This window comes from Streptomyces sp. CoH27, from assembly GCF_020181035.1.
GTDB lineage: Bacteria > Actinomycetota > Actinomycetes > Streptomycetales > Streptomycetaceae > Streptomyces > Streptomyces camelliae.
The window spans coordinates 156,682-213,575 of sequence record NZ_JAIQYY010000014.1 but is presented as its reverse complement, the minus strand read 5'-3'; the positions used below and the strand labels follow the sequence as shown (position 1 = coordinate 213,575).

The 56,894-nt window shown below is 71.2% G+C and carries 52 protein-coding genes, 1 tRNA gene and 1 pseudogene (1 of these 54 running past the window's edge); 31 read left to right on the top strand and 23 right to left on the bottom strand.

The window, feature by feature from the left end; translation table 11 throughout:
- The 4 genes from LE548_RS25055 to LE548_RS25040 all read right to left on the bottom strand — a co-directional run.
- Positions 1 to 668, bottom strand: partial view of a DUF6227 family protein gene (locus LE548_RS25055; RefSeq protein WP_225099198.1) — the 5' portion only. 88 nt of this gene lie to the left of the window's left edge; the window shows 668 of its 756 coding nt (coding positions 1-668); the start codon lies at positions 666 to 668; its stop codon lies off the left edge, out of view.
- A 156-nt stretch (positions 669 to 824) separates the two neighbouring features.
- Positions 825 to 2,042 (bottom strand): Ig-like domain-containing protein, encoded by a 1,218-nt coding sequence (locus tag LE548_RS25050; RefSeq protein ID WP_225099197.1) that lies wholly within the window; start codon positions 2,040 to 2,042, stop codon positions 825 to 827.
- 181 nt (positions 2,043 to 2,223) lie between these two features.
- Positions 2,224 to 3,252: a P1 family peptidase gene (locus tag LE548_RS25045; RefSeq protein WP_225099196.1), complete on the bottom strand. Its 1,029-nt coding sequence runs from the start codon at positions 3,250 to 3,252 to the stop codon at positions 2,224 to 2,226.
- Positions 3,253 to 3,290: 38 nt separating this feature from the next.
- Positions 3,291 to 4,529 (bottom strand): low temperature requirement protein A, encoded by a 1,239-nt coding sequence (locus LE548_RS25040; protein ID WP_225099195.1) that lies wholly within the window; start codon positions 4,527 to 4,529, stop codon positions 3,291 to 3,293.
- A 170-nt stretch (positions 4,530 to 4,699) separates the two neighbouring features.
- Between LE548_RS25040 and LE548_RS25035 the strand changes: the two genes are divergently transcribed.
- Positions 4,700 to 4,876 (top strand): hypothetical protein, encoded by a 177-nt coding sequence (locus LE548_RS25035; protein WP_225099194.1) that lies wholly within the window; start codon positions 4,700 to 4,702, stop codon positions 4,874 to 4,876.
- A 19-nt stretch (positions 4,877 to 4,895) separates the two neighbouring features.
- Here the strand turns inward: LE548_RS25035 and mscL are convergent, their stop codons facing one another.
- The 6 genes from mscL to LE548_RS25005 all read right to left on the bottom strand — a co-directional run bounded on the left by mscL (position 4,896) and on the right by LE548_RS25005 (position 10,804).
- Entirely contained in the window at positions 4,896 to 5,372 is a 477-nt protein-coding gene (gene mscL, locus LE548_RS25030) for a large conductance mechanosensitive channel protein MscL (RefSeq protein WP_225099193.1), read from the bottom strand.
- A 138-nt stretch (positions 5,373 to 5,510) separates the two neighbouring features.
- Positions 5,511 to 6,041, bottom strand: coding sequence for a hypothetical protein (locus LE548_RS25025; RefSeq protein WP_225099192.1), 531 nt, complete (start codon positions 6,039 to 6,041; stop codon positions 5,511 to 5,513).
- Between the two features lie 306 nt (positions 6,042 to 6,347).
- A complete protein-coding gene (locus LE548_RS25020; protein ID WP_225099191.1) occupies positions 6,348 to 7,181 on the bottom strand; it encodes an S-methyl-5'-thioadenosine phosphorylase in 834 nt (277 codons plus the stop codon).
- 101 nt (positions 7,182 to 7,282) lie between these two features.
- Complete coding sequence (locus LE548_RS25015) at positions 7,283 to 7,600, bottom strand: FmdB family zinc ribbon protein (RefSeq protein WP_225099190.1); 318 nt, start codon at positions 7,598 to 7,600, stop codon at positions 7,283 to 7,285.
- A 67-nt stretch (positions 7,601 to 7,667) separates the two neighbouring features.
- Positions 7,668 to 8,963 carry an MFS transporter gene (locus LE548_RS25010; protein ID WP_225099189.1) on the bottom strand — a complete coding sequence of 432 codons (1,296 nt, stop codon included), beginning with the start codon at positions 8,961 to 8,963 and terminating at the stop codon, positions 7,668 to 7,670.
- 293 nt (positions 8,964 to 9,256) lie between these two features.
- Positions 9,257 to 10,804: a potassium/proton antiporter gene (locus tag LE548_RS25005; RefSeq protein WP_225099188.1), complete on the bottom strand. Its 1,548-nt coding sequence runs from the start codon at positions 10,802 to 10,804 to the stop codon at positions 9,257 to 9,259.
- A gap of 225 nt (positions 10,805 to 11,029) precedes the next feature.
- Between LE548_RS25005 and LE548_RS25000 the strand changes: the two genes are divergently transcribed.
- Complete coding sequence (locus LE548_RS25000; protein WP_225099187.1) at positions 11,030 to 13,855, top strand: penicillin acylase family protein; 2,826 nt, start codon at positions 11,030 to 11,032, stop codon at positions 13,853 to 13,855.
- A 69-nt stretch (positions 13,856 to 13,924) separates the two neighbouring features.
- Here LE548_RS25000 and LE548_RS24995 read toward each other — a convergent pair whose 3' ends face one another.
- Complete coding sequence (locus LE548_RS24995) at positions 13,925 to 14,506, bottom strand: 5-formyltetrahydrofolate cyclo-ligase (RefSeq protein ID WP_225099245.1); 582 nt, start codon at positions 14,504 to 14,506, stop codon at positions 13,925 to 13,927.
- Positions 14,507 to 14,646: 140 nt separating this feature from the next.
- Between LE548_RS24995 and galU the strand changes: the two genes are divergently transcribed.
- From galU to LE548_RS24960, 7 genes are all read left to right on the top strand, one after another.
- Positions 14,647 to 15,558 (top strand): UTP--glucose-1-phosphate uridylyltransferase GalU, encoded by a 912-nt coding sequence (gene galU / locus LE548_RS24990; RefSeq protein ID WP_225099186.1) that lies wholly within the window; start codon positions 14,647 to 14,649, stop codon positions 15,556 to 15,558.
- A complete protein-coding gene (glp, locus tag LE548_RS24985) occupies positions 15,555 to 16,877 on the top strand; it encodes a gephyrin-like molybdotransferase Glp (RefSeq protein ID WP_225099185.1) in 1,323 nt (440 codons plus the stop codon). Before galU ends, glp begins: the two co-directional genes overlap by 4 nt.
- A gap of 139 nt (positions 16,878 to 17,016) precedes the next feature.
- The gene (gene moaC, locus LE548_RS24980) at positions 17,017 to 17,529 is read left to right on the top strand and encodes a cyclic pyranopterin monophosphate synthase MoaC (RefSeq protein WP_225099184.1); all 513 of its coding nucleotides are present in this window, start codon (positions 17,017 to 17,019) and stop codon (positions 17,527 to 17,529) included.
- Positions 17,526 to 18,062 (top strand): molybdenum cofactor biosynthesis protein B, encoded by a 537-nt coding sequence (locus LE548_RS24975; RefSeq protein WP_225099183.1) that lies wholly within the window; start codon positions 17,526 to 17,528, stop codon positions 18,060 to 18,062. Before moaC ends, LE548_RS24975 begins: the two co-directional genes overlap by 4 nt.
- A 20-nt stretch (positions 18,063 to 18,082) precedes the next feature.
- Positions 18,083 to 18,715 carry a GNAT family N-acetyltransferase gene (locus LE548_RS24970; protein ID WP_225099182.1) on the top strand — a complete coding sequence of 211 codons (633 nt, stop codon included), beginning with the start codon at positions 18,083 to 18,085 and terminating at the stop codon, positions 18,713 to 18,715.
- A gap of 172 nt (positions 18,716 to 18,887) precedes the next feature.
- Positions 18,888 to 20,105 (top strand): gephyrin-like molybdotransferase receptor GlpR, encoded by a 1,218-nt coding sequence (glpR, locus tag LE548_RS24965; protein ID WP_225099181.1) that lies wholly within the window; start codon positions 18,888 to 18,890, stop codon positions 20,103 to 20,105.
- A gap of 93 nt (positions 20,106 to 20,198) precedes the next feature.
- Positions 20,199 to 20,272, top strand: a tRNA-Ala gene (locus LE548_RS24960).
- A 47-nt stretch (positions 20,273 to 20,319) separates the two neighbouring features.
- On the opposite strand, the gene LE548_RS24955 is transcribed toward LE548_RS24960, so the two are convergent.
- On the bottom strand, positions 20,320 to 20,796 hold the full coding sequence (locus tag LE548_RS24955; RefSeq protein WP_225099180.1) for a GNAT family N-acetyltransferase: 477 nt from the start codon (positions 20,794 to 20,796) through the stop codon (positions 20,320 to 20,322).
- 145 nt (positions 20,797 to 20,941) lie between these two features.
- Between LE548_RS24955 and LE548_RS24950 the strand changes: the two genes are divergently transcribed.
- Positions 20,942 to 21,745, top strand: coding sequence for an exodeoxyribonuclease III (locus LE548_RS24950; RefSeq protein WP_225099244.1), 804 nt, complete (start codon positions 20,942 to 20,944; stop codon positions 21,743 to 21,745).
- Here LE548_RS24950 and LE548_RS24945 read toward each other — a convergent pair.
- On the bottom strand, positions 21,742 to 22,362 hold the full coding sequence (locus LE548_RS24945) for a MerR family transcriptional regulator (protein ID WP_225099243.1): 621 nt from the start codon (positions 22,360 to 22,362) through the stop codon (positions 21,742 to 21,744). The genes LE548_RS24950 and LE548_RS24945 overlap by 4 nt on opposite strands.
- Positions 22,363 to 22,550: 188 nt before the next feature.
- Here LE548_RS24945 and LE548_RS24940 point away from each other — a divergent pair, with 188 nt between their 5' ends.
- The 4 genes from LE548_RS24940 (at position 22,551) to LE548_RS24925 (ending at position 26,244) form a co-directional block, all read left to right on the top strand.
- Positions 22,551 to 24,092 carry an NAD(P)/FAD-dependent oxidoreductase gene (locus LE548_RS24940; protein WP_225099179.1) on the top strand — a complete coding sequence of 514 codons (1,542 nt, stop codon included), beginning with the start codon at positions 22,551 to 22,553 and terminating at the stop codon, positions 24,090 to 24,092.
- Positions 24,089 to 25,042 (top strand): alpha/beta fold hydrolase, encoded by a 954-nt coding sequence (locus LE548_RS24935; RefSeq protein ID WP_225099178.1) that lies wholly within the window; start codon positions 24,089 to 24,091, stop codon positions 25,040 to 25,042. The genes LE548_RS24940 and LE548_RS24935 overlap by 4 nt, the downstream gene beginning before the upstream one ends.
- Positions 25,039 to 25,923, top strand: coding sequence for an SDR family oxidoreductase (locus LE548_RS24930; RefSeq protein WP_225099177.1), 885 nt, complete (start codon positions 25,039 to 25,041; stop codon positions 25,921 to 25,923). The genes LE548_RS24935 and LE548_RS24930 overlap by 4 nt, the downstream gene beginning before the upstream one ends.
- A 93-nt stretch (positions 25,924 to 26,016) precedes the next feature.
- Positions 26,017 to 26,244, top strand: a complete 228-nt coding sequence (locus LE548_RS24925) for a hypothetical protein (protein ID WP_225099176.1) — start codon at positions 26,017 to 26,019, stop codon at positions 26,242 to 26,244.
- Between the two features lie 129 nt (positions 26,245 to 26,373).
- Here the strand turns inward: LE548_RS24925 and LE548_RS24920 are convergent, their stop codons facing one another.
- Complete coding sequence (locus LE548_RS24920) at positions 26,374 to 29,730, bottom strand: S41 family peptidase (protein WP_225099175.1); 3,357 nt, start codon at positions 29,728 to 29,730, stop codon at positions 26,374 to 26,376.
- Between the two features lie 164 nt (positions 29,731 to 29,894).
- On the opposite strand from LE548_RS24920, the gene LE548_RS24915 reads away from it, so the two are divergent.
- The 6 genes from LE548_RS24915 (at position 29,895) to LE548_RS24890 (ending at position 35,658) form a co-directional block, all read left to right on the top strand.
- Entirely contained in the window at positions 29,895 to 30,503 is a 609-nt protein-coding gene (locus LE548_RS24915; protein WP_225099174.1) for a TetR/AcrR family transcriptional regulator, read from the top strand.
- A gap of 103 nt (positions 30,504 to 30,606) precedes the next feature.
- Positions 30,607 to 32,832, top strand: coding sequence for an MMPL family transporter (locus tag LE548_RS24910; RefSeq protein ID WP_225099173.1), 2,226 nt, complete (start codon positions 30,607 to 30,609; stop codon positions 32,830 to 32,832).
- A gap of 137 nt (positions 32,833 to 32,969) precedes the next feature.
- Entirely contained in the window at positions 32,970 to 33,482 is a 513-nt protein-coding gene (locus LE548_RS24905) for a YbaK/EbsC family protein (RefSeq protein ID WP_225099172.1), read from the top strand.
- Positions 33,479 to 34,324 (top strand): EamA family transporter, encoded by an 846-nt coding sequence (locus tag LE548_RS24900; RefSeq protein ID WP_225099171.1) that lies wholly within the window; start codon positions 33,479 to 33,481, stop codon positions 34,322 to 34,324. The genes LE548_RS24905 and LE548_RS24900 overlap by 4 nt, the downstream gene beginning before the upstream one ends.
- 83 nt (positions 34,325 to 34,407) lie before the next feature.
- Entirely contained in the window at positions 34,408 to 35,304 is an 897-nt protein-coding gene (locus LE548_RS24895) for an NAD(P)-dependent oxidoreductase (RefSeq protein ID WP_225099170.1), read from the top strand.
- 78 nt (positions 35,305 to 35,382) lie between these two features.
- The gene (locus LE548_RS24890; protein ID WP_225099169.1) at positions 35,383 to 35,658 is read left to right on the top strand and encodes a DUF1876 domain-containing protein; all 276 of its coding nucleotides are present in this window, start codon (positions 35,383 to 35,385) and stop codon (positions 35,656 to 35,658) included.
- Positions 35,659 to 35,703: 45 nt separating this feature from the next.
- On the opposite strand, the gene LE548_RS24885 is transcribed toward LE548_RS24890, so the two are convergent.
- From LE548_RS24885 to LE548_RS24860, 6 genes and pseudogenes are all read right to left on the bottom strand, one after another.
- Complete coding sequence (locus LE548_RS24885) at positions 35,704 to 36,873, bottom strand: serine hydrolase domain-containing protein (protein ID WP_225099168.1); 1,170 nt, start codon at positions 36,871 to 36,873, stop codon at positions 35,704 to 35,706.
- Positions 36,874 to 36,956: 83 nt separating this feature from the next.
- Entirely contained in the window at positions 36,957 to 37,403 is a 447-nt protein-coding gene (locus tag LE548_RS24880) for an organic hydroperoxide resistance protein (RefSeq protein WP_225099167.1), read from the bottom strand.
- Positions 37,404 to 37,510: 107 nt separating this feature from the next.
- Positions 37,511 to 38,005, bottom strand: coding sequence for a MarR family transcriptional regulator (locus LE548_RS24875; RefSeq protein WP_225099242.1), 495 nt, complete (start codon positions 38,003 to 38,005; stop codon positions 37,511 to 37,513).
- A 2-nt stretch (positions 38,006 to 38,007) separates the two neighbouring features.
- Complete coding sequence (locus LE548_RS24870) at positions 38,008 to 38,757, bottom strand: energy-coupling factor ABC transporter ATP-binding protein (protein ID WP_225099166.1); 750 nt, start codon at positions 38,755 to 38,757, stop codon at positions 38,008 to 38,010.
- Complete coding sequence (cbiQ, locus tag LE548_RS24865) at positions 38,745 to 39,506, bottom strand: cobalt ECF transporter T component CbiQ (protein WP_225099165.1); 762 nt, start codon at positions 39,504 to 39,506, stop codon at positions 38,745 to 38,747. Before cbiQ ends, LE548_RS24870 begins: the two co-directional genes overlap by 13 nt.
- Position 39,507: 1 nt before the next feature.
- Positions 39,508 to 39,861 (bottom strand): annotated as a pseudogene (locus tag LE548_RS24860) (PDGLE domain-containing protein); the annotation flags it as partial.
- A gap of 312 nt (positions 39,862 to 40,173) precedes the next feature.
- Here LE548_RS24860 and LE548_RS24855 point away from each other — a divergent pair.
- On the top strand, positions 40,174 to 40,512 hold the full coding sequence (locus LE548_RS24855) for an SsgA family sporulation/cell division regulator (protein ID WP_225099164.1): 339 nt from the start codon (positions 40,174 to 40,176) through the stop codon (positions 40,510 to 40,512).
- 14 nt (positions 40,513 to 40,526) lie between these two features.
- Here LE548_RS24855 and LE548_RS24850 read toward each other — a convergent pair whose 3' ends face one another.
- Positions 40,527 to 42,197 (bottom strand): penicillin-binding transpeptidase domain-containing protein, encoded by a 1,671-nt coding sequence (locus LE548_RS24850; RefSeq protein WP_225099163.1) that lies wholly within the window; start codon positions 42,195 to 42,197, stop codon positions 40,527 to 40,529.
- A 255-nt stretch (positions 42,198 to 42,452) separates the two neighbouring features.
- Between LE548_RS24850 and LE548_RS24845 the strand changes: the two genes are divergently transcribed.
- Together LE548_RS24845 and LE548_RS24840 are read left to right on the top strand one after the other, a co-directional pair.
- A complete protein-coding gene (locus tag LE548_RS24845) occupies positions 42,453 to 43,823 on the top strand; it encodes a hypothetical protein (protein WP_225099162.1) in 1,371 nt (456 codons plus the stop codon).
- Positions 43,813 to 44,370 (top strand): NUDIX hydrolase, encoded by a 558-nt coding sequence (locus tag LE548_RS24840; RefSeq protein WP_225099161.1) that lies wholly within the window; start codon positions 43,813 to 43,815, stop codon positions 44,368 to 44,370. The genes LE548_RS24845 and LE548_RS24840 overlap by 11 nt, the downstream gene beginning before the upstream one ends.
- A gap of 61 nt (positions 44,371 to 44,431) precedes the next feature.
- Here LE548_RS24840 and LE548_RS24835 read toward each other — a convergent pair whose 3' ends face one another.
- Complete coding sequence (locus LE548_RS24835; protein WP_225099160.1) at positions 44,432 to 46,180, bottom strand: dolichyl-phosphate-mannose--protein mannosyltransferase; 1,749 nt, start codon at positions 46,178 to 46,180, stop codon at positions 44,432 to 44,434.
- A 146-nt stretch (positions 46,181 to 46,326) separates the two neighbouring features.
- On the opposite strand from LE548_RS24835, the gene rsmI reads away from it, so the two are divergent.
- From rsmI to LE548_RS24805, 6 genes are all read left to right on the top strand, one after another.
- Positions 46,327 to 47,208 (top strand): 16S rRNA (cytidine(1402)-2'-O)-methyltransferase, encoded by an 882-nt coding sequence (gene rsmI / locus LE548_RS24830; protein WP_225099159.1) that lies wholly within the window; start codon positions 46,327 to 46,329, stop codon positions 47,206 to 47,208.
- A gap of 215 nt (positions 47,209 to 47,423) precedes the next feature.
- A complete protein-coding gene (locus tag LE548_RS24825; protein ID WP_225099158.1) occupies positions 47,424 to 47,834 on the top strand; it encodes a hypothetical protein in 411 nt (136 codons plus the stop codon).
- Between the two features lie 48 nt (positions 47,835 to 47,882).
- Positions 47,883 to 48,797, top strand: a complete 915-nt coding sequence (locus LE548_RS24820; protein ID WP_225099157.1) for a TatD family hydrolase — start codon at positions 47,883 to 47,885, stop codon at positions 48,795 to 48,797.
- 118 nt (positions 48,798 to 48,915) lie between these two features.
- Positions 48,916 to 50,334, top strand: a complete 1,419-nt coding sequence (locus tag LE548_RS24815; protein ID WP_225099156.1) for a resuscitation-promoting factor — start codon at positions 48,916 to 48,918, stop codon at positions 50,332 to 50,334.
- Positions 50,335 to 50,452: 118 nt separating this feature from the next.
- Positions 50,453 to 51,343 carry a 16S rRNA (adenine(1518)-N(6)/adenine(1519)-N(6))-dimethyltransferase RsmA gene (gene rsmA / locus LE548_RS24810; protein WP_225099155.1) on the top strand — a complete coding sequence of 297 codons (891 nt, stop codon included), beginning with the start codon at positions 50,453 to 50,455 and terminating at the stop codon, positions 51,341 to 51,343.
- Complete coding sequence (locus tag LE548_RS24805) at positions 51,340 to 52,233, top strand: 4-(cytidine 5'-diphospho)-2-C-methyl-D-erythritol kinase (protein ID WP_225099154.1); 894 nt, start codon at positions 51,340 to 51,342, stop codon at positions 52,231 to 52,233. The genes rsmA and LE548_RS24805 overlap by 4 nt, the downstream gene beginning before the upstream one ends.
- A 4-nt stretch (positions 52,234 to 52,237) precedes the next feature.
- Here LE548_RS24805 and LE548_RS24800 read toward each other — a convergent pair whose 3' ends face one another.
- A complete protein-coding gene (locus LE548_RS24800; protein ID WP_225099153.1) occupies positions 52,238 to 52,828 on the bottom strand; it encodes a Uma2 family endonuclease in 591 nt (196 codons plus the stop codon).
- Between the two features lie 157 nt (positions 52,829 to 52,985).
- Here LE548_RS24800 and LE548_RS24795 point away from each other — a divergent pair, with 157 nt between their 5' ends.
- A complete protein-coding gene (locus LE548_RS24795; protein ID WP_225099152.1) occupies positions 52,986 to 54,794 on the top strand; it encodes an ABC-F family ATP-binding cassette domain-containing protein in 1,809 nt (602 codons plus the stop codon).
- 267 nt (positions 54,795 to 55,061) lie between these two features.
- Positions 55,062 to 56,894, top strand: a 1,833-nt coding sequence (locus tag LE548_RS24790) for a PQQ-binding-like beta-propeller repeat protein (RefSeq protein WP_225099151.1), incomplete at its 3' end; no start/stop codon positions are given.

The window sequence follows — 56,894 nt, the reverse complement described above, 5'->3', positions numbered from 1 at the left end:
GTGGCCGTGTGCTCGACCTCCCACAGGGAGACCTCGCTCGCGTCCGGCAGCAGGAACGCGTGCTCGTACAGCGCGTAGCTCAATCCCACCCGCCCGGCCCGCCCGGCCCGCCCGGGGTGCCCGAAGGCCTGGGTGATCTCGTGCGCGGTCGCCGTCGCCAGCAGCGTCGCTGTCTCCGCGCCGGGCCGGTCCGGGTTCTCCGCACGGCGCAGAAGCCGGCGCGCGTGGTCCGCCGAGTCGTCGGAGGCGAACACATGCCGGGGCTCGGGCATCGCCCACAGCCGCATCAGCGCGGGCAACTCGAACTCCGGCGCGTCCGGCGGCAGCCCGAGCCGCGCGGTGGCCGCCTGCAGCTCCTCCTCCTCGACGTACACCTCGTGCTCCGGGGCTTCGCCCGGCGCGGGGTTGTGCACGAGCTCCCACAGCGTGACCGCCGAACCGTCGGCGAGCAGCCAGGTGTGCCGGTACGTCTCCCGGTGCCGCCCTGCGCTGTGATACGCGGAGTGCAGCGAACTGTCGTGTGCCAGCGCACAGTCGAGCTGCCTTATCACCTCGTCGGGCAGTTCGAAGGAGTTCAGGGCACGGCCGAGGAGCCGCGCGAGATGCTCCTCCGGAGACTCGGGCGACTCGGCTGGTTCGTACGCTGCTGTCTCGTACGGAACGCTCAAGGCATCTCCCGGCGTTGCTGCATGTCACCTTGTGGGTGCATACCGTAGCCCCTCTGTCGGACATCATGTCCGGGAACCGAGAAAACGTACGCCGGGAAAACGCGCGGGCCGCGCGAGAAGTTCCCGCGCGGCCCCACATGGCGTCAAAAGTCGCCGTCAGACGGCACTTCCCGCGATCCAGGCGCTCCACGACATGTTCCAGCCGTTCAGCCCGTTGTCCGGGGCGACGGTCGTGTCGGGGGAGTTCTTCACGATCACGACGTCCCCGACGAGCGAGTTGTCGTAGAACCACTTGGCCGTCGTGTCGCCCTGCGCGCCCTGCACGTCCGCCATGCCGACGCAGCCGTGGCTGGTGCCCTCGCGGCCGAAGGGCGGGTTGCCCTTGTTGTACCAGTAGTTGCCGTGGATGAACGTGCCGGACTCCGTCAGGCGCATCGCGTGCGGCACGTCCGGGATGTCGTACTCGCCGCCCAGGCCGACCGTCTGGCTGTTCATGCGGGTCTGCGTGAACTTCTCGGAGATCACCATCTGCCCGTTGTACGTCGTGTGCTGGGAGCTGCCCGTGGAGACCGGCACCGTCTTGATCGTCTGGCCGTCCCGTACGACCGTCATCGTCTGCGTGTTGGCGTCGACGGTGGACACCTGTGCCCGCCCGACGGTGAAGGAGACGGTCTTCTTCTGCACCCCGTAGACGCCGTTCGCCCCCTGGACCCCGTCCAGGTCGATCTTCATCGTGACCTTGGAGCCGGCCTTCCAGTACTCCTGCGGCCGGAAGTCCAGCCGCTGGTCACCGAACCAGTGCCCGACCACCTGCTGGCCACTGCTGGAGTTGACCGTGATGTGCGACTGCACGGCCTTCTTGTCGGTGATCGCCTTGTCGAAGGTGAACGACACCGGCATGCCCACCCCGACCGTGCTGCCGTCGTCCGGCGTGTAGGTGCCGATGAAACTGTTCGCCGAGGTGACGGTGGTGAAGATGGAGTTGGCCGCCGCCGTGCGCCCGTTCGCGTCCTTCGCGGTCGCGTCTATCTCGTACTTCGTCCCGCGCTCCAGCCGTTCCTTCGGCTTCCAGCTGCTGCCGTCCGCCGACATCGCCCCGGCCACGGCCTGCCCGGACCCCGCCACGCTCATCTTCACGTCGGTCAGCTTGCCGCCGCTGACCGTCACACCGGTCGCGTTGATGGACGCGCTGGTCGACCCGTCCTTCGCCGAGATCACGATCTTCGCCGTTGACGTCTTGGGGGAGTCCTTCCCGCCCTTGTCGTCGTTGGTGGCGTTGGCGTTGCCGCCGCACGCGGTCAGGGTGAGGGCGCCGACCATCAGGGCGGCACAGGCCCCCAGTGCGCGCCGCGCTGCAATGTCCGGCGTTGTCACGGGCTGCTCCAGGTTCATGTGATGTGCGTGATCCGTTCCAGTGCGTGAAGAAAGAGTGCACCGGCGCCCGCGAAGGTTCCCGCCAACTCCCCCGAACACCATCACGTGACAGAACCGCGACAATCCAGCCCCACCAAGCCCCCGTGCGCGAGAGGGCGAGCGTCCCGCCCCTGCACCACCCCTACCGTCCCCCGTACAACTCCCCGTACGACGGCCACACTCCGCCCGGCCCGTCGACCGACTCGGCGGCGCGCACCCCCCGCACGATCGCGCGTGTCACGAGATCCGCGCCGGCGGCCAGGATGTCGTTGAGCGCCAAAGGGTGCCCGTCCAGCGGGCGCGCACCGGTCGCGAGCGCGAACACCGTGTCCCCGTCGTGCATGAGGTGCACCGGCCGTACGGCCCGCGCGATCCCGTCGTGCGCCGTCCCGGCCAGCTTCTGCGCCTGTGCCTTGGAGAGATCCGCATCGGTCGCGACCACCGCGAGCGTCGTGTTGAGCGGCGGCGGCGCGTTCCTGGCAGCCGTTTCGTCGAGCCTCCGGCGCGCCGCGACAAGCACGTGCTCCTCCGGATACTCCACCCGCCCCTGCAGCAACAACTCCCCGTACAGCGCCCCCGTACCCTGATCCACCACGGCCCCCGCGGCGTTCACGACCGCCAGCGCGGCCACGGTGATCCCCGAATCGAGCACCGCGCTCGCGGTGCCCACCCCACCTTTGATCCGCCCCGCCACGGCGCCCGTGCCGGCCCCCACACACCCCTCGGGCACCCGCGCGCCCGGCGCACTCGCCGCCGCGGCCTCCACCGCCGAGCGTCCCATCGCCGCGTCGGGCCGCGCGCCGAAGGTCCCTCCGCGCCCCAGATCGAAGAGACACGCGGTGGGTACCACTGGTACGACGTGCGCCGGATCCGGCCCCACCCGCACTCCGCGTCCCCGCTCCTCCAGCCAGGCCATCACTCCGGATGCCGCATCGAGCCCGTACGCGCTGCCCCCGGTCAGCGCGATCGCGTCGACGCGCTGCACCACGTTGCGCGGGTCGAGTGCGTCGGTCTCCTTGGTGCCGGGGCCGCCGCCGCGTACGTCCACGGCGGCGACGGCGCCGCCCTCCGGAGCGAGGACGACGGTGGTGCCGGTGAGCCAGCCGTCCCCGCGGCGGGTGGCGTGTCCCACCCGCACCCCGGCGACGTCCGTCAATGCGTCAACTGTCATGAGGGCAAGTCTGGCCCGCCGAAGCCAGCGCCGAGGGTTCAGTCGGCGGACGCGGCGGCACTCACCGCACGCTCTCTGCCGACCATGCGCGCCGTCAGCGTCACCCCGGTCGCGACCGCGGCCGCGGACACGAGTCCCGCCGCGAGAACCGCCCCGTGGCCCAGGAAGGTGCAGCAGATCACCAGCAGCGCCGTGACCGGCAGTACCAGTTGCTGGGTGATGCCGACCTTGAAGTGCCGCGAATGCAGGCCCCAGACGGTCAGCAGGTACAGCGCCGTGGGCAGGGTCACGGCAGCCGAGGCGGACAGTGTGGAGACATGGGCCTTGCCGACCGCCTGTTCCACGGCCACCTCCAGGCCGGCGCCGATCGCCGCGGCCGAGGCGAAGATCAGGTAGTGGCCGTAACCCCAGAGGAACGCTTGCCCGTTGGAGCGCAGATGGCCGTGGATGGGCACCACGAAGTAGATCCACCATGCGGAGAAGACGATCAGGAGACCGCCCGCCGCGATCGGCAGCAGCTCGCCCAGCGCGGAGTGCTCGTCCACGGCCGACTTCACGGCGACCGTCGCCGCGGAGATCGTCTCGCCGAGCACGATGATGGTGAACAGGCCGTACCGCTCGGCGATGTGATGCGGATGCCAGGAGGTCTCGTAGCTCTTCTCGGCGTACAGCGGCACGCACATCTCGACGATCGCCATCACGAGGAAGACCCAGGGCCGGGCAGGACCGGGAAGCAGCACCAGGCCGAGCCAGCCGACCAGGCACAGCAGCACGCCGGTTGCGTACCGGAGCGCCATGGTTCTCTCCGTGCCCGAGGCCGAGCTCGCGGCTCTCAGCCACTGTGCGGCCATCGCCAGCCGCATGATCAGGTAGCCGAGCCAGACCACCAGATAGTCGTGATGCTGGAAGGCTCGGGAAATGCCGGCGGCCAGCACCAGGACGCCGGCGATCTGCACCAGGGTGACGACTCGGTAGAGGGCGTCGTCGTTGTCGTACGCCGAGGCGAACCAGGTGAAGTTCATCCAGGCCCACCAGATGGCGAAGAACTGCATGGCGTAGTTGAGAATTCCGTCGCCCGCGTGCCCTCCTGCCACGGCGTGCACCAGCTGGACGCCGGCCTGCGCGATCGCCACGACGAAGCACAGGTCGAAGAAGAGCTCTAGCGGGGAGGAGACCCGGTGCACTTCGTCGCGCCCGCGCGCGGTGAGCCGGCGCAGGAGCCCGGGGGACTGGGGTGCGCCCGACGAGGCGGGCGTCGGTGCGGAACTCGACGTCATGCCTCCCAGGACAGCAGAAATCCGGGCCAAAATCTTGTGCACGATTCACAAGCCGACGAGGGTTCACAGACCTGACGGAAACGCAGGTCAGATGGTGCGGACGGTGCGGATCACGGCGGCCACGCCCGCGGAAGAACCGGCAGCCGGGAGCGGGGCCGTACTCTTGACGCATGAGCACCGCCCCGGAATCCGAGCCCCGCGACCCGAAGCCCCGACTGGTCTTCGACGACCCGCTGGACCAGCAGTCCTCGGACGACACCGACCGCGGGTGGGGCGAGCGTACGGAGGGTGACAGCGCGGCCGACCTGAAGCGCTTCCTCGACGAGAAGCCGCCCCACCACCTCTGAGCCGCTCGCGGCAGCGCCGTCAGCGCTCGTCGTGTCCCGAGCCACGCTGCGCGACCAGCGCGTCGCGGATCTCCTTGAGCACTTCCAGCTCGGTCACCTCGATGACCTCCTTCGTGCCCTCCCGCGCGGCCTTCTGCGCCGCCTGCCGGGCCAGGTACTTCGACATCGGCAGAACCATCAGGAAGTACACGACCGCCGCGGTGATCAGGAAGGTCAGCGTGGCACCGAGGACAGAGCCCCACAGGATCGGCACACCGCTCTTGACCGTGCCGTCCGCGGCCACCTGGCACGGGGCCTTCAGGCAGGAGCTGTAGTGATCCAGGTTCTGCGTGCCGATCGCTCCGACCAGCGGGTTGATGACCCCCTTGACCACCGAGTTCACGATGTTCGTGAAGGCCGCGCCGATGACCACCGCGACTGCCAGATCGACGACGTTGCCGCGCATCAGGAAGGCTTTGAAGCCCTGCCAGACGCTCGGATCCTTCTTCGCACTCACCTAGGGGACTCTCCTCGCATGCACAGGGTGTGGAACGAAACGCTCCGCAACCTACGGCACGGTGAGGCCATTGTGTCCAATTCCGCAGCTCGATCGAGCGACTCGACAGCGAGCCGCCGAGAAACCGTCCGAGTCGGTTCAGCACAGCGTCACCGCCAGGCGTGCTGTCGCGCTCGCACCCACGAGCCGGGCCGCTGCGGAACGTGGCACCGACAGCACCACCAGCGCCCCGCTCTCGGTTCCGCCCTCCAGAGGCTCGGGCACCTTGGTCACCCGCACACCGCGCGCGAGCACCTTCGCAACGCCACCGGCTGACGGGTCCTCGGCGGCGATGACGTCGACGCGGTCGCCGGGCCGTAGCAGCCGGACCGTGGCCGCGTCGGCGATCCGCACCGGCGCCGTCACCACGTCCACGGGTGCGTGCCGTCGTACGGGTGCGGTGACCGGGTGCCCGCGGGCCTGCTCCGGGCGGTGCGGTTCGGTCGCCGTGCGGGGCCCCGTGGCCACGAGAGCGGCCGCGGTCACCGCGAGGCCGGCGGCGATGGCCCGCCTGCGGTGCCGTACGAGCCGCTGCAGCTGATACCGCCCGCCGCGCACGTACACCGGAGGGAACTGCGGGATCTCGCAGGTGGCGGGAGCGTCCGTGCCCAGCGGGCGCGGGAGCCGCACGGGAGGCCGGAGCGAGGAAGGGGCTGGTGGTGGAGAGGGCCGGGAGCGTGGAGAAGGCGGACGTGAGACAGGCGCCGGCGAAGCAGGAGAAGCGGGGGGAGATGAGTACGGAATCCGGGACGACGAGGACCAGGACATGGGAAACCACCGCCTGCGACGAGGAATTCGGGTTGCGATGCCACGATGAGGGATCGCGCCGAATTCCGTCGGAGACGGTGGATGACGGACGCATTGTGGATAACTCGGCCACCCGAACGGGGAGTTCCGCCCGGTTGTCCACAGGCCGTGCCTGAAGCGGGAGGTGCCCTAAGGCAGTTCGAAGCCCGGATCCATCCCGCCGAGCGCGTTCACGCACAGGCAGTCCCGTGCCGCGGTCTCCGGCAGTGCCGCCACCGCGTCGAACAGCACCCCGCGCAACCGGTCCACGTTGGCGGCGAACACCTGCAGCACCTCCTCGTGCGAGACGCCCTCGCCGGTCTCGGCGCCCGCGTCGAGGTCGGTGACCAGGGTCAGCGAGGTGTAGCACAGCTCCAGTTCCCGGGCGAGCGCCGCTTCCGGGTGACCCGTCATGCCCACGACCGACCAGCCCTGCGCCTGGTGCCACAACGATTCGGCGCGGGTCGAGAAGCGCGGCCCCTCGACCACGACCAGAGTGCCGCCGTCCACCGGCTCCCAGTCCCGGCCGCGGGCAGCCTTCAGCGCTGCGCTCCGTCCGGTGGGGCAGTACGGGTCGGCCATGGAGACATGCACGACGTTCGGCACCGTGCCATCGGGCAGCGGCAGCCCGTCGAAGTACGTCTGCGCCCTGGACTTCGTACGGTCCACCAGCTGGTCCGGCACGAGCAGCGTGCCGGGGCCGTACTCGGGGCGCAGCCCGCCCACCGCGCAGGGGCCCAGGACCTGCCGGACACCGACGGAGCGCAGCGCCCACAGGTTGGCGCGGTAGTTGATGCGGTGCGGCGGAAGGTGGTGGCCGCGGCCGTGCCGGGGCAGGAAGGCGACCCGCCGGCCGGCGATCTCGCCGAGGAAGAGGGAGTCGCTGGGCGGCCCGTAGGGGGTGTCCACCTGGACCTCGGTCACGTCGTCGAGGAACGAGTAGAAGCCCGAGCCACCGATCACACCGATCTCTGCGTTCGCCATGACCAGCACACTAGCTGGCGGGGGAACGGCGGGGGAGCCGGTGTCCGCAAGCGCCGAAAGCCCTGCCGTCGTGCGACGACAGGGCTCAGTGCCGGAGGGCGTCAGGCGGCGGAGCTGCTCGTGGAGCTCGACGACGAGGACGAGGACGACGAGGAGGACGACGAGGACGACTTCGAGTCGGACGAAGACGTGCCGGTCGACGAGCCGGCCGGCTTCGATGCCGGGGTGCTGCTCGACGTGGAGCCGCGGGAGTCGTTGCGGTAGAACCCGGAGCCCTTGAAGACGATGCCGACCGCGGAGAACACCTTCTTCAGGCGGCCACCGCAGCTGGGGCACTCGGTCAGGGCGTCATCGGTGAACTTCTGCACCGCCTCAAGGCCCTCGCCGCACTCGGTGCACTGGTACTGGTAGGTCGGCACTGTCTTCCTCCTGGCACTCTGACTCGATGAGTGCTAACGACGGTCCATAGTGACGTATTCCCGGGGATCAGTCCACCGTCACCGGCACGCGGTGACCGACGCCACGTGCGACGGTCAGGTTCCGCGGCGGCGCGACCAGCCGTGCTCGCAGCGTCACCAGGGTCGCCAGCGCGAGCAGCGTGCCGCCCGCGGGCACCAGGAATCCCGCGCCGTTCCACAGCCGGTCCTCCAGCTGGCCCGCGATGGTGACCGCGGCCGCCTGCCCGAGCGCCACCGCGCCGGTCAGCCAGGTGAAGGCCTCGGTGCGGGCGCCGGCCGGGACCAACGCCTCGACCAGCGTGTAGCCGGTGATCAGCGCCGGCGCGATGCACATGCCGACCAGCAGGCCGAGCCCCGCGAGCAGCAGGACCGAATGTGCCGTCCACAGGGCGGACGCGATGACCGCGAGCGCCGTGTAGCCGACGACCAGGCGGTGCTGGGGGGCGGCCTTCCATGCGATCGCGCCGCAGACGATGCCGGACAGCATGTTTCCGGCGGCGAAGACGCCGTACAGGACGCCGTTCAGGCCGGGCTCGCCGATCGACTCGGTGAAGGCGGCCAGTGACACCTGCATGCCGCCGAAGACGGATCCGATGCCCAGGAAGGTCACGACCAGTACGCGCACGCCCGGCACCCGCAGGGCGGACGCGTGCTGCACGCGCGCGTGCCCGCTCCCGGCGGTCACCGGGGGCTGCGTGCTCTTCTGCGCGGCGAACAGCAGACCGCCGACGAGCGTCAGCGCGCCCTCCGTGACCAGACCCGCCGCCGGCGTCACACCGGTGCACAGCGCGGTGGCCAGCAGCGGGCCGAAGACGAAGGTCAGCTCGTCCGTGACCGACTCGAACGCCGCCGCGGTGGTCATCAGGGGCGAGCCCTGCAGCTTCACGCCCCAGCGGGCCCGCACCATCGGGCCGACCTGTGGCACCGAGGCGCCGGTGGGGACGGCCGCCAGGAAGAGCGCCCACAGCGGCGCGTGCGCCAGCGCGAGTGCCGTCAGGGACAGGCCCGACAGCGTGTGCACGAGGACGCCGGGGATCAGCACGGCGCGCTGTCCGTAGCGGTCGGCGAGGCGTCCGCTGTACGGCGCGAACAGCGCCATGGACACACCGGTCGCGGCCGCGGCGGCGCCTGCGGCGCCGTACGAGCCGGTGGTGTGCTGCACCAGCAGCACGATGGAGATGGTGAGCATCGCGAACGGCTGGCGTGCCGCGAAGCCGGGGAGCAGGAACGTCCGGGCGCCGCGGGTGCGCAGCAGCTGTCCGTATCCGGGGCGGGATGGCGCCGGCGAGTTCTCCGCCGACTCGGTGGTGACCGTGGACTCCACGGCCCGTGCCTTTCTTCGCCTGGTAGCGCGCCCGTGCGGGGGCGCCGAGAGCTGTCCTCTTGCGCGGAACTGCGGTAGATACCGGTGCCACTGCGGAGGGCGTTCCGGCCGCCATACGGTCGCGCCAGCTCTGCATCAGACAGAGTTGGTTCGATCAGGGTGCCTTCATCCTACAGGGATCAAGGGCTTGTGCACCTGTGAAAACGAGCACGGTTGGGCCTGTTCACCTGTGATTGGCACCCGTGTGAATCGTGCGAAACACACCCGTAACGCGTGCCCCGCGCGCTGTGTACTCACCGCCCGGCACCCACGCCGTTCGCGCCGAGCCACCCCGCCAGCTTGCCGCCATGGGCGACCGCGCGCAGGCGTCGTTCTGCCGCGTCACGTACCGGGTCGGTGGCGACGACCAGCAGCTCGTCGCCCCGGCGCAGCACTGTCGTCGGCAGCGGAACGAACGATTTTTCATCGCGTACGACGAGGGTGACGGCGGCCCCGGTCGGCAGTCGTAGCTCGTTGACCTCCACGCCGTGCATCCGGGAGCCCTCGGGGATCGCGACGGAGAGCAGGTGGCCGCGGAGCCGCTCCAGGGGGGCGGACTCGATGCCGAGGTCGGCGGCCTCGCCCTTCTCGCCCAGGCGCAGCATGCGCGCCAGCCAGGGCAGGGTCGGCCCCTGGACGAGGGTGTAGACCACGACCAGTACGAAGACGATGTTGAAGATGCGGCGGCTGCCGGTGACGCCGTTCACCATCGGGATGGTGGCCAGGATGATGGGCACGGCACCGCGCAGTCCCGCCCATGACATCAGCGTCTGCTCCTGCCACGGCACGCGGAACGGCGCGAGGCTGAGGACCACGCTCAGCGGGCGGGCCGCCATGGTCAGGACCAGCCCGATGACCAGGGCGGGCCAGACGTCGTCGCCCAGCTCGTGCGGGGTGACCAGCAGGCCGAGCAGGACGAACATGCCGATCTGGGCGATCCAGCCGAGCCCCTCGGCGAAGCCGCGCGTGGCGGGCCAGTGCGGGAGCTTGGCGTTGCCGAGCATCATCGAGGCCAGGTAGACGGCCAGGAAGCCGCTGCCGTGCCCCAGGGCGCCGGCGGCGTACGCCGTGACGGCGATGGCCAGCACGGCGATCGGGTAGAGGCCGGAGGCGGGCAGGGCCACGCGCCTGAGCCCCCAGGAGCCGATCCAGCCCACCGCGAGCCCTATGGCCGTGCCGATGGCCAGCTCCAGGAGTATCTCGCCCAGCAGGACGTACCAGTGCTCGACGGGTCTGGCCGTGGAGAAGGCGACGACGAGGATGACCACAGGGGCGTCGTTGAAGCCGGACTCCGCCTCCAGCGTGCCCGTCACGCGCGCGGGGAGGGGAATTCTGCGCAGTACGGAGAAGACCGCCGCCGCGTCCGTCGACGACACCACCGCGCCGACGATGAGCGCCTGCCGCCACTCCAGCCCGACCAGATAGTGCGCGCCCGCCGCGGTGACGCCCACGCTGATGGCGACTCCGGCGGTCGCCAGGACGGAGGCCGACGCCAGGACCGGGCGGACCTCCTTCCACTTCGTGCCGAGGCCGCCCTCGGCGAGGATCACGACCAGGGCCGCGTACCCGATGACCTGGGTCATCGCGGCGCTGTTGAAGTGGATGTGTCCGAAGCCGTCCTGGCCCATGAGGACGCCGATCCCCAGGTACACGAGCAGGCTGGGGAGCCCGCTGCGGGAGGAGATCCGGACGGCCGCGACGGCGACGAGCAGGACCAGGGAGCAGACGAGCAGGAGCTGGTTGAGGTGGTGAACAGTCAGCGGCGGTTCCCTTCCCTGGCTCGCGCGCGGGGCGCGCGACACATGTACACAAGATCCAAGGCTGCGGCACACCGCACCCAAGTACTTCGTTACCTTACCTAACTCTTGACGCTTTCTTGACGCTTGGCCGGGCAAGATCGAACGTTCGTACACGCTGGTTCCCCACTCCGCGTCAAGTGGGACAGGGCCCTGCGCCTATGGTTGCTCCAGCGCTCATTCAAAGTCACAGCCCGACCTGCCGCTCGCGTTAGGACAGCAAGGACAGCGATGCCCCCGAATACCACCGCCACAACGGGTGACAAGCCCGCCAAGTCCGGCAGGAAGAAGGGGCGCAAAGCCCGACTTATCGTGCTCGTGCTGGTCCTGGCCATCATCGGTGGCATCGCCTACGGGGCGTACTGGTCGATCAGCACCGTCCGCGCCTCCTTCCCGCAGACCAAGGGAACGATCACGCTCCAGGGCCTGTCCGGGCCGGTCGACGTGAAGCGGGACGGCAACGGCATCCCGCAGATCTACGCGTCCTCCGACGAGGACCTGTTCATGGCGCAGGGCTTCGTCCAGGCACAGGACCGGTTCTACGAGATGGACGTGCGCCGGCACATGACCTCCGGGCGCCTGTCGGAGATGTTCGGCAAGAGCCAGGTCAAGAACGACGAGTTCCTGCGCACCCTCGGCTGGGACCGGATCGCCAAGCAGGAGTACGACACCAAGCTGTCGGCCTCCACGAAGAGGTACCTCGACGCGTACGCCAAGGGCGTCAACGCCTACCTCCAGGGCAAGGACGGCAAGGACATCTCCCTGGAGTACGCGGCGCTGAGCTTCACCAACGACTACACGCCGCAGCCGTGGACCCCGGTCGACTCCATCTCCTGGCTGAAGGCGATGGCCTGGGACCTGCGCGGCAACATGCAGGACGAGATCGACCGCGCGCTGATGACGAGCCGGCTCGGCCCGCAGCAGATCCAGGACCTCTACCCGGAGTACCCCTACGGCCGTAACAAGCCGATAGTGCAGGAGGGTCAGTACAGCGAGCTGTCCAAGACCTTCCGGCAGAGCGGTGCCACGGGCAGCTCCCAGAGCACCGGCACCACGGGTACGACGGGCACGTCCGGTACGACCGGCGGCGCCAAGGGCACCTCTGGCGGCACGACGGGCACGACCCGCTCCTCCACCTCGGGCGCGACCGGATCGGCGCTCACGAGCCAGCTGGGGGGCCTCTACAACGTCCTGGACAACGTCCCGACCGCCGTCGGTGTGAACGGCCAGGGCATCGGCTCCAACTCCTGGGTCGTCTCCGGGCGCTACACCATCACCGGCAAGCCCCTGCTCGCCAACGACCCGCACCTGTCGGCGTCGCTGCCGTCCGTCTGGTACCAGATGGGCCTGCACTGCCGCACCGTCTCCAGCAGCTGCCCGTACGACGTCACCGGCTACACCTTTGCCGGCATGCCCGGTGTGATCATCGGTCACAACGTGAACATCGCCTGGGGCATGACCAACTCCGGCGTCGACGTCACCGACCTCTACCTGGAGAAGGTGACCGCCAACGGTTACCTGTACGACGGCAAGGTCCGGCCCTTCAAGACCCGCGAGGAGACCATCAAGGTCGCCGACGGCTCGGCCAAGACGATCGTCGTCCGCCAGACCCAGGACGGGATGCCACTGCTGTCCGACCGCGACGACGAACTCGTCCAGGTCGGCAAGAAGGCCACGGTCAACACCGCCGCGCCCGACCGCGGTGACGGCTACGGCGTCGCCCTGAGGTGGACCGCGCTCGACCCGGGCACCTCGATGGACGCCGTCTTCGCCCTCGACAAGGCGGCGAACTGGAGCGAGTTCCGCCAGGCCGCCGCCCAGTTCGACGTGCCCTCGCAGAACCTGGTCTACGCCGACACCGACGGCCACATCGGCTACACGCTGCCCGGCAAGATCCCCACGCGCTCCTCGGTGGACGACGGCTCCGTCCCGGCGCCGGGATGGCAGTCGAAGTACCGCTGGACCGGCTTCATCAAGCAGGACGAACTGCCCTACGAGTTCGATCCCGCGCGCGGGTACATCGTCACCGCCAACCAGGCCGTGGTCGACAAGGCGGCGTACCCGTACACGCTCACCGCCGACTGGGGCTACGGCACGCGCAGCCAGCGCATCGCCGACCTGATCGAGTCCAAGATCAAGGACGGCGGCAAGATCTCCACCGACGACATGCGGCAGATGCAGCTGGACAACAGCAGCGAGATCGCCAAGCTCCTGGTGCCGAAGCTGCTGAAGATCAACCTGGACGACAAGAACGTGCGCCAGGCGCAGAAGCTGCTGGAGGGCTGGGACTACACCCAGGAATCCGACTCGGCGGCGGCCGCGTACTTCAATGCCGTCTGGCGCAACATCCTCAAGCTCGCCTTCGGCAACAAGCTCCCCAAGGAGCTGCGCGTCAAGGGACAGTGCCTGTGGGTCGACAAGATCGACAGCACCGGTCCCGTCGACGACAACACCAAGGTGCGCGAGTGCGGCCAGCGCGACGCCGACCAGGCGCAGCCGGACGGCGGCGACCGCTGGTTCGAGGTCGTGCGCAACCTGATGGACAAGCCGGACAGCGACTGGTGGAAGACCCCCAAGTCCGGCACCCGTCCCGCCGCGACCACCATGGACCAGCTCTTCGCCCGCGCCATGATCGACGCCCGCTGGGAGCTGACCGCCAAGCTCGGCAAGGACATCGACACCTGGAGCTGGGGCCGCCTGCACCGCCTGTTCCTGAAGAACCAGACGCTCGGCACCGACGGCCCCAAGGTCCTGCAGTACATCCTCAACCGCGGCCCCTGGAAGCTCAGCGGTGGCGAGGCCACGGTCAACGCGACCGGCTGGAACGCCGCCGGCGGCTACGGCGTCGTCTGGGTGCCGTCGATGCGGATGGTCGTCAACCTCGCCGATCTCGACAAGTCCAAGTGGATCAACCTGAGCGGCGCCTCCGGGCACGCCTTCAGCGCGCACTACACGGACCAGACGAGCAAGTGGGCCAAGGGCGAGCTGCTGCCCTGGTCGTTCTCGGCCGGCGCGGTCGACAAGAGCACGAGCGACACGCTCGTCCTCAAGCCGTGAGCGACTGACGGCACGGGCGCCCGAACGGCCCTCCACGCGCACGCGTGGAGGGCCGTTCTCCGTGTCGTGTCAGGCGCTCGGGAAGTGGCGCACGCCGCAGGGGGTCACCACCGCGTGCACCGGCTTGTCGTGCGCCTCGGCCGGGACGCGTGCGACGACCTCCGCGTCGTAGAGGAGCACCACGAGCCGAGGGTGTGCGCCCGCGCGCTCCAGGCGGGCCAGCACACGGTCGTACGACCCTCCGCCGCGCCCCAGGCGCATCCCGCGCGCGTCCACCGCGAGCCCGGGCAGGAGCACCACGTCGGCGGCCGTGACGGCCTCCGGGCCGAGGCGTGCGCCCGCGGGCTCGAAGAGCGCCATCTTCCCGCCGTGTTGGACCCGTGCGAGGGAGTCCGGGCCCGCGTACTCGCCCCAGTCCAGGTCGTTGTCGGGCAGGAGCGCGGGGAGCAGGACCCGCACGCCCCGCGCGCGCAGCGCGTCCAGCAGCGCCCGCGTGCCAGGCTCGCTCCCCACGGAGACGTACGCCGCCACTGTGCGCGCATGCGCCAGCTCAGGCAGTTCCAGGGCGCGCTCCGCCAGCTTGCGCGCCGTAGTGTCGACGTCATCGGCAGTCAACCCGTTCCTCACCGTGAGGAACTCCCGCCGCAACATTCGCTTGTCAGGCTCGCTCGTGCGTCCGTCGTGTTCCACGGGTCGTTCTCGCACCCTTCTCGATTGTTCAATACCCTCATAAAGGGTCAATCATCCGGAGCCACAGATTCCCGGCAAAGGCACCGGTTAAGGTGGCGGGCATGACTCAGTCGCACCCCAGGATCAGCAAGGCTGTCATTCCCGCGGCAGGGCTTGGCACCCGGTTCCTGCCGGCCACCAAGGCCACTCCCAAGGAGATGCTGCCGGTCGTCGACAAGCCTGCGATCCAGTACGTGGTCGAGGAGGCCGTGTCGGCAGGGCTCGATGACGTGCTCATGGTTACCGGACGCAACAAGCGCCCCCTTGAGGACCATTTCGACCGCAATTACGAGCTTGAGTCGGCGCTGGAGAAGAAGCGCGACGCCGAACGGCTCGCGAAGGTGCGGGAGTCCAGCGATCTGGCGACCATGCACTATGTCCGCCAGGGCGACCCCCGGGGCCTCGGCCACGCCGTTCTGTGCGCCGCTCCGCACGTCGGCCACGAGCCCTTCGCCGTCCTCCTCGGTGACGACCTGATCGACCCGCGCGACCCGCTGCTGCAGCGCATGATCGAGATCCAGGAGCGGCACGGCGGCAGTGTGATCGCCCTGATGGAGGTCGCGCCCGAGCAGATCCATCTCTATGGCTGCGCGGCCGTGGAGCCGACGGTCGACAGTGACGTGGTGAAGGTGACCGGGCTGGTGGAGAAGCCGGACCCGGCGGACGCCCCCTCGAACTACGCGGTCATCGGCCGCTACGTTCTCGACCCGCACATCTTCGGCATACTCCGCCGGACCGAGCCGGGCCGCGGCGGCGAGATCCAGCTCACCGACGCCCTCCAGCAGCTCGCGCAGGACGAGAAGGTCGGCGGCCCGGTGCACGGCGTCGTCTTCAAGGGCCGCCGCTACGACACCGGCGACCGTGGCGACTATCTGCGTGCCATTGTCAGACTCGCGTGCGAACGTGAAGACCTGGGCCCGGACTTCCGGACCTGGCTTCGCAGTTACGTAGCCGAGGAGATGCAGCAATCTTGAGCAGCGCCGCGACCCGCCCCGCCGGCCCGGACCACCTGTGGTCGGTGGACGAGCACCTGGAGGACATCCTCTCGACCGTCCGCCCCCTCGAACCCATCGAGCTGCAACTGCTCGACGCCCAGGGCTGTGTCCTGGTCGACGACGTGACGGTGCCGGTGTCCCTGCCGCCGTTCGACAACAGCTCCATGGACGGGTACGCGGTACGGGTCGCGGACGTCGCGGATGCCGGTGAGGAGTTCCCGGCCGTCCTGGACGTCGTGGGGGACGTCGCGGCAGGTGCGGCCGAGCCGGTCCGGGTCGGCCCCGGGCAGGCCGCCCGGATCATGACCGGCGCCCCGCTGCCGCCCGGCGCCGAGGCCGTCGTTCCCGTCGAGTGGACCGACGGCGGGCTCGGCGAGGGACCGGTGAGCGGCATGCGCGCGCGCAGCCTGGCCCCCGAGGGCGCCGAGGGGCAGGTGCGCGTGCACCGCCCCGTCGAGGCACGCGCGCACGTGCGCGCCAAGGGCAGCGACGTGAAGGCCGGCGACCGCGCCCTGGAGGCCGGCACGATCCTCGGCCCGCCGCAGATCGCGCTCCTCGCCGCGATCGGCCGGGGCACGGTACGCGTGCGCCCGCGCCCGCGCGTGGTCGTCATGTCCACCGGCAGCGAACTCGTCCAGCCCGGCGAGAACCTGGCCGACGGCCAGATCTACGACTCCAACAGCTTCGCCCTCACCGCCGCCGCGCGGGACGCCGGCGCGATCGCCTACCGGGTGGGTGCCGTCGCCGACGACGCCGACACCCTCCGTTCGACCATCGAGGACCAGCTCGTCCGCGCCGACCTGATGGTCACCACGGGCGGGGTGAGCGTGGGGGCGTACGACGTCGTCAAGGAGGCGCTGTCGTACGCCGGCGACGAGGACGAGGCGGGCAGCGGCGTGGAGTTCCGCAAGCTCGCCATGCAGCCCGGCAAGCCCCAGGGCTTCGGCTCCATCGGCCCCGACCACACGCCCCTGCTGGCCCTGCCCGGCAACCCGGTGTCGTCGTACGTCTCCTTCGAGCTGTTCGTCCGCCCCGCCATCCGTGCCCTGATGGGCCTCACGGACCTGCACCGGCCCCGTACCCGGGCCGCCCTGAAGGCGGACAAGGCGCTGCGCTCGCCCAAGGGACGCCGGCAGTTCCTGCGGGGCGCGTACGCCGACGGTGAGGTGACCCCCGTGGGAGGCTCCGGCTCGCACCTGATCGCGGCGCTGGCGCACGCCGACGCGCTGATCGTCGTCCCCGAGGACGTGGAGTCCGTCGAGCCCGGCGACGAGGTGGAGGTCGTGCTGCTCGGCTGACGCACGCGCGCGTGTGTGCGTGCCGCGGGGCCCACGGGGGTCCTGGCCCGGTGCGTGAGCCGACTTGGCGGTAGCGTGGCGCGCACAACAGGCCCGTGCACCGCACCGCGACGGGCCCGGACCGGGAGCGGCACACAGCATGACTGAGTCTTTCCGGGGGGAGACCTCCGGACCCGCTGCGCAGGACGGCCTGACGCACATCGACGAGGCGGGCGCCGCCCGCATGGTCGACGTGTCCGGGAAGGACGTGACCGCGCGCACCGCCCGCGCCAGCGGCCGGGTCCTCGTCTCACCCCGCGTGGTCGAGCTGCTGCGTGGCGAGGGGGTACCCAAGGGGGATGCCCTCGCCACCGCGCGAATCGCGGGGATCATGGGTGCCAAGCGCACCCCGGACCTGATCCCGCTGTGCCACCCGTTGTCGGTGTCCGGTGTGAAACTGGACCTGTCGGTCGCGGACGACGCCGTGGAGATCCAGGCCGTCGTGAAGACGACGGACCGCACGGGCGTCGAGATGGAGGCCCTCACCGCCGTGACGGTCGCCGCGCTCACCGTGATCGACATGGTGAAGGCGGTCGACAAGGGAGCGGTCATCACGGACGTACGGGTGGAGGAGAAGACGGGCGGCAAGTCGGGCGACTGGAGCCGGGCATGACACTCGACGCATCGGCCGGGGGCGCGCTGCTCGCGTCGTACAGCGCCCTGGTCGTCACCGCCTCCAACAGGGCTGCCGCCGGGGTCTACGAGGACAAGGGCGGCCCCCTGGTCGCCGACGGCCTCAAGAGCTTCGGCTTCGCGGTGGACGGACCCCAGGTCGTCCCGGACGGGGACCCTGTGGAGGCGGCCCTGCGCGCGGGGGTCGACGCCGGGTACGACGCCATCGTCACCACCGGCGGCACCGGCGTCTCGCCGACCGACCGCACACCCGAGGCGACCCGCGCGGTGATCGACTACGAGGTGCCGGGCATCGCGGAGGCCATCCGGGCATTCGGCCGGGAGAAGGTGCCGACCGCCGTGCTGTCCCGGGGTCTGGCCGGGGTGGCGGGCCGGACCCTGATCGTCAATCTGCCGGGCTCCACGGGCGGGGTGAAGGACGGCCTCGCCGTACTGGAGCCGCTGCTGGTCCACGCCGTCGACCAGATCCGCGGCGGCGACCACCCCAGACCCACGGGCGGGGGTGCGAGCTGAACAGCCTTTCCTGGCCTGTCGTGCTGGCGGACGGCGATGTCGTCCTCCGGCCGATAAGGCTGCGCGACCAGCGGGCGTGGCGCGAGGTGAACCGGCGCAACCGGGACTGGCTGCGCCCCTGGGAGGCGACCATCCCACCGCCCACGCCCAGCGGTCCGGTCGTGCACCGGCCGACCTATCGCCAGATGGTCCGGCACCTGCGGTCGGAGGCCAACGCGGGCCGGATGCTGCCGTTCGTCATCGAGTACCAGGGGCGGCTCGTCGGGCAGTTGACGGTCGCCGGCATCACCTGGGGGTCGATGTGCTCGGGGCATGTCGGCTACTGGGTGGACGAGGCGGTGGCCGGGCGCGGAGTGATGCCCACGGCCGTCGCGCTCGTGGTGGACCACTGTTTCCGTACCGTCGGGCTGCACCGCATCGAGGTCTGCATTCGCCCCGAGAACCGGCCCAGCCGCCGGGTCGTGGAGAAACTCGGATTCCGTGAGGAGGGGCTCCGGCCGCGCTATCTGCACATCGACGGTGCCTGGCGCGACCATCTGGTCTTCGCACTCACTGCGGAAGAGGTGCCCGACGGGTTGCTCGCGCGCTGGCAGCGGGCACGCTCTCAGCGGGATCCGTCGCGGAATCCTCCCGCCCAGGCCCCGGGAAATTGAATATATGTTCGAAATTGATCGGATGCTGACCGTCTCGGGGCATTGAATTCGCGGGTTGGGAGGCTCTCTGATCGCATCGATCGCAAAAAATGCTGGAAATATCAGCCAGATCGTGCGACACACCGGCCCAATTGGCGGATGGCCTCACGCAAACCCCTCTACCGTGTGAGGCGTGAGCAGCAGCGGCCTCATCTACGCAGTCATTGTCGGGGCCTGGGCCGCCTACTTGGTGCCGATGTGGCTCCGTAGGCAGGACGAGCTGAACGAGGCCCGTCCGACGGAACGCTTCAGCACCGCCATCCGGCTGCTGTCCGGACGGGCGGGTATGGAGCGCCGATACGCCAGGGACCTGCGGGCACGCTCCGCCCAGGAGGGGGAGCCGGACGCCGGCGATCCGGACGCCGCCACCGACTCGGTGGACGTCCGGGCCTTCGCCATGCCTCCGACCCGCCGTCAGGTGCACGCGGACACCGGGCCCGAGGCACCCGGGAGAGCGGAGTCGGCACGCGAACAGGCAGCTGCGCCGGCGCCCAAGTCCGGGTCCGTGCCGGCGCAGAAGCGAGTGCCGTCCGCGCGGGATGTGTCCGCGGCACAGACAGCCGCGGCGCGTGCCAGGCGCACAAAGGTCCTCGCGCGCCGCCGGCGCACCACGGTGGTGCTCTTCTTCGCCTTCACGCTGGGCGCGATCGTCGCCGCTGTCGGGGGACTCGCCTTCCTGTGGGTGCCCGCCGTGCCGGCCGTCCTGCTCAGCGGGTACATCGCGTACCTGCGCTCCCAGGAGCGGCGTCGCTTCGCCTACCAGATGGACCGCCGGCGTGCCGAGGTCGCGGCGCAGCGGCTGCGGGAGCGCCAGCCGCGTCGGCGGGCGCCTCTCGATGCGAGCGCCGGCGCGGACGAACCGGAGGAGGCTCCGGAGGCCGGGACGGACGCCGGTCTCTCGGCGCTCGCTGCGGACCGGCGGGCCCTGGTCGAGCAGACCGACCACGCCGAGTGGGTCGACCAGCAGCGTGAGCGGCAGCGCCGGCCCGGCGGGGACAGCTGGGACCCGGTGCCCGTGCCCCTGCCGACCTATGTGACGGCGCCGGTCGCGCCGCGGGCCACGTCCGACGTGGATCTGGGGGCGCCCGACACGTGGAGCTCGGCGCGCTCCAGTTCGGTCGCTCCGGAGCACGAGGCGGCCCACGCGCCGGAGGGCGAGGCGGGCGAGGAGGTGTCCGCGGCGGAGGGCAAGCCGGCGGGCGGGCGCAGTGACGCGCTCCCCCATGCTCGAAAGCGCTCGCGCGGGGGGACCCCCGGCGCCGCCTCCGCGCGCCGGGCGCGCGAGCGCGGACGCACGCCCCTGTTCGATCAGTACGAGGACGGCGACCGCCCGCGCGCGGCCAACGAGTGACGGCCGTCACGCCGCTGGAAGCCCGCCTCTGACCAGTCAGGGAGCGGATTTCCAAGCACCCCGATGGGGATGCTAGAGTTTCACTCGTTGCAAGGGCCTGTGGCGCAGTCCGGTAGCGCACCTCGTTCGCATCGAGGGGGCCAGGGGTTCAAATCCCCTCAGGTCCACGCAGCATGAAGCCCCAGTCGGCAAGCCGACTGGGGCTTCAGCTCGTTCACAGCCTCTTGGCGAAGCAGCGGCTCTCCTCGTGATGGCGGTAGTAGCCGAACTTGGCGCACGGCTCGTAGCCGCAGGAGGTGTACAGGGCGATGGCCTCCGGCTGTTTGGTGCCGGTCTCCAGGACCATGCGGCGCCGGCCGGCCGCGCGGGCGTCCTCCTCCAGGGCCGCCAGGATTCGGCGGGCCAGGCCCCGGCCGCGCATCTCGGCTATGACGAACATGCGCTTCAGTTCGGCGTCGCCGTCCTCGTTGCCCTCCTCGTTGCGGTCCTGGCTGCGCCAGCCGCCGGTGGCCACGGGGCGGTCGAACTCGTCGTACGCGATCAGGTAGACGCCGCCCGGCGGGGTGAAGTCCGCCGTGTCGAGGACGGTGGCGTCGCCGTCGTCGCCGTAGCGCTCGGCGTACTCGGCCTGGACCTCGTCGTTGAGTTTGACGGCGTCGGGGTGATCGAAGCGGACGGGACGTATATTCATGCCGGGTATCGTACTTCTATGCAGCCGCTGGGGCGGACGGTGGGCGGACTCGGACCAGTGTGCCGGTATCGTGCCCTGGTGCTGACTGTGACCTCGGGCCATGTGCCGTGAAGCCGAGGTCCGCCGTGAGGTCGAGGAGAGTGCTTTGCTGACGGTGACCTCGGTGAACGTGAACGGGCTGCGGGCCGCCGCCAGGAAGGGCTTCGTGGAGTGGCTCGCCCGGACGGACGCGGACGTCGTCTGCCTGCAGGAGGTGCGCGCCGAGCCGCACCAGCTGTCCGACGAGGTCCGGGAGCCCGACGGCTGGCACGTCGTGCACGCCCCGGCCGCCGCCAAGGGCCGCGCGGGCGTCTCCCTCTACACCCGGCGCGAGCCGGACCGCGTCCGGGTCGGCTTCGGTTCGGCCGAGTTCGACGGCAGCGGGCGCTACGTCGAGGCCGACCTGCCCGGCGTCACGGTTGCCTCCCTCTATCTGCCCTCCGGCGAGGTCGGCACCGAGCGGCAGGACGAGAAGGTCCGCTTCATGGACGTGTTCCTCGTCCATCTCAAGGAGCTGCGCGCGCGTGCCGCCGCCGACGGGCGTGAGGTCGTCGTCTGCGGCGACTGGAACATCGCCCATCAGCAGGCCGACCTCAAGAACTGGCGCGGCAACACCAAGAACTCCGGCTTCCTGCCCGAGGAGCGCGAGTGGCTCGGCCGGGTGTTCGCCGCCGAGGAGGGCGGTTACGTCGACGTCGTGCGCGCGCTGCTTCCCGAGGCCGAGGGGCCGTACACCTGGTGGTCGTACCGGGGGCGGGCCTTCGACAACGACTCGGGGTGGCGCATCGACTACCACGTTGCCACGCCCGGACTCGCCGGCAAGGCCGTCAAGGGGTTCGTGGAGCGCGCGGCCACGCACGCCGAGCGCTGGTCCGACCATGCGCCGGTGACCGTCGTCTACGACATCTAGTTCCGCTTGCTGATCCGCCGGTCCAGCGCCAGCGACAGCTCCGCCTCCACCACGCTGCGGGCCAGCGGGCGCAGGCGGTGGAGGTCCTCCTCGGGGGCGTGGCGCAGGATCAGCGTGGTGAAGAGTTCTGCGAGGACATCGGCGTGTTCGCGGACGCGCGCGCCGGCCGCGAGGACCTCGCCGAGCGGGATGCCCTCGCGGACCAGGGCGGAGGAGACGTCCAGCAGGCGGCGGCTGATGTGGACGATCTCGTCGCCGTCGGTGCCCAGGTAGCCCAGTTCCATGGCGGCGGCGAGGTTCTCGGGGGTGACCTCGCCCTCGAAGCGGGCGGCGAGTTCCTCGGGGGTGAGGCGGACCGGCTCCTCCTCGGTAGGGGTGCCGACGCCGAGCAGGTCGGCGACGTTCCGGCCCTGGTCGAGGGCCTCCGCGAGTTCCGCGATGCCGTTCAGTGTGTGGCCGCGCTCCAGCAGGGCCGCGATGGTGCGCAGGCGCGCCAGGTGGTGGTCGTCGTACCAGGCGATACGGCCCTCGCGCCGGGGCGGCGGGATCAGTTTGCGCTCCCGGTAGAAGCGCAGGGTGCGCACGGTGATGCCGGCGAGCCGGGCCAGCTCCTCCATGCGGTACTCGCGCCCTGCCCGCGGCCGTGCCTCCGGGTGTTCTGCGTCCTCTGCCACGCCCGCAGCCTATGTTGTACCGCCGGTAACTTGTCGCCCCTGACCCCTACCGCTCGGTACGGAGCTGCTCTACAGTCCCATTGCGCCAGTGTTCACTGGCAGAGTCGAAGGCGATGCGTGGAGGCTTCGGGATGGCCGAGCACGAACATGTACGGGTGGCGGTGATCGGGTCCGGGTTCGGCGGGCTGGGGGCCGCCGTGCGGCTGCGCCGCGAGGGGATCACCGACTTCGTCGTCCTGGAGCGCGCCGACAGCGTCGGTGGCACCTGGCGGGACAACAGCTACCCCGGGTGCGCCTGTGACGTGCCCTCCCACCTCTACTCCTTCTCCTTCGCACCCAACCCCGACTGGCCGCGCACCTTCTCCGGGCAGCAGCACATCCGGGCGTACCTGGAGCACGTCACCGATGTCTTCGGGCTGCGCCCGCACATCCGTTTCGACTCCGAGGTCAAGCTGATGAGCTGGGACACCGGGAACCTGCGGTGGACCATCGAGACCACGCGCGGCACGCTCACCGCCGACGTCGTCGTCTCCGCCACCGGGCCGCTGTCCGACCCGAAGATCCCCGAGATCCCGGGACTTGAGTCCTTCCCCGGCAAGGTGTTCCACTCCGCCCGCTGGGACCACGACTACGACCTGGGCGGCAAGCGTGTCGCCGTGGTCGGCACCGGTGCCTCCGCCATCCAGATCGTGCCCGCGATCCAGCCGCAGGCCGGCCGGCTCACCCTCTTCCAGCGCACGCCGCCGTGGGTGATGCCCCGCGTGGACCGCGCCATCAGCGGAGCCGAACGCCGGCTGCACCGGTTGCTCCCCTTCACCACCCAGGCGCGGCGCGGGCTGCTGTGGGGCATCCGGGAGCTTCAGGTCCAGGCGTTCACCAAGCACCCCGACGAACTCGGCCTGGTCGAACTGCTCGCCAAGCGCAACATGGCCCGCGCCATCAAGGACCCGGCCCTGCGCGCCAAGCTCACCCCCGACTACCGCATCGGCTGCAAGCGGATCCTGCTGTCCAGCGCGTACTATCCGGCGCTGGCCAGGCCGAACGTGGACGTCGTCGCGAGTGGGCTGAGCGAGATCCGCGGCTCGACGCTCGTCGCGGCCGACGGCACCGAGGCCGAGGCCGACGCGATCGTCTTCGGTACCGGCTTCCACGTCACAGACATGCCGATCGCCGAGCGGGTGGTCGGCGCGGAGGGCATCACGCTCGCCGAGTCCTGGAAGAACGGCATGCAGGCGCTGCGCGGCGCCGCCGCGGCCGGGTTCCCGAACTTCATGACGATCATCGGGCCCAACACCGGCCTCGGGAACTCCTCCATGATCCTCATGATCGAGTCCCAGCTGAACTACATGGCCGACTATCTCCGTCAGCTCGACGTCCTCGGCGGCCGCACCGCCCTGGACGCCCGGCCCGCCGCCGTCGAGTCCTGGAACCACAGGGTCCAGGAGCGCATGAAGCGGACCGTGTGGAACACCGGCGGCTGCACCAGCTGGTACCTGGACGCCGGCGGCCGCAACACCACCATCTGGCCCGGTACGACGTCCGAGTTCCGCAGCGCGACCCGGCGGGTGGACCTGGGGGAGTACGAGGTCCTCCGGAAGACCGACAGCACGTCGGCCGGTACGGCCGTGCGGACGACGGTGGCCGCCGCGCCGCGGAGCGAGGGTGCCGCATGAGCCGGTCCGCCCCCGCCCCCGCCCCCGTCGCCGACGGCCGCTACACCCCGCCCGCTCCCTCCCGTGAACTCACCGTCGTCTCCGCCGACGGCGCGCGGCTGCACGTCGAGGTGCACGGGCCCGAGAACGCGCCCCCTGTCGTCCTCTCCCACGGCTGGACCTGCTCGACCGCCTTCTGGGCGGCGCAGATACGGGACCTGGCGGCCGACCACCGGGTGATCGCGTACGACCAGCGGGGGCACGGGCGCAGTCCCGCGAGCTCCGCGTGCACCACTCGCGCGCTGGCGGACGATCTCGAAGCGGTGCTCGCGGAGACGCTCGCACCCGGTGAGAAGGCGCTGATCGTCGGCCACTCCATGGGCGGGATGACCATCATGGCCGCGGCCACGCGCCCCCGCTTCCGGGAACACGCGGCCGCCGTCCTGCTGTGCAGCACGGGTAGTTCGGGGCTGGTCGAGGAGTCGCGGGTGGTGCCGATGCGCGCCGGGCGGGTGCGTACGTGGCTCACAGGGCGCATTCTCGGTTCGCGCGCCCCGCTCGGGCCGGTCACGCCGGTCGCGAAGAGCATCCTCAAGTACGCCACCATGGGCGCCGGTTCCGCCCCGCACATGGTGGAGGCCTGCGCGCGGATCGTGCACGCCTGCCCACGCGGCGTACGGCACGCGTGGGCCGGTGTACTCGCGGCGCTCGATCTCGACCACGGCGTACGGGAGTTGCACGCGCCCACCGCGGTGGTGCACGGCGCGTCCGACCGGCTCACACCCCCTGTGCACGCCCGCGCGCTGGTCGCCGCGCTGCCGAAGTGCGTCGGTCTCACCGAGCTGACCGGCGTCGGGCACATGTCCCCGATCGAGGCTCCCGACCTGGTGACCGGCCGGATCCGGGAACTCGTCACCACGTACGTCACCGAACACGGTTCCACCCCGGCGCAGCTCAAGGAGGGCGCATGAGCAGGGTCAGCCTCGAAGGACAGGTCGCGGTCGTCACCGGAGCGGCGCGCGGCGTCGGTGAGCTGCTGGCGCGCAAGCTCTCGGCGCGCGGCGCGCGGGTCGCGCTGGTCGGGCTGGAGGAGGAAGCCCTCAAGGAGGTGTCCGGGCGGCTGCACAGCGACAGCGCGTACTGGTACGCCGACGTCACCGACCACGAGGCGATGAGCCGGGTCGCGCGGGAGGTGAAGGAGCGGTTCGGGAAGGTGGACATCGTGGTCGCCAACGCCGGTGTGGCGACGGGCGGTCCGTTCATCGACTCCGATCCGCAGGCGTGGCGGCGGGTGATCGAGGTGAACCTGATCGGGTCGGCGGTCACCGCGCGGGCGTTCCTGCCGGTGCTGGTCGAGAGCCGGGGTTATCTGCTGCAGATCGCCTCGCTCGCCGCGATCACCCCCGCGCCGATGATGACGGCGTACTGCGCCTCCAAGTCGGGCGTGGAGGCGTACGCGCACAGTCTGCGCGCCGAGGTCGGCTACCAGGGCGTGCGCGTCGGCGTGGGCTACCTGTCGTGGACCGACACCGACATGGTGCGCGGCGCCGACCAGGACGACGTCATGCGGGAACTGCGGCAGCGGCTGCCCTGGCCGTCGAACAAGACGTACCCGCTCGGCCCCGCCGTGGACCGGATCGTGGCCGGGATCGAGCGCCGCTCGGCGCACGTGTACGGGCAGTGGTGGCTGCGCGGGATGCAGGGCGTGCGCGGATATCTGCCGGCGCTCATCGGGACCGTCGGGCAGCGCGAGATGCAGCGGTTCGCGCCCCGCTTGCAGGGGATGCGCTCGGGGCTCGTGGGCGCGGGCGGGGCGGCCGACGAAGCGGCGCGCGCTACGCACCGTAACTGATCCACATGCGCTCCGTCGCGGCCCGTGTGAATCTGGTCGAGGCCCCACCAAGGGGCCGATTCCCCCACTCACTCACCACAGGAGTGAACCCACATGGGTATGAAGGACCAGACGCAGGGCAAGGCCAACGAGATGAAGCAGCAGGCCAAGCAGGCCAAGCAGGCCGGTCAGCAGCGCGGTCAGCAGGGTCAGCAGCAGCGCGGCCGGCAGGGCCAGCAGCCGCAGGGCGAGCGTGGCCGCCAGCCGCACGAGAACCTGCGCGACATCGAGGACACGGAGCGCGAGATGGAGGACCGGTTCGACCGGGACTACGACGCGTAACCGCTGCGCTCGGCTTTGACCGATCGGCGTGGGGCGCCCTTCCTTGTGGAGGGCGCCCTGCGCTGGGTTCCGGGGTGGTCTACCGACCCCTCGCCTGGGGTGGTCTGCTGGCCCCTCGTCCGGGGTGGTCTACCGGCCCCTCGGGGGGAGTTTCGGACGGGCCCTGTTCGGGGCGTCGCTGTAGTCCGGGGGAATGGCCGCGGGAGCGGACTCCAGGAGCTCCAGGGCCAGTTGGATGGCATCGTCCATCTGGGCGTGGCGGCCCTCGGCCCAGTCCAGGGGGGTGCGCATGATCTCCAGGTCGGGGGCGACGCCGTGGTTCTCCACGGACCAGCCGTAGGCGTCGAACCAGGCCGCGTTCATCGGGACCGTGATGACCGTGCCGTCGCCCAGGCGGTGGCGGCCGGTCATGCCGACCACTCCGCCCCAGGTGCGGGTGCCGACCACCGGGCCGAGTTGCAGCAGCTTGAAGGCGGCCGTGATCATGTCGCCGTCCGACGACGTCGCTTCGTCGGCCAGCGCGACCACCGGGCCGCGGGGCGCGTTCGAGGTGTACGACACCGGTTGCGCGTCCCTCGTCAGGTCCCAGCCGAGGATCGTCCGGGTCAGTTTCTCGATGACGAGTTCGCTGATGTGCCCGCCCGCGTTGCCGCGCACGTCCACGATCAGCGCGGGCCGGGACACCTCCATGCGCAGGTCGCGGTTGAACTGGGCCCAGCCGGAGCCGCCCATGTCGGGGATGTGCAGGTAGCCGCACTTGCCGCCGCTCAGCTCCCGTACCACCTCACGGCGCTTGGCGACCCAGTGCTGGTAGCGCAGCGGCCGGTCGTCGACGAGCGGGACGACCGCGACCCGCCGGGGCCGGCCCGCCTCGCCCTCCGCCGGGGTGAACGTCAGCTCCACGGTCGTCCCCCCGGAGCCGGCGAGCAGCGGATACGGCCCGGTCACCGGGTCGACCGGGCGGCCGTCGACGTGGGTCAGCACGGCGCCCTCGCGGATGCCCGTGCCGGCCAGCGGTGAGCGGGCCCGGGAGTCGGAGGAGTCGCCGGGCAGGATGCGCCGGACGGTCCAGCCGGCGTCACGGTGGACGAAGTCGGCGCCGAGGAGGCCCTGCCGACGCTGGTAGTGCGGCGGGCCCTCGTTGCGGCGGGCCGCCGTGACGTACGCGTGCGAGGTGCCCAGTTCGCCGAGGACCTCCCGCAGCAGATCCGCGAACTCGTCGGGGGAGGCGACCCGTTCGACCAGCGGGCGGTACTGGCCGAGCACCGCGTCCCAGTCGATGCCGCACATGCCCGGGTCCCAGAAGTAGCCGCGGATGATGCGCCCCGCCTCCTCGTAGGCCTGGCGCCATTCGGCGGGCGGGTCGACCTCGTGCAGGATGCGCCGCAGATCGATCCAGACGGTCGTGTCGCCGTCGCCCATCTCCGTGGAGGGCACTGCCCGCGGCTCGCCCTCGTCCACGACGACCAGCCGGGTGCCGTCGCCGCTCACCGCGAACCAGTCCAGATGGTCGACCAGTTCGGACTTCTTCGCCTTGGTGATGTTGAAGTACTCCAGGGTCGGCCGACCGCTGACGTCGGCCGGGTTGGCGAAGGTCTCGCCGAGCGCGCCGGAGATCGGCCAGCGCAGCCAGATCAGGCCGCCGCCCGCGACCGGGTACAGCGCCGAGTACTTGGAGGCGATGACCGGGAACGGGGTGACCCTGTTCTCCAGGCCCTCCACCTCCACGGTCACCGTGCCGGCCTCGCCGGTCTCCTCGTCCTCGGCCGGGTCCAGCCCGCCGGCCGCCGGGCGGCCCTCGGGGGTCAGGGCGAAGGGGGAGGGGGTCGCCGAGCTCAGCGGGACGAGGTACGGGCGGCAGCCGAGCGGGAAGGAGAGGTCGCCGGTGTGGACGTCGTACACCGGGTCGAAGCCGCGCCAGGAGAGGAAGGCGAGGTAGCGGCCGTCGCGGGTGAAGACGGGGTTCTCGTCCTCGAAACGGCCGTTGGTCACGTCCACGATCAGCCGGTCCTTGATGCGGGCCAGTTTGATCTGGCGCAGGGAACGGCCGATGCCCGGGTGGGACCAGGTGAGCCAGGCGCCGTCCGGCGAGAAGGCGAGGTCACGGACGGGGCCATTGATGGAGCGGATCAGCTCGGTCACCTGCTCGCCGACAACGGCGACATCGGTGACACCAGTGACACCAGTGACACCAGTGACACCAGTGTCTACAGAATCAGAGTCACCGGACTCACCAGCTTCCCCCGACTCACCGCCGACGTCTGCCGTTTCCGGCTCCTCCGCCACATCGATCAGCAGCAGCCGTCCGTCGTGCGACGCGATGGCGAGCCGTTCGCCGAGTGGGTCGGAGACCAGCTCCAGGACCCGCCCCAGTTCCCCGGAGGCCAGCCGGCGCGGGGCGCGGTCGCCGGACGCGCGGGGGAGCTGGGCGATCTCGACGGCGTCCTCGCCCTCCGCGTCGGTGACGTACGCGACCTGCCCGGTCGTGCCCAGCATCTCCGGCAGCCGGACCCGGACCCCGGGCGTGTCGGCGATCGTACGGGCGGGGCCGTCGCGGTGGGTGAGCCAGTACAGGCTGCCGCGTACGACGACGGCGCTGGCCCGGCCGGTCTCGTCCACAGAGATGCCGTCGACGTTCTGCGCGGCCGGCACCTGGTAGCGGCGGCGCCCGGTGGCCGGCCCGGCGAGCCGGACGTCGAGCTTGTGCGGCACGCCGCCCGGGGAGAAGTCGTCCACCAGCCACAGGTCGCCCGCGCACTGGTAGACCACACGGGTGCCGTCGGTGGAGGCGTGCCGGGCGTAGAAGGCGTCGTGGTCGGTGTGCCGGCGCAGGTCGGTGCCGTCGTACGCGCAGGAGTAGAGGTTGCCGACACCCTCGTGGTCGGAGAGGAAGGCGACGCGGCCGGCGACGAACATGGGGCTGGCCAGATGGCCGCCGATGTCCGGTACGAGCTGCTGCCCGTGCAGCCAGAGGCGGCCCATGGCGCCGCCGCGGTAGCGCTTCCAGGAGGCCGGTTCGTGCGGCGGGGTGCCGGTGAGCAGGAGGGTCTTGTGCCCGTCGGCGAGGTCGGCGACCTGGATGTCGGTGACCGGGCCCCAGGGCAGCCGCGCGCCGGGGTTGCCGTCGGTGGGGACCTTGTAGGCCCAGGTGAAATAGGAGAAGGGCTGGCCGTGGGAGGCCACGGCCAGGATGTCCCCTTCCGGGGTCCAGCCGCAGACCTGCGTGTCGGAGCTGCCCCAGTACGTCAGCTGCCGTGCCGGGCCGCCGTCGACGCCGACGAGGTGGATCTCGGGGTCGAGGCTGCGCCACGTCGTGTACGCGATATGGCGGCCGTCGGGCGAGAAGCGCGGGTGGCCGGTCTTGGTGCGGTCCGCCGTGAGGCGCCAGGCGCGGCCCGGGGAGTCGAGGGGGGCCAGCCAGAGGTCGTCCTCGGCCACGAAGCACAGGAGGTCGCCGCAGAGGTGGGGAAGGCGCAGATAGCTCACCTACTCATGCTTTTCCGCTCAAACGGCACCAGCAACTTGTGTGGCTTATGGAAACCGAACAACCGTGACCCAACACACGTACGAAACGGTTTCGTTTCGCATGCTCTCAGGGTATGTTCATGGTGTACGAAACAGGAGGCCGTCGGAGCCGGAAGGTGAGTGGCATGACCGAGGTCGTCGCAACGGGGCGTCGCAGTCGGATCACGCCCGAGCGTGAGGCCGAGCTGTACGAGGCCGTGCTCGACCTGCTCCGGGAAGTCGGCTACGACGCCCTCACCATGGACGCCGTGGCCGCGCGCACCAAGTCCAGCAAGGCGACGCTCTACCGCCAGTGGGGCGGCAAGGCCGAGCTGGTCGCGAAGGCGGTGCGGCACCGCAAGCCGGGCGGTATCGGCCTCGACGAGATCGACACCGGGTCGCTCAAGGGCGACCTGCACGCTCTCACCCTGCGCTCGGACGACTGCGAGATGGAGCAGAACTCCGCCCTGATGCGGGGTCTGGCCATGGCGGTGCACAGCAACCCGGACCTCCTGCGGGCGTTCCGGGACCATCTGATCGAGCCGGAGTTGGCGTCGTTCCGCCGTGTGGTGCAGCGGGCCGTCGACCGGGGTGAGGTCCAGGCGGACAACCCGGCGATCGGGTTCATGATGCACATGATGCTCGGAGGGTTCGCCGCCCGCACCATGATCGACGAACTGCCACCGACGCAGGCCTTCCTCATGTCGTACATCGACGCCGTGGTCCTCCCCGCCCTCGGCGTTTCCACCGACTGATCTCTCTCCCCAGCAAGCCCACCATCTGACGTCACCGCTCACGTCGTCGGGCTGACCACCCCTGCCCTGATCAACCCAACGACCTGACCGGGAGTACGCCTCCATGGCCACGTTCCTGTACCGACTCGGCCGTCTCGCCTTCCGGCGACGGCACTTCGTCGCCCTCATATGGGTGGCGCTGCTGGTCCTCGCCGGGGTGGGCGCCGCCTCCGCGCCGGCTGCCGGCAGCACCTCCTTCTCGATCCCCGGTACCGAGGCGCAGAAGGCCTTCGACCTGCTGGAACAGCGCTTCCCGGGGATGAGCGCCAACGGCGCCACCGCGCGCGTCGTCTTCAAGGCGCCGGCCGGCGAGAAGATGACCGACGCCGGCAACAAGTCGGCCGTCGAGAAGACCGTCAAAGAGCTGAAGAGCGGCTCCGAGGTCGTCTCCGTCGCCGACCCCTACGCCGGGCACGCCGTCAGCAAGAACGGCTCGATCGCCTACGCCTCGGTGAAGTACAAGGTCTCCGGCATGGAGCTGAAGGACTCCTCCAAGAACGCCCTGAAGGACGCCGCACAGCACGCACGCGACACCGGGCTGACCGTAGAGATCGGCGGTGACGCGCTGACCGCGGCCCCGTCGACCGGCTCCAGCGAGATCATCGGCATCGCGATCGCCGCCGTCGTTCTCGTCATCACCTTCGGCTCGCTGCTCGCGGCCGGGTTCCCGCTCCTCACCGCGATCGTCGGCGTCGGCATCGGCGTCTCCACGATCACCGCGCTCGCCAGCGCCCTGAACCTGGGCTCCACGACCTCCACCCTGGCCTCGATGATCGGCCTCGCCGTCGGCATCGACTACGCCCTCTTCATCGTCTCCCGCTACCGCGCCGAACTGGCCGAGGGCCGCGAGCGCGAGGAAGCGGCCGGACGCGCCGTCGGCACGGCCGGCTCGGCGGTGGTCTTCGCGGGCCTGACCGTCGTCATCGCCCTGGTCGGCCTGTCGGTCGTCAACATCCCGATGCTGACCAAGATGGGCATCGCGGCGGCGGGCACGGTCGCCATCGCCGTCCTGATCGCGCTGACGCTGATCCCGGCGCTGCTCGGCTACGCGGGCCGCAGGATCAAGCCGATGGGCGAGAAGAGCAAGCTGCTCGGCGGCGGCCGTCCGCCCAAGAACCCGGGCCGCCCCAACATGGGCACCCGCTGGGCGAGCTTCGTCGTACGGCGCCCGGTGGCCGTCCTGCTGCTCGGCGTGATCGGCCTCGGCGCGGCGGCGGTCCCGGCCGCCTCGCTCCAGCTCGGCCTCCCGGACGACGGCGCCCAGCCGACCTCCACCACCCAGCGCCGCGCCTACGACCTGCTCTCCGAGGGCTTCGGACCGGGCTTCAACGGCCCGCTGATGATCGTCGTCGACGCCAAGGACAGCCACGACCCGAAGGCGGCCTTCACCAAGGTCGGCGACGAGATCAAGGGCATGAAGGACGTCGTCACGGTCACCCCGGCCGTGGCCAACAAGGCCGGTGACACCGCGACCATCACGGTCGTACCGGACTCCAAGCCGTCCGCCAAGACCACCGAGGACCTGGTGCACGCCATCCGCGACAAGGGCGCGGACATCAAGCGGCAGACCGACTCCAAGGTCCTGGTCACCGGCTCCACCGCGATGAACATCGACTTCTCGCAGAAGCTGAACGACGCGCTGCTGCCGTACCTGGCGCTGGTCGTGGGCCTGGCCTTCCTCCTCCTGATCGTGGTCTTCCGCTCGATCCTCGTCCCGCTGAAGGCGGCCCTCGGCTTCCTGCTCAGCGTGACGGCGGCCCTGGGCGCCGTGGTCGCGGTCTTCCAGTGGGGCTGGCTGTCCGGCCTGTTCAACGTCGAGGAGACCGGCCCGGTCATGTCGATGATGCCGATCTTCATGGTGGGCGTCGTCTTCGGCCTCGCGATGGACTACGAGGTCTTCCTCGTGACCCGGATGCGGGAGGCGTTCGTCCACGGCGAGAAGCCGACCCAGGCCGTGGTGACCGGCTTCCGGCACGGGGCGCGGGTCGTGACCGCCGCGGCCGTCATCATGATCGCCGTCTTCTCCGGCTTCATCGGCTCCAGCGAGTCGATGATCAAGATGATCGGCTTCGGCCTCGCGATCGCCGTCTTCTTCGACGCGTTCATCGTCCGCATGGCGATCGTCCCGGCGGTGCTCGCCCTGCTCGGCAAGCGGGCCTGGTGGCTGCCCAAGTGGCTCGACCGCGCGCTGCCCAACGTCGACGTCGAGGGCGAGGGCCTGCGCACGCTGTCCTCGGCGGACGGCAAGGACGCCGATCCGGACGAGGAGAAGGAGCTGGTACGCGCGTGACGTACCGCTTGTAGTCCAGAAGGACTACAAGGGCCGGCCGGTGAGGGATCCGTGGGGACAGGGCACCCTCACCGGCTTCTTTCCGCGTCCGTGAAAACCTCGTGAGCGCGGCCGGAACGATGCCGTAGCGTGCCCGCATGACGACGACCGCCACTGACACCGGAGCCTCCGGAGCCAACCCCCGGTTCGCCGAAGCGATGCGGGCGCTCGGCCTGGCCGACGTCCTCGCGCGGACCCGGCGGTTCCCGGAGGCCACCCGGACCGCCGCCGAGGCCGCCGCCGCGATCGGCTGCGAGCTGAGCCAGATCTGCAAGTCGCTGGTCTTCGCCGCCGACGGCGTCCCGGTGCTCGTCCTGATGGACGGCGCCTCGCGTGTGGACGTGGAGCGGGTGCGCGAGGAACTGGGCGCGGGGAAGGTCACCCGGGCCGACGCCGGTGTCGTACGCGAGACCACCGGGTACGCCATCGGCGGCGTCCCGCCCTTCGGGCACCGCACGCGCACGCGTGTCCTCGCGGACCGCTCGCTGCTCGCGCACGACGTGGTCTGGGCGGCGGCCGGAACGCCGTACACCGTCTTCCCGATCGAGCCGGCGGCGCTCGTGACCCATGCCGGCGCCGCCGTGGTGGACGTGCGCGAGCGAAGCGCGTGACGCCGCTCGTCACGGCCGCCGTCCTGTGCGCCGCCGTGACCCACGCCGGCTGGAACGCCATCGCGCACCGCATCACCGACAAGCTCGTCGGGTTCACCCTGATCTCCGGGGGCGGGGTGCTGATCGGGCTCGCCGTGGCGCCGTTCACAGCGCTCCCGGCCGGGCCCGCCTGGCCGTACCTGCTGGTCTCGTCGGTCGTGCACATCGCCTACTACGCCCTGCTGATGACGTCCTTCCGGCTGGGCGACTTCGGGCAGGTCTATCCCCTCGCGCGCGGCTCCGCGCCGCTGGTCGTCACCGTGCTGGCGGCCGTGTTCGCGCACGAGGTGCCGGGCGGCTGGGCGCTGGCCGGGATCGCCGTGTCCTGCGTGGGGCTCACCGGTGTGAGCCTGTGGGGGCTGCGCGGCAGCCGGCCGCACTGGGCGGCGATCGGCGCGGCCCTGGCGACCGGCCTGACGATCGCCGCGTACACGGTGATCGACGGCCTCGGCGTACGCGCCGCGCACTCCCCGCTCGGGTACATCGCCTGGCTCATGGCCGTCCAGGGCGTCGTCATCCCGGCGTACATGTACGCACGCGCGCGTGCCGACACGGTCCGGCTGCTCCGCCCGTACGCCGCCCTCGGCCTCCTCGGCGCCACCCTGTCCGTCGCCGCGTACGCCCTCGTCCTGTGGGCCCAGACCCGCGCCGAACTCGCCCCCGTCGCCGCTTTGCGCGAATCCTCGATCATCGTCGGCGCCGCGATCGGCGCGGTGTTCTTCAAGGAGCGCTTCGGTACGCCGAGGATCGCGGCGGCGGGACTGCTGGTGGTGGGGATCGGGTTGATGCTGCACGCCGGGTAGGGGTGTGGTGGGTGGTGGGTGTTGGGTGGTGGGTGGTTACGAATGATCAGTTCGATCCCACGACGTGAGAGGCAGGGCCGTTCATGACCGGCAAACCGACCGTCAGTGTGCTGGGCACCGGCATCATGGGGGCCGCCATGGCCCGCAACCTGTGCCGGGCCGGGTTGGAGGTGCGTGTCTGGAACCGGACACGGGAGAAGGCCGAGCCGCTCGCCGCCGACGGCGCCCGGGTCACCGGCACGCCCGCCGAGGCCGTCGAGGGCGCCGACGTCGTCCTGACGATGCTCTACGACGGGGCGACCGCACTGGAGACCATGCGCGACGCCGCCCCGGCGCTGCGCCCCGGCATGGTGTGGGCGCAGTGCACCACCGCGGGGATCGACCTGCTCACCGACCTGGCCGCCTTCGCCCGCGAACACGGACTCGTCTTCTACGACGCCCCCGTCCTCGGTACCCGCCAGCCCGCCGAGGCCGGTCAGCTGACCGTGCTGGCCGCCGGGCCCGAGGAGGGGCGGGCGGCGGTCACACCCGTCTTCGACGCGGTCGGCGCGAAGACCGTGTGGACCGGGGACGACGGTGCGGCGGGCAGCGCCAGCCGGCTGAAGCTGGTCGCCAACAGCTGGGTGCTGGCCGCCACCGCCGCGGCCGGTGAGGTCCTCGCCCTCTCCCAGGCCCTCGGCGTGGATCCGCAGGGTTTCTTCGACCTCATCGAGGGCGGCCCGCTCGACATGGGCTACCTGCGGGCCAAGGCCGCGCTGGTGCTCGACGGCAAGCTGTCCCCGCCGTCGTTCGCGGTGGCCACCGCCGTGAAGGACGCCCGGCTGATCGTGGCGGCGGGCGAGCACGGGGGCGTACGGCTCGACGTGGCCGCCGCGACCGCCGAACGGCTCGCCCGCGCCGCGGCCCAGGGCCACGCGGACGAGGACATGGCTGCCGCGTACTTCGCCAGCTTCGGGGAGAAGAGCGGGGAGGGCGCGTAGGGCGCGTCGCGTCGTCGACATGACGGGCCGGGGTGCTGGGGCGCACCCTGGAAGCAGCGGTTCTCGGAGGTGATCGTCATGATGCACACAGCTGTGGGATGGCATGTCGAGCTGGAGTTCACGGAGGATGATCAGCACACGCGCGCTGCGGCGCTGGTGCGTTTGCCCGACGGCACTGAGGTACGGGCGCACGGCCACGCCACCCGGCACCGCGTCGACCCCAACCAGCCCCGGGTCGGCGAGGAGATCGCCGGTGCACGTGCCCTCAACGAACTGGCCATGCAACTGCTGACCAAGGCTCATGGGGAGATCGACGCGGAGTCCGGGCGGACCTCGCATCCGATCAACGTGTGACACCGTTTGGGCGCGCGCCCCGGCGTGAAGTCCTGGGCGTGCGCCCTATGCGAGTGCCGTGCGCAGCGCTCGAACCAGGGCCTGGGCCCTCGGGTCCGCCGTCACGCTCTTCCTGAAGCCGTTGGTGACGTAGCCGAAGGAGACGCCGGTCTCCGGGTCGGCGAAGGCGAGGGCGCCGCCCCGGCCCGGGTGGCCGAAGGAGCCGGGGGAGAGGAGCGGGGACGCGGCGCCGTGCAGCATGTAGCCGAGGCCGAACCGGGTGCCCACCACCAGGACCCGGTCCTGGCCTCCCGACTGCTCGGCGCGGGCCAGCTCCGTCGTCTCCGGGGTGAACAGACGCATGCCGCCGTCCACCTCGCCGATGAGTGAGGCGTAGAAGCGGGCCAGCCCGTCGGCGGTGGCGATGCCGTTGGAGGCGGGCAGGGCGGCCGCGCGGTAGTCGGGGTCGTTCTCGTCGGGCAGCGGGGTGATCGCGGCGAACGCGCGCCGGGTCAGGGAGTCCGGGTCGGCGTAGGCCTCGGCCACCGCGCGCTTGGGGCGCGTCTTCAGGGCGCCCGCGGCCTCGGGCGCCTCGACCGGTCCGACGCGGCCCACGCGCGCGTGCTCCGACTCCGGCAGGCCGAGCCACAGATCCGCGCCGACGGGTGCGGCGATCTCGTCCGCGATCCACGCGCCGACCGGACGGCCGGTGACCCGCCGGAGCAGTTCGCCGGTGAGCCAGCTGTAGGTCTGGGCGTGGTAGCCGTGGTCCGTGCCCGGCTCCCACACCGGCGCCTGCGCGGCGACCGCCGCGGCGCCCAGGTCGGGGTCGGCGGCCTCGGCCGGGGTCAGCGGGCGGTCCAGCACGGGTACGCCCGCGCGGTGGGCGAGCAGGTGCCGGACGAGGGTGTGCTCCTTGCCCGCCGCCTTGTACTCGGGCCAGTACGTGCCGACCGGGGCGTCCAGGTCCAGCTCGCCGCGCTGGTGCAGGAGCAGCAGCGCGGCGGCGGCGACACCCTTGGTGGCGGAACGCACGATCTGCGCGGTGCCGTGCTCCCAGGGGCCCTCGCCGGCCGTGCCGTCGACGTCCTTCGCGCCTGCCCACAGGTCGACGACCCGGTGCCCGTCGCGGTACACCGCGACGGCCGCGCCGCGTTCCCCGAGCAGCGCGAAGTTCGCGGCGAACGCCTCCCTGACCGGCTCGAAGCCCTCGGCCACAGTGCCGTTCACGTCCACGTCCGCCGTCCTTTCCCACACCGTCCCATCGCCTGCGACAGTGCGTGCAACACCGGCCACGCGCCTGTGATTCCTTGGTGGGATCAGCCCAGCAGAATCGTTACGTCGATGTTGCCGCGCGTCGCGTTGGAGTAGGGGCAGACCTCGTGCGCCGCGTCCACCAGCTTGGCCGCCAGGTCGGCGTCCAGGACCGGCAGGGAGACGCTGAGGGCGACCGCGAGGCCGTAGCCGCGCTGCTTGTTCGGGCCGATGCCGACCTTCGCGGCCACCGTGGAGCCGGTCAGGTCGTAGCCCGCGCGGTTGCCCACCAGGATCAGCGCGTTGTGGAAGCAGGAGCTGTAACCGGCCGCGAACAGCTGCTCCGGGTTGGTGCCGTTGCCGTCGCCGCCCAGCTCCGGAGGCATCGCGACCTGCAGCGCGAGCCGGCCGTCCTGGCTGGTGACAAAGCCGTCCCGGCCGCCGTGGGCGGTGGCCTCGGCGACGTACATGATCTTCGTCGGACGGGTGTCGACGGCGGAGTCCTCGGTCATGGCCGGCCTTCCACAGAACAAGTGGCGCACAAATACATCGTGCACAAGGTACTGGCCGGTAGGTCAGTGGACGCGGGCAGGGGTGGGCAACCGCGGGTAACGCGAGCTCAGTGACCTCGGCGCCGGTCGGCCGCGGTGTCGGCGCGCTCGGTGAGCTGCCACAACTCGGCGCGCAACCGTGCCACCTCCTGGGCGCTGAGCCCCGTCGTGGAGAGCAGTGCGCCGGGCACGCGCGCCGCGCGCTGCCTGAGTCCCTCCGCGCGCTCGGTGCATGCGATGAGCACAGCGCGCTCGTCGTCCGCAGCGCGCTCCCTGCGCACCAAGCCCGCCCCCTCCAGCCGTTTCAGCAACGGCGAGACGGTCCCGTAGTCCAGGCGCAGGGCGCGCGCCAGTTCTTTCACGCTGGTCTCGCCGTGCTCCCAGAGGACCAGCAGCACGAGGTACTGGGGGTAGGTGAGCCCGAGGTCGTCCAGAAGTGGACGGTACGCGGCGGTCACGGCGCGCTGTGCCGCGTACAGCGCGAAGCACAGCTGATCGTCCAGCAGCAGCGACCCGGCGGCCTCTTCGTCGTCTCGGTCGTCTTGAGGCGTCACGCGCCCCATTCTCACGGACGCGCCCGCGGTTCGAACCCGAACGGCAGCTCCAGTCGGTGAGCCCGCATCAGGTCCTCGTCGGAGAGGAGCCCGGCGGTCGGGCCGTCGGCTGCGATCACGCCGTCGCTGAGGATCAGGGAACGGGGGCACAGTTCCAGGGCGTAGGGCAGGTCGTGGGTGACCATGAGGACCGTGACGCCCAGGGAACGCAGGATGTCGGCGAGTTCGCGGCGGGAGGCGGGGTCGAGGTTGGAGGAGGGCTCGTCCAGGACGAGGATCTCCGGTTCCATCGCGAGCACGGTGGCCACGGCGACCCGGCGGCGCTGGCCGAAGGACAGGTGGTGCGGCGGGCGGTCGGCGAAGTCCCGCATGCCGACGCGCTCCAGGGCGTGCCGTACCCGTTCCTCCAGTGCCGCGCCCTTGAGGCCGGCGGCGGCCGGGCCGAAGGCCACGTCCTCGCGCACGGTCGGCATGAAGAGCTGGTCGTCCGGGTCCTGGAAGACGATGCCGACCTTCTGCCGGACGGCGGCCATGTGCTGGGTGCCGACCGGCAGCCCGGCGACCGTGACCGTGCCGGTGCCGCCGCTCAGGATGCCGTTGAGGTGCAGGACCAGGGTGGTCTTGCCGGCGCCGTTCGGGCCGAGCAGCGCGACGCGTTCACCGCGCGCGATGGTGAAGTCGACGCCGAACAGCGCCTGGTGGCCGTCGGGGTAGGCGAAGGCCAGTCCGGCCACTTCCAACGAAGGTGTCACAGGATCCATCCCGACAGGCAGACGACGAGGGCGGTGCAGGGGAGCGTGAGGGCGTACCGCCACTGCGCACCGGACGCGGTCACCTCGTCGATGACCGGCGTCGCACCGGCATAGCCGCGGCTCACCATGGCCAGGTGCACACGCTCCCCGCGCTCGTAGGAGCGGATGAACAGCGCGCCGGCGGACTTGGCGAGCACGCCCCAGTGCCGCACGCCCCTCGCTTCAAAACCGCGCGACTCGCGTGCGACGCGCATCCGGCGCATCTCGTCGGTGATGACGTCGCCGTAGCGGATCATGAAGGACGCGATCTGGACGAGCAGAGGCGGGAGCTTCAGGCGCTGGAGCCCGAGCAGCAGGGCGCGCAGTTCGGTGGTGGCGGCCAGCAGCACGGAGACGGAGACGCCGAGCGTGCCTTTGGCGAGCACGTTCCAGGCGCCCCAGAGTCCGTTCACGCTGAGCGAGAGGCCCAGCGCGTGCACCCGCTCGCCCTCCGCGACGAACGGCATGAGCACCGCGAACGCCACGAACGGCACCTCGATCAGCAGCCGTCGGAGCAGGAATCCGGCGGGCACGCGCGCGAGGTGTGCGACAGACGCGAGCAGGACGGCGTACAGCGCGAACGCCCACATCGCCTCGCGCGGGGTGGACACCACGACCACGACGAACAGGAGGGCGGCGGCGAGCTTGGTGTGCGGCGGCAGGGCGTGCACGGGGGAGTGCCCGTGCCGGTAGAGGCGATGGGTGTGTCCGGCGCCCACGTCACAGCCCCGTGTTCACGGGCGAGACCGCGGAGTCGCGGGCGCCCGGCGCCGGTGTGGTGCGCCGGCGCACCGCCCAGAACACCGCGCTGCCCGCCACGACCGTGACCCCGACGCCGATCACACCCGCGAGGCCGCCGGAGAGCCGGGCGTCGGAGATGTCCTTGACGTCGTAGTCGGCGAGCGGGGAGCCGGCCGTCGCGTGCTGCTCGGTCTTCTGGTCGATCCCCTTGTCGTGCGCGACCTTCTCCAGGCCGTCGGGGTTCGAGGAGGCGTAGAAGCTGACGAAACCGGCGAGCACGAAGGAGGTGACCAGGCCGGTCACCCACAGCGCGCGCCGGGAGGTGCCCCCAGCGCGGGAGGTGCCCCCCAGTTCACGGCGGGCGCCGCGCAGGCTCACCGCGAGGGCGCCGGCGGCGACCACTCCGGTGACGGCGGAGGTCGGGGCGTCGATGAATCCGTCAGGTACATGCACGATTCGATTTTAGAGGCTTGTTGCGAAGACTTTGCAAGAACCATGCATTCGTGAAAACGAGTGCCGATCGATCCGCTGGCTGTGCGTGAGATCGGCCGCCCCGAAAGGCGCAAACCGGAAAATATGGCACATTGGAGAGGAAGCGGATGGAAAGCTTCCGATAATGGTCACTCAGCGTGAGAGGGCGGTCCGATGTCTGTGGTCGAACAGTACGCCCGCGCCCACATCGTCACGGACGAGGAGGATCCTGGGGCCGTACCGGTGGTGCTGCGGTACGACCCCGACAGTGATCCACGATCGGTGCGGGTGGACCTGCCCGGCGCCCACGAGTGGACCTTCTCGCGCGCGCTGCTGGAGCGAGGACTGCGGGTCCCGGCCGAGAGCGGCGACGTACGGGTGTGGCCGTGCGGGCGCGTGCAGGCCGTTGTCGAGTTCCACTCTGACAACGGTGTCGAGGTGGTCCAGTTCGAGTCGAAGGCGCTGCTCAGATTTCTGCGCCGTACCTACACCGCGGAGCCCGTGCGGGGCTGACCGGCCGGGGCCGGTCAGCCGCCCATCTTCAGCAGAGCCGCCACGATCGGTCCGGCGGTGTCGCCGCCGTGGCCGCCCGCCTGGACCACGCCCGCGGCGGCCAGATCGCCCTTGTAGGCGGTGAACCAGCCGTTGGGCTTCTTCTGCCCGTCGACCTCGGCGGAGCCGGTCTTGGCGCCGTAGTCCCCGCTCATGCCCGCCATCGCCTTGGCCGCCGTGCCGTAGTCCGCGGTGAACCGCATGACGTCCTTCAGCTGGGACTGGGTCTGCGCCGACAGGGTGCGCGTGGCCTTCGCCAGCGTGCGGTTGTCCACCGAGGGCGCCACCAGGTACGGCTGGTGGAAGGAGCCCGCCTCGACCGTCGCCGCCACCGACGCCATGTTCAGCGGGTTCATCCGCACCCCGCCCTGCCCGATCAGCGAGGCGCCCATCTGCGCGCCGCTCTGCACCGGCACGGAGCCGTCGAACGAGGGCACGCCGATGGCCCAGTTGTCCATGCCGAGGCCGTAGACCTGCTGGGCCTCCTTGGTCAGGTCGTCGTCGGACAGCTTCGGCGCGAAGTCGATGAAGGCGTTGTTGCAGGAGGCGCCGAAGCTCTCCTTGAACGTGCCCTGCTTGATCTCGGAGTCGGCGTCGTTGTGGAACGTCCAGCCGGCGAGCTTGTACGTCTTGGGGCAGGGGTGGGAGGCGTCCGGGGTGATGAGCTTCTTCTCGAACAGCATCGTCGACGTCACGATCTTCATCGTGGAGCCGGGCGCGAGGGAGCCCTGGAAGGCGACGTTGAAGCCGTGCCCGTTGTTGGCGACCGCGAGGATCTCGCCCGTGGACGGCCGCAGCACCACCACCGACGCCTGCGACTTCTTGGCCACCTGCTGCTCGGCGGCCGCTTCCATGGTGGGGTCGAGCGTCGTCTTCACCGTGCCCGGCGTGCCCTGGCTCAGTGCCACCAGCGTCTTGTCGGACAGCTGGGCCTTCTGCGAGGCCTTGCCGCGCACCACGCGCAGCTCGATGCCCGCCTTGCCGCCCGCCGTCTTGCCGTACTTCTCGCGCAGCCCGTCCAGCACCGGGCCCAGCGAGGGGTACTTGGCCGCCGTCAGCTCGCCGCCGTCGCGGTCCAGGGCCTTGACGGGCGGGGTGCCGGACTCGCCGGTGACGAGCGTGTCACCGTCCTGCAGGTCCGGGTGGACGACCGAGGAGTGCCAGTCGACCAGCGGCACGCCGTCGCTCGCCCGCCTCACCACGGTGAGCGAACTGCCGTACGCCAGCGGCTTGCTGAGCTTGTCGTACGACACCGTCGCCTTGACGGAGAACGGCACCTTCGCGCCCGTGGCCGCACCCGGGGTGAGCGTGACGCCCTTCAGGTGGGCGTCCTTGGCGAGGCCGGAGAGCAGCGTGGTCGCGGCCGGGGCGTCGTCCGTGGCGGCGGCCGCCTCGGAGACCCGGCCCTGCTGCCAGGCGGTCAGGAAGCGGGTGGAGGCCGCGCGGACCTCGGCGGCGCTGAGCGGACCGGTCTTGACCGCCTTGTGGTCGGCCCCGGCGGAGGCGCGGTCGTCGGCCGACGCCCCACCGCCGGTCAGCGCATAGACAGCGAACCCGGAGCCGGCGACAACCACGGCGATCATCCCGCCGACCACGGCGGGTCGGGTCGTCCTGCGTCGCTCGGCGACGCGCCTTCTGTTGCCCACAGCCTCAGTTCCTCCGTGACTTCCCCAGGGTCCCCGCCGCCCCTTCACACTCCCCAACGACGGCAATCACCTTAAAGTCCCCACCTTTGCGGGTGACGTCGGCCTGCATTCCGTAGCACGGTTGCGACAATCGGGCCGGTCGCCCCGACGCCGTGCCCGCCGTCCTGGGGCATCCCGGTGCCGAACGACTGTTGTTCCGTTGATCGGTGCATGCTGAACTGGCTCACGTATGGACGCGACAGAAGGGGCGGGCACATGACCGCGGTCCTCAGCACGGGGTGGGACAGCGTCCGGCAGCGGGCCACGCTGAGCGCCCAAGCGGCCGGGGCCGCCGCCCCGATGGAGCGGCTGACCGCCCTCGGGCGGGCCGAGCTGCTCGGCCGACTGCGCTGGGAGGTCCTCCAGGGCGGCACGCTGTTCCTGACCTACCCCCAACTGCTCGACGGAGCCGCCTTCGCCGCGCTCCGGCCCGCCGCGCTCCTCGACGAGCTGGCGATACGGGCGATCGGCGGGGGTGGCGTCCTGCCGATCCGGGTGAACTCCCGCAACGCGGACCTGGCCGGGCAGCTGATCGCGATGCTCTCGACCGGTTTCCTCTTCTCCTCCCTGCCGATCCCCGACGAACAGTGCCTGCGACTCCAGCGGGAGCTGGCCGTCCGCGCGGACAGCGAGGCCGCCGCCGCGGCCCTCGCCGCGGAGGGGCCGGTCGGCCTGGCGGACCGGTTGCTGGCGGCGACCGGTGTCCTCGACACCCCGCTACGGCGGCGCACGGTCGCCCGGTGGGGCGACTGGCTGGAGGCCGCCGAGCACGGCCTGCTGGAGGTCAGCCCCCTGACGCCGGCCGACTACGCGACCGCTTACGCGCTGCTTCCCCCGCCACGCCCCGAGGACGCGGCCAGTGCCGAGGGCAGGGCGGTGCTCGCCGCCTGGACCGGCGGGGAGTTCGACGTGAACGGCCTGCCCAGCCGCAGCCGCCTGTACGAAAGCCTGGACCCCCTGCTGCGCTCCGGCGACCCCAAGGCGCAAGCGGACGCACAGACGCTGCGCGAGTCCTTCGACGAGACGTACTACCGAGCCATCGCGGTGAGCGAAGGCTGCCTGCTCGGGCTGGCTTCGCCGCGACGCGGCGTCCGGCGCCGGGAGGCGGCGGCGCTCGTGGAGCAGACGCCGATCGTGATCTTTCCGACCCGGTTCGAGCTGCGGCTCGGCCTGATGAGCGGTGAGCAATGGCAGCGGTACACGGATGACGCGGCCGACGCCTTGGCCGCCTGGTGGGACCGGCGTGACCTGGCCGCCCTGCAGGAGGTGGGCGACCTGCTCGCAGGGCGTACGAAGGAGCCGCCGGCCGCCGGCGTGGACGAGGTGTCGGTGAGCCGACTCCAGCGGTTCGTGCACAGTGCACACGGGGTCACCGCTCAGATGGTCGCGGGCGGCGGGATCAGCCTGGCGACCAGCCTGCTCGGCCAGGGCACGTCCGGGGTGTTCGCGGCCGGCGCGGGCGGAGCGCTCACACCGGTCGTCGTGGCGGCCGTAGCGGCCGGTGTGACCCGGCTGACCGACTTCCGGGGGCGGTACGACGTGATAGAGCTTCCTGGAGTGATACCAGGAGGGCCCCATGGACACTGAGGCGCCGCGCACGCACACCCACAAGGCCTACACCGACGCCGACGGCGGGCGGTGGTGCGAGGTCTACCTCGACACCTACCGCTCGCCGTCCGGCGCCGAGACCGTCCAGCACCGCGTCCGGGTGGGGGGCGGCCGTACGGGAGTCGTGGTGCTGGCACGGCGGGGTGACGACATTCTGCTCGTCCGCCAGTGGCGACCGGCCATCGGCCGGTGGGCCTGGGAACTGCCGCGCGGCTTCGGCGAGACGGATCCTGTCTCGGACGCGCTGCGCGAACTGGCCGAGGAGACGGGACTGGTGGGCTCCGCGGCGGCTGCGGTGGCGTTCCTGGACGTCGACTCCGGGATGCTGGAGAACGAGGTCGCCGTCGTCGAGGTCTCGGTTCCGGGCGACGCCCCGCTGCGCCCCGGCGCGTCCGGCGACGGCGAGGTCGCCGCGGCGCGCTGGTGGAGTCCGGGCGAGATCGCGAAGGCGATCCGCGCGGGAGAGCTGCGCGACGGCTTCACCCTTGCCGCGCTCGGGGCGTCCAGCGCGGCCCGCGGCCTCTGACGGCCGGTGACGACGACGAGCGCGCGGCGGAATGCCGCGCGCTCGTCGTGCGTCTGCCCGGCTACACCCAGGTGTCCAGCCACATCCGCGACCGCCACGAGTCGATCGGGATCGCCGTGCCGGTGTACAGCGGCCAGAAGTAGATGAAGTTCCAGGCGATCAGCAGCACCAGGACGCCCGCCGTCGACGCGCCGGCCAGGCGGCGGATGTCGCTGGAGCCCGGTGGGCCGATGATCGCGCCGATCAGCATCGCCACCGCCAGGCACAGGAACGGCAGGAAGACGACCGCGTAGAACAGGAAGATCGTCCGCTCCTGGTACATGAACCAGGGGAGGTAGCCCGCCGCGATGCCGCAGGCGATCGCACCGGCCCGCCAGTCGCGGCGGAACGCCCAGCGCCACAGCACGTACAGGATCGCGAAGCAGGCCGCCCACCACAGCAGCGGTGTGCCGATGGCCAGCACCTCCCGGGCGCACTTCTGGCCCGCGTCCGCCGGGCAGCCGTCCACGCCGGGGTTCGGGGACTCGTAGAAGTACGACACCGGGCGGCCCAGCACGATCCAGCTCCACGGGTTGGACTGGTAGGTGTGCGGGGATGTCAGCCCGACGTGGAACTCGTACACCTCGTGCTCGTAGTGCCACAGGCTGCGCAGCCAGTCCGGCAGGAACGTCCAGCTGCCGCCCTTGCCGTCGGTGGCCGCCCAGTTGCGGAAGTAGCCGCCCGTGCCGTCGGCCGGGGAGAGGATCCAGCCGAGCCAGGACAGCAGGTAGACGGCGACGGCCAGCGGAACGGTCGCAAGGAAGGCGAGGCCGGTGTCGTACTTGAGAGCTGCGGCATACGGGTGACGGGCACCGGCCGTCTTCCGGGCGCCGACGTCCCACAGGACCGCCATCACACAGAACGCGGCCAGGATGTACAGCCCGTTCCACTTGGTGCCGATGGCCAGGCCCAGCATCAACCCTGTCGCCCAGCGCCAGGGGCGCAGGCCGAAGCGGAACGTGTCGGCCACGCGCGCGTCCGGGCACGCCCGCCCGTCGCGGTTCACCGGCAGGGCCGCGGCCAGCCTCGCCCGTGCCCGGTCCCGGTCGAGGACCAGGCAGCCGAACGCGGCCACCACGAAGAACATCAGCACGCCGTCCAGCAGCGACGTCCGGCTCATCACGAAGTGCAGGCCGTCCACCGCCATCAGCGCGCCCGCCAGACAGCCGAGGAACGTCGAGCGGAAGATCCGGCGCCCGATCCGGCACAGCAGCAGCACCGACAGCGTGCCCAGCAGCGCGGTCATGAACCGCCAGCCGAACGGGTTGAACCCGAAGACCATCTCGCCGAGTCCGATGACGTACTTGCCGACCGGCGGATGCACGACGTACGACGCGTCCGTCGGGATGACGAGATGGCCGTGCGTCCGCAGGACCAGGTCGTTGGCGTTCTTGTCCCAGTTGACCTCGAAACCGCGGTGGACGAGCGCCCATGCGTCCTTGGCGTAGTACGTCTCGTCGAATATCACCGCGCGCGGGCTGCCCAGGTTCCAGAACCGCATCAGGCCCGCCATCAGCGTGACCAGCAGCGGACCGCCCCAGCCCGACCAGCGCACGATCCGCTCGGCGAGGACCGGCGGCACACCGAGCGCCTGCCACAGCCGCGGGCTCGGCTCGGCGTACGGGGGCACCAGCCGGTCGCGTACGTCGCCCGACGGCGCGTCCTTGGCCGGTACGTACCCGAATCGGCGCAGCCGCTGCTGCCACGCCGGCCGCTCATCGTGCGGCGCCTGGCCCTGCCGGAGGTCCGTGGAGGACGCGGTACTGGTCACCCGCGCCATGGTAGGGAACCGATCTGTGCGAGTCCCGTGCATGTGCGGTACCGGTCGGGAAGCGGTCACTCTGCCGCGTCCGTGAGAGCGGGCCCGTGGCCGTGGGGGCGGGCCGCGCGGTGGCCCGGGGCTGGGAGGATGGGGGTGTGACTGGAACCCTTGTCCTCGCAGGTACCCCCATCGGCGACATCGCGGACGCGCCGCCCCGGCTCGCCGAGGAGCTGGCCGGCGCCGACATCGTCGCCGCCGAGGACACCCGGCGGCTGCGCCGGCTCACCCAGGCGCTCGGCGTCCTGCCCAAGGGGCGTGTCGTGTCGTACTTCGAGGGCAACGAGTCCGCCCGCACACCGGAGCTGGTCGAGGAGCTGCTCGGCGGCGCGCGCGTGCTGCTCGTGACCGACGCCGGCATGCCGTCCGTCTCCGACCCGGGCTACCGGCTGGTCGCGGCGGCCGTCGAGAAGGACATCCGGGTCACCGCCGTACCCGGCCCGTCCGCCGTGCTCACCGCGCTCGCCCTGTCCGGGCTGCCCGTCGACCGCTTCTGCTTCGAGGGCTTCCTGCCGCGCAAGGCGGGCGAACGGCTGTCCCGGCTGCGCGAGGTCGCCGGCGAGCGGCGCACCCTCGTCTACTTCGAGGCCCCCCACCGGCTCGACGACACCCTCGCCGCCATGGCCGAGGTCTTCGGCACGGACCGGCGGGCCGCCGTCTGCCGCGAGCTGACCAAGACGTACGAGGAGGTCCGGCGCGGTCCGCTGGACGAGCTGGCGCGCTGGGCCGCGGAGGGGGTGCGCGGGGAGATCACCGTCGTGGTCGAGGGGGCGCCCGAGGCCGGGCCCGAGGAACTCGACGCGGCGGAGCTCGTGCGGCGGGTGCGGGTGCGGGAGGAGGCCGGGGAGCGGCGCAAGGAGGCGATCGCGGCGGTGGCCGTGGAGGCGGGGGTGCCGAAGCGGGTGGTGTTCGACGCCGTCGTCGCCGCCAAGCGCGCCACCGGCGGCGGCGCCGGGGGCGGCGCCGAAAACCCCCTCTGAGCAGGGCTGTTCTCGGGTGAGCGGATGGGCCATGGGACGGCAAAAGGCTGTCGCCGATGGCAAAGCGAAACGGGACCGAACAGGTCATCTTCGGCAAGGAACCGCCAAAACGCCTCCAACACTCGACAGCCCTGCTGCGCCCGCGCCGGCGAAGGCGTCCACTGGTCGAAGGGACGCACAACCGTCCCTCCGACCAGCGGATCAGAGGAGCTGGCATGAGCGAGATCGCAGGGCAGACCGGCCTCCGTGGTACGGCCACAGCCGTCGTTCACGAGTCGTATTCGTTCGCCTGCATGCGCTGCGGGCACGGCTGGGAGCAGTCGTACGAGATAGAGCACCACACGGACGCCGATGGGCACGAGTTCGTGCTGTACGTGGCGGACGGCCAGGTCGTGCCGTCGCCGCTGAGCCGGCCCAGCTGCCACAACTGCGACGGTCACGTCGTGCGGATCATGCGCGCGGGGCAGGTCTCGTCGGTGTGCGGCGAGGCGCACCGGGACCACAGCGTGCCGCCGGCGGGCCCGGTCGAGGTGCCCGGGGCGCCCGCGGTGCCCGCCGAGCCCCGGGAGCCGCACCACTGGCATCTGTCCGACCTCCTGCACCCGTTCCAGCGCAAGGCCGGCTGAGCCGGGCTCCGGACGCTGACGGCATGCCCCTTTCGTAGGATCGGGGGCATGCCTTCGAACGCCGGCCAGAGCTCCAGGGACGACAGGAGCGACAAGACCGACAAGAACAGCGCCCCGCCGCTTCCGGCGCCCCTCCAGGTGCCCGTCGCCGACTCCCACACCCACCTCGACATGCAGTCGGGCACGGTCGAGGAGGGCCTCGCCAAGGCCGCGTCGGTGGGTGTGACGACCGTCGTCCAGGTCGGCTGCGACATCAAGGGCTCGCGCTGGGCCGCCGAGACCGCGGCGGCGTACGACAGCGTCCACGCCACCGTCGCCCTGCACCCCAACGAGGCCCCGCGCATCGTGCACGGCGACCCCGACGGCTGGTCGCGGCAGGGCGCCCGGGAGCCGGGCGGTGACGCGGCGCTGGACGAGGCCCTGGCCGAGATCGACCGGCTGGCCGGGCTGCCGCAGGTCAAGGGCGTCGGCGAGACGGGCCTGGACTACTTCCGCACCGGCCCCGAGGGCAAGGCGGCCCAGGAGCGGTCCTTCCGCGCCCACATCGAGATCGCCAAGCGGCACGGCAAGGCGCTCGTCATCCACGACCGCGACGCCCACGCCGACGTGCTGCGCGTGCTGAAGGAGGAGGGCGCCCCCGAGCGCACCGTCTTCCACTGCTACTCCGGCGACGCCGCCATGGCGGAGATCTGCGCGCGCGAGGGCTACTTCATGTCCTTCGCCGGCAACGTCACCTTCAAGAACGCCCAGAACCTGCGCGACGCGCTCGCCGTCGCCCCGCTGGAGCTGGTCCTCGTGGAGACCGACGCGCCCTTCCTGACCCCGGCGCCCTACCGGGGCCGGCCCAACGCGCCCTATCTGATCCCGGTCACGGTGCGCGCGATGGCCGCCGTGCGCGGCATCGACGAGGACACGCTGGCGACCGCCCTGGCCGCCAACACCGCCCGCGCCTTCGACTACTGAGCACACGCGCGCGTACGGGCAACAGTACGTAGTCGCGTCGCTTTGGAGAGTGACGGCCGCTCCGCTAGGTTCTGGGGGCCCGATCCGGACCCCTCTGGCACCCCTGGAGCGTGTCGGCGTGAGCAAGTCGCAGTACGAGACGTTCGAGACACACGAGCCCTACGCGTCGTACCACCATGACGTCCCCGCCCCGCCGTACGGCCCCGACGGGTCCGTGCACAGCGCGGAGACCCTGCCGTACTGGCTGTACGAGGACACCTACCGGCCCGCCTACGAGGCGCAGGCGTACTTCGTGGCCGAGCCGGTGCTGCCCCGGCAGGGCGCGGGCGCCGGTGTCGCGCACGCCGGGAGCGTGCTGGAAGAAGAGGCGAGCGAGGCGGAGGTGGCCGCCGGAGTGAGTGGGCGGGGTGCGCGCCGGCGCAGGGCGCGCTGCGCCGAGCGCCCCGAGTCCGCCGTGCGCCGTCTGCTGCCGCAGGCGCTGGTCGTGGCCTTCCTGGCCGGCGGCACCACCGCGTTCATCGCCAACGACAAGGCGGTCGAGCTGACCGTCGACGGCAAGCAGCGCACCCTGCACACCTTCGCCGGCGACGTGCGCGAGCTGCTCGCCGACGAGGGTGTGCGCGTAGGGGCGCACGACATGGTCGCGCCCGCCCCCGATACGGCGCTCGCCAGCGGCGACGCCGTCGCCGTGCACTACGGGCGCCCCGTCCGGCTCACCCTGGACGGCGAACGGCGCGAGGTGTGGACAACGGCGCACACGGTGGAAGGAGCGCTGGACGAGCTGGGAGTGCGCGCCGAGGGCGCGTATCTGTCCGCCTCACGCTCCCAGGCCATCGGACGCGCCGGGCTCGCGCTCGACGTGCGCACCGAGCGCGCCGTCACGGTCATGGCGGACGGCCGGACCCGCACCATCCGCACCAACGCGGCCACCGTCCGCGAGGCCGTCGAGGAGGCCGGCATCACCCTGCGCGGCGAGGACGCCACCTCCGTCCCGCCGGACAGCTTCCCGCGCGACGGGCAGACGATCACCGTGCTGCGGGTCAGCGGCAGCCGGGAGGTCCGCGAGGAGCAGATCCCGTTCGAGGTCCAGCGCACCGAGGACCCCACCCTCTTCAAGGGCACCGAGGTCATCACTCAGCCCGGCGTGCCGGGCCTGCGGCGCGACACCTACCTGCTGCGCACCGTCAACGGGGTCCGCGGGAAGCCGCGCCGGGAGACCTCCGAGGTGGTGCGCAAGCCGAAACCGCAGATCGTCAGGGTCGGCACCAAGAAGCGGCCCACCTCCGTGGCCGGCGCCGACCACCTGAACTGGCGGGGTCTCGCCGCCTGCGAGTCCGGCGGCCGCCCGGACGCGGTCGACCCCTCGGGGACCTACGGCGGCCTCTACCAGTTCGACACCCATACCTGGCACAGCCTCGGCGGCAGCGGACGCCCCCAGGAGGCACCGGCCGAGGAACAGACGTTCCGCGCGAAGAAGCTGTACGTGCGGCGGGGGGCGACACCGTGGCCGCACTGCGGGGCGCGGCTGCGCGGCTGAAGGCTCGGAGGGCTCGGGGGAGGCCCGACGCCGGCGCCGGCGAGCGATCTGCCCCCCGGCCGACCCCAGCACCCGGCGCCTGGCAATCCGGCCGGGCAGACCCCCGTACCCTTGTCCCGTGAGCAGCCCCACCCCCGACGCCCTCCTCGGTCCCGCCGACATCCGCGAGCTGGCGGCCGCGCTCGGTGTCCGTCCCACCAAGCAGCGCGGCCAGAACTTCGTGATCGACGCCAACACGGTCCGCCGTATCGTGCGCACCGCCGAGGTCCGCCCCGATGACGTCGTCGTGGAGGTCGGGCCGGGGCTCGGGTCTCTCACGCTGGCGCTGCTGGAGGCCGCCGACCGGGTCACCGCCGTCGAGATCGACGACGTGCTGGCCGCAGCGCTGCCCGCCACCGTCGGCGCGCGCATGCCGGAGCGTGCCGAGCGGTTCGCGCTGGTCCACTCCGACGCCATGCACGTCACCGAGCTGCCCGGCCCGGCCCCGACGGCCCTGGTGGCGAACCTGCCGTACAACGTCGCCGTGCCCGTGCTGCTGCACATGCTCGACACGTTCCCGAGCATCGAGCGCACCCTGGTCATGGTGCAGTCCGAGGTCGCCGACCGGCTCGCCGCTGCGCCCGGCAACAAGGTGTACGGCGTGCCGTCCGTGAAGGCCAACTGGTACGCCGAGGTGAAGCGGGCCGGGGCGATCGGCCGCAATGTCTTCTGGCCCGCGCCGAACGTCGACAGCGGGCTGGTCTCACTGGTCCGGCGGGCCGAGCCGATCAAGACCACGGCCGCCAAGAGAGAGGTCTTCGCGGTCGTCGACGCGGCCTTTGCACAGCGCCGCAAGACCCTGCGGGCGGCGCTCGCCGGCTGGGCCGGATCCGCCGCCGCCGCCGAGGCCGCCCTGGTCGCGGCCGGAGTCTCGCCGCAGGCCCGCGGGGAGTCGCTGACGGTGGAGGAGTTCGCGCGGATCGCCGAGCACAAGGACGCGATCACCCGGCACGAGGAGAGCGACACGTGAGCGTCACGGTACGGGTGCCGGCCAAGGTCAACGTCCAGCTCGCGGTCGGCGCCGCGCGCCCCGACGGGTTCCACGACCTCGCCAACGTCTTCCTCGCCGTCGGCCTGTACGACGAGGTCACCGTCAGCCCGGCCGACGAGCTGCGGGTCACCTGCGCGGGCCCGGACGCCGGCGAGGTCCCTCTGGACCGCACCAACCTCGCCGCGCGCGCCGCGATCGCGCTGGCCGCGCGCCGGGGCATCGAACCGGCCGTGCACATCCACATCGACAAGGACATCCCGGTCGCCGGCGGCATGGCGGGCGGCAGCGCGGACGGCGCGGGCGCGCTGCTCGCCTGCAATACGCTGTGGGGGACGGGGGCTTCGCGGGCCGAACTGCTCGCGATCTGCGCGGAGTTGGGCAGTGACGTGCCGTTCAGCCTGGTCGGAGGCGCCGCTCTCGGCGTCGGACGGGGCGAGCAGCTGACCGCCCTGGAGACCGGCGGCACCTTCCACTGGGTGTTCGCGATGGCCGAGCGGGGGTTGTCGACGCCGGCCGTCTTCCGTGAGTTCGACCGGCTGGCTCAGGGGCGGGAGATCCCGGAGCCGGTGGCTTCGGCGGAGCTGCTGGAGGCGCTGGCGAAGGGGGACGTGGAGGCGCTGGCGGCGGCCGTGTCCAATGACCTTCAGCCTGCGGCGCTGTCCCTGTTCCCGGAGCTGGCGGACACGCTGGAGGCGGGGCGGGGGGCGGGTGCGCTTACCGCGCTGGTCTCGGGTTCCGGGCCTACGACGGCGTTCCTCGCGCGTGATGCCGAGTCGGCGGAGAAGGTGGCGGAGGCCCTGCGGGCGTCGGGGACGTGCAGGGCCGTGCGGAAGGCGGCGGGGCCGGTGGCGGGGGCGACGGCTCTCTAGGGCCTCAGAGTTCGTCGATCGCCGTCAGGTCGATGTCGATGGGGTACGGCTTGTCGACCTTGACGCGGTCCCGGTAGGTGCCGGTCGACCGGTACGTGCCTGTGTCCGCCGAGAGTTCGAAGACCTCGATGACGGGGTGGTCGTGCGGCTCGGTCATCTCGACCAGCCAGTAGTACTGGATACCTGCCGCCGCGTACTTGTGCGTTTTGGTGAGCCGGTCGCGGGCCTCGGACTCCGGAGAGATGACTTCTACGGCGAGCACTACGTCCCTTCCCTCGAAGTACGTCTGGGTCAGTCCCTTCTTCGCGGTGGCCTTGATCACGGAGATGTCGGGCTCCGGGCCATTACGGCGATCCAATACGACCGTCATCTCACGAGCGACCTTCAGGTCGGACGGCACGGTTTGACGCAGGCCGGTCACCAGCAAGTCGATCGTGGCGAAGTGGAAGTAGCGCTGCGGGCTCACGAGGACCAGGCTCCCGTCGATCAGCTCTGTGTGCGGCGGGAGATCCGGCAAGGTGAGCAGGTCGTCGACGGTGTAGCCGTCCAGCGGGGGCATTCGCCATCCGGGCTGCTCAGCACGCTGGGCTGTCATGGTTCCTCCCATGGGCAAGATCCTGGCGCCTGCCCTCCACCGTAGCGGCTGCTTCCGGATCACGTCATCACAAAGAGTGACAACCTCCTCGCGCCCCGCCCTCACCCCCCGCTGCCCTACGCTAGAAGGCTGACCGACCCCCCTGCACAGGAGTGAAATGGCCGTCAACCTGGTCAATGTCGAGAACGTCAGCAAGGTGTACGGCACCCGTGCCCTGCTGGACGGCGTCTCGCTCGGTGTGTCGGAGGGGGACCGGATCGGGGTCGTCGGGCGCAACGGCGACGGCAAGACCACCCTCATCCGGATGCTCGCCAAGCTGGAGGAGGCCGACACCGGGCGTGTCACACACTCCGGCGGGCTGCGGCTCGGCGTGCTCACCCAGCACGACTCCCTGGACCCCGCCGCCACCGTCCGGCACGAGGTCATCGGTGACATGGCCGACCACGAGTGGGCCGGGAACGCCAAGGTCAGGGATGTGCTGACCGGGCTCTTCGGCGGGCTCGACCTGCCGGGCTTCCCCAAGGGGCTCGACACCGTCATCGGGCCGCTCTCGGGTGGTGAGCGGCGCCGGATCGCGCTCGCCAAGCTGCTCATCGAGGAGCAGGACCTGATCGTCCTCGACGAGCCCACCAACCACCTCGACGTCGAGGGCATCGCCTGGCTGGCGCGGCATCTGCAGAACCGGCGTTCGGCGCTGGTGTGCGTGACCCACGACCGGTGGTTCCTCGACCAGGTCTGCACCCGCATGTGGGACGTGCAGCGCGGCGACGTCTACGAGTACGAGGGCGGCTACTCCGACTACGTCTTCGCGCGCGCGGAGCGCGAGCGGATCGCCGCCACGGAGGAGACCAAGCGGCAGAACCTGGTCCGCAAGGAGCTGGCCTGGCTGCGGCGCGGGGCGCCCGCGCGTACGTCCAAGCCGCGCTTCCGGATCGAGGCCGCCAACGAGCTGATCGCGGACGTGCCGCCGCCCCGGGACAGCTCGGAGCTGATGAAGTTCGCCTCTTCCCGGCTCGGCAGGACCGTCTTCGACCTTGAGGACATCACCGTGCAGGCCGGGCCGAAGGTGCTCCTCAAGCACGTCACCTGGCACCTCGGCCCCGGCGACCGGATCGGCCTCGTCGGTGTCAACGGCGCCGGCAAGACCTCGCTGCTGCGCGCCATGGCCGCCGCCGCGCGCAGCGAGGGCGAGGAGCAGCCGGCCGGTGGCCGGATCGTCGTCGGCAAGACCGTCAAACTCGCCTACCTCTCCCAGGAGGTCGCCGAACTCGACCCCACCTGGCGGGTCCTGGAGGCCGTGCAGCGGGTACGCGAGCGCGTCGACCTCGGCAAGGGGCGCGAGATGACCGCCGGTCAGCTGTGCGAGACGTTCGGCTTCAACAAGGAGAAGCAGTGGACGCCGGTCGGCGACCTGTCCGGTGGTGAGCGCCGGCGGCTCCAGCTGCTGCGCCTCCTCATGGACGAGCCCAACGTCCTCTTCCTGGACGAGCCCACCAACGACCTCGACATCGAGACCCTCACCCAGCTGGAGGACGTCCTCGACGGCTGGCCCGGCTCGATGATCGTCATCTCCCACGACCGGTTCTTCGTCGAGCGCACCACCGACCGCGTCTTCGCCCTCCTCGGCGACGGCACCCTGCGGATGCTGCCGCGCGGTATCGACGAGTACCTGGAGCGACGGCAGCGGATGGAGGAGGCGGTCGCCGCCCAGGCCGCCGCCGCGGCGCCCAAGCCGGCCACCACGGAGAAGAGCGCCGCCGACCAGCGCGCCTCCAAGAAGGAACTCCAGAAGATCGAGCGCCAGTTGGACAAGATCTCCGAGAAGGAGTCCCGGCTGCACGCCCAAATCGCCGAGAACGCCACCGACTTCGCGAAGGTCGCGGAACTGGACGCCGAGTTGCGTGATCTGGCCGGGGAGCGCGAGGAACTGGAGCTGCGCTGGCTGGAGCTGGCGGAGGACGCGTAGCGCGCGGAGTGCGCCGAGTACGCGGAGTGGGGCGCGCGCGGGCGTGAATCAGCCAGGTGCGTGCGCCGCGTGAAGGGGGCGTGAAGGCGCGTAACGGCGGCATCACGGGCCGGTTCTCCCTTGGGAACAGGGGCGGATCCGAGCCCGTGCGCTGTCAGAGGCGGGTGATAGAAAGGGCCGTCTGAGAACTGTCTGAGTAACGACCCAGGGTCCGTCAAGAACCTCAGGGCGTGGCTAAAAATCAGTGAACGAGGGGGAAGAGCGCTGATGACCCAGCCGCCCAACCAGCCGCCGCACGGCGGATTCGGAGCGCCACAGGACCAGCCGCCACAGGGCGGCGGTTTCGGCGCCCCGCAGACGCCACCGGCCCAGGGCGGTTTCGGCGCCCCGAGCGCCCCGCAGACCCCGCCGAGCGCCCCGCAGGGCACGCCTCCGCCGCCGGCCCAGCCGCCCGCGGCACCGCCGCAGCCGCCGGCCGCCCCGCAGCCCGGTTACGGCTACCCCCAGCAGCCCGGCCCGTACGGCGCCCCGGCCGCCCCCGGCGCGCAGAACCCGTACAACGCCCCCGTCGCGCCCGGCACTCCGGGCCCCTACGGCTACCCGCAGCAGCCGCAGCAGCCGGGCCCCTACGGAGCCGCACCGCAGCCCGGTTACGGCTACCCGCAGCAGCAGCCGTACCCGGGCGCGCCCGGTGCCGTGCCGCAGGCCGGTGCCGGCGGGAAGAGGACGGCGCTGATCGTCGGTGCCGCGGTGGCCGCGCTGGCCGTCATCGGCGGCACCGTGTACGCGGTCACCAGTGGCGGCGACGGCAAGAAGAAGCCCGTCGCCCAGCAGAGCGACGACCCCAAGCACTCCGCCTCCGCCTCCGCCTCGCCGAGCGCGTCCGGCGGCGACGACCCGGACAACCTGAATGCGAACCGCAAGGCGGGCGAGGCGAAGGTGCTCTGGTACCACTCGGCGCCGGACGCCCCGGGCTCCGGCGCGGACGCGCCCGGCATGTGGGTCACGGACAAGGTCGTGGCGAAGGCGGCGTACAAGCAGGTCTTCGCCTACGGCGCCGGCGACGGCAAGGCCGCCTGGGAGCCGATCTCCTTCCCGCAGAAGATCTGCGCGGTCACCCCGCAGAAGTCGGCCGACGACAAGGTCGTCGTGGCGTACATGAGCGGTGTCAGTGACCGCGCCAAGTGCAACCAGCTCCAGCAGATCGACCTCGCCACCGGCCAGAAGGGCTGGAGCGGCCAGGTCGCCGACGGCGGGCTGTTCGACAGCGCGCTCAACGTCGAGCTGACGGTGAGCGGCAAGACGCTGCTGGTGGCCCGTTCGGAGTCGGGCACGGCGTACGACATCGACAGCGGCAAGAAGCTGTACGACAAGCAGAAGTACGGGTCGGCCTGCTTCCCGGCCGCGTACGCGGGCAGTGCGAGCCGGCTGATCCAGGTGGCGTCCTGCGGCGCCGGCGGGGACAACGAGCACGACGAGATCCAGGAGCTCGACCCGGCCACCGGCAAGGTCAAGTGGACCCAGGCGGTGAAGAAGGGCTGGCAGGTCAGCCGGACCTTCTCGGTCGACCCGCTGGTGGTCTACCTGACCAACCAGGACAAGAAGGCCTGGAACATCTCCACGTTCACCAAGGACGGCAAGTTCCGCTCGGAGGTCAAGGTCGACGAGAAGTTCGGCCCCCGCTGCGGCTGGCAGATCCTCGAACGCGACCTCCAGGGCTGCCAGGGCGTCGTCGCGGACGCGGACACGCTCTACCTGCCGACGGACACCACCAGCACCGCCAACGAGATCGTCGCGATCAGCCTCGCCGACGGCAAGGCGAAGTGGCGGGCCAAGTCCCCGGCGGACGAGCCGATGTACCCGATGAAGGAAGACGGCGGCAAGCTCGTCGCGTACGTGCAGCCGTCGTACGAATCGGGCGGCCAGGTGGTCGCGCTGCCGGTCACCGGCTCCTCGCACGCGCCCGCCAAGCTGCTGCAGAACCCGTCGGGCACGGCCGAGATCGAGGACACCTTCTACGACGGCGTCATCGACTGGTCCGACGGGCGGTTCTTCATCTCCGCCGGCCGGCTGTCCGGCAACGACCAGGCGAAGGAGAAG

Bases quoted from the DNA above. Each gene is read 5' to 3' on its own strand.
- LE548_RS25045 (WP_225099196.1), bottom strand. From the start codon at position 3,252: ATGACAGTTGACGCATTGACGGACGTCGCCGGGGTGCGGGTGGGACAC.
- LE548_RS25040 (WP_225099195.1), bottom strand. From the start codon at position 4,529: ATGACGTCGAGTTCCGCACCGACGCCCGCCTCGTCGGGCGCACCCCAG.
- LE548_RS25035 (WP_225099194.1), top strand. From the start codon at position 4,700: ATGAGCACCGCCCCGGAATCCGAGCCCCGCGACCCGAAGCCCCGACTG.
- LE548_RS25020 (WP_225099191.1), bottom strand. From the start codon at position 7,181: ATGGCGAACGCAGAGATCGGTGTGATCGGTGGCTCGGGCTTCTACTCG.
- LE548_RS25000 (WP_225099187.1), top strand. From the start codon at position 11,030: ATGCCCCCGAATACCACCGCCACAACGGGTGACAAGCCCGCCAAGTCC.
- LE548_RS24995 (WP_225099245.1), bottom strand. From the start codon at position 14,506: ATGTTGCGGCGGGAGTTCCTCACGGTGAGGAACGGGTTGACTGCCGAT.
- galU (WP_225099186.1), top strand. From the start codon at position 14,647: ATGACTCAGTCGCACCCCAGGATCAGCAAGGCTGTCATTCCCGCGGCA.
- moaC (WP_225099184.1), top strand. From the start codon at position 17,017: ATGACTGAGTCTTTCCGGGGGGAGACCTCCGGACCCGCTGCGCAGGAC.
- LE548_RS24975 (WP_225099183.1), top strand. From the start codon at position 17,526: ATGACACTCGACGCATCGGCCGGGGGCGCGCTGCTCGCGTCGTACAGC.
- LE548_RS24955 (WP_225099180.1), bottom strand. From the start codon at position 20,796: ATGAATATACGTCCCGTCCGCTTCGATCACCCCGACGCCGTCAAACTC.
- LE548_RS24945 (WP_225099243.1), bottom strand. From the start codon at position 22,362: ATGGAGGAGCTGGCCCGGCTCGCCGGCATCACCGTGCGCACCCTGCGC.
- LE548_RS24940 (WP_225099179.1), top strand. From the start codon at position 22,551: ATGGCCGAGCACGAACATGTACGGGTGGCGGTGATCGGGTCCGGGTTC.
- LE548_RS24935 (WP_225099178.1), top strand. From the start codon at position 24,089: ATGAGCCGGTCCGCCCCCGCCCCCGCCCCCGTCGCCGACGGCCGCTAC.
- LE548_RS24930 (WP_225099177.1), top strand. From the start codon at position 25,039: ATGAGCAGGGTCAGCCTCGAAGGACAGGTCGCGGTCGTCACCGGAGCG.
- LE548_RS24925 (WP_225099176.1), top strand. From the start codon at position 26,017: ATGGGTATGAAGGACCAGACGCAGGGCAAGGCCAACGAGATGAAGCAG.
- LE548_RS24915 (WP_225099174.1), top strand. From the start codon at position 29,895: ATGACCGAGGTCGTCGCAACGGGGCGTCGCAGTCGGATCACGCCCGAG.
- LE548_RS24910 (WP_225099173.1), top strand. From the start codon at position 30,607: ATGGCCACGTTCCTGTACCGACTCGGCCGTCTCGCCTTCCGGCGACGG.
- LE548_RS24905 (WP_225099172.1), top strand. From the start codon at position 32,970: ATGACGACGACCGCCACTGACACCGGAGCCTCCGGAGCCAACCCCCGG.
- LE548_RS24895 (WP_225099170.1), top strand. From the start codon at position 34,408: ATGACCGGCAAACCGACCGTCAGTGTGCTGGGCACCGGCATCATGGGG.
- LE548_RS24890 (WP_225099169.1), top strand. From the start codon at position 35,383: ATGATGCACACAGCTGTGGGATGGCATGTCGAGCTGGAGTTCACGGAG.
- LE548_RS24880 (WP_225099167.1), bottom strand. From the start codon at position 37,403: ATGACCGAGGACTCCGCCGTCGACACCCGTCCGACGAAGATCATGTAC.
- LE548_RS24875 (WP_225099242.1), bottom strand. From the start codon at position 38,005: ATGGGGCGCGTGACGCCTCAAGACGACCGAGACGACGAAGAGGCCGCC.
- LE548_RS24870 (WP_225099166.1), bottom strand. From the start codon at position 38,757: ATGGATCCTGTGACACCTTCGTTGGAAGTGGCCGGACTGGCCTTCGCC.
- LE548_RS24855 (WP_225099164.1), top strand. From the start codon at position 40,174: ATGTCTGTGGTCGAACAGTACGCCCGCGCCCACATCGTCACGGACGAG.
- LE548_RS24845 (WP_225099162.1), top strand. From the start codon at position 42,453: ATGACCGCGGTCCTCAGCACGGGGTGGGACAGCGTCCGGCAGCGGGCC.
- LE548_RS24840 (WP_225099161.1), top strand. From the start codon at position 43,813: ATGGACACTGAGGCGCCGCGCACGCACACCCACAAGGCCTACACCGAC.
- LE548_RS24825 (WP_225099158.1), top strand. From the start codon at position 47,424: ATGAGCGAGATCGCAGGGCAGACCGGCCTCCGTGGTACGGCCACAGCC.
- LE548_RS24820 (WP_225099157.1), top strand. From the start codon at position 47,883: ATGCCTTCGAACGCCGGCCAGAGCTCCAGGGACGACAGGAGCGACAAG.
- LE548_RS24800 (WP_225099153.1), bottom strand. From the start codon at position 52,828: ATGACAGCCCAGCGTGCTGAGCAGCCCGGATGGCGAATGCCCCCGCTG.
- LE548_RS24795 (WP_225099152.1), top strand. From the start codon at position 52,986: ATGGCCGTCAACCTGGTCAATGTCGAGAACGTCAGCAAGGTGTACGGC.